Source organism: Campylobacter sp. IFREMER_LSEM_CL2151, assembly GCF_025771725.1.
GTDB lineage: Bacteria > Campylobacterota > Campylobacteria > Campylobacterales > Campylobacteraceae > Campylobacter_D > Campylobacter_D lari_C.
In genome coordinates, this window is record NZ_JAKMQT010000004.1 from 112,141 (window position 1) to 158,107 (window position 45,967).

The window sequence follows — 45,967 nt, forward strand, 5'->3', positions numbered from 1 at the left end:
AGTGGCGATAGAAGTGAGCGCATACGCACTTATAATTTCCCTCAAAATAGAATTAGCGATCATAGAATAAATCTTACTTTATATAGACTTGATGCGATTTTAGAAGGCGGGCTTTTTGATGAAATCATCGAGCCATTAATTGCTTATTATCAAGCAGAAGCTTTAAAACAAGAAAATTTATAATTTCTTGTTTTAATTATTACTTGCTAGCAAAACTCTGTATTGTTCTTTATCTACATTTATCAAAAGAGAAGCGAGTTTAAAAGCTCTAAATTTTTCCATTACAAAAAGATCTTTGCTATCTTTTAAGACTATAGCAACTAAATTTTTCATTACTTTATCAAGCCAAATATTTTTATATTTATCATTTGCTGAATGGTATCTTCCAATGGCATTCCAACTAAAACCATGCTTTTGTATAATCTCATGAAGCAATCTTGCTGCTGTGTCGATATTTACACTAGATTTTACAATCTCTTTTTCAGCAATTTTATAGCGTTTTAAGTGAACACTATTAATTTGCATTAAACCATAATCTCTTGTTTGATTTTTATTTTTACCGATGATATTATGCTTATATGCAGCATTTTCTGTTAAAGCTATAGCCTTAAGTAAAGTCATAGGTATGTTGTATTTTCTAGCTGCAGCTTTAAAGTCTTTATCATACTTATAAAAATTTTCAGGTATATAAGTATCACCTATAAAAATTTTGGTATCAAAGGCAAAAGTAAAATTAAAAAATACTACTAATAATAAAATCCTTTTTAACATTTTACTCCTTTATATTACTTATGCTATAGCAAATTTATAAATAAAAAATATGTGAATAAGTTAATAAATTATCTAAGAATTTCTTTGATAGTAAGTTGAGGCGTGATTAATCCTCTAAAATTATTTTTGGAAACACTAGCTATAAAATTAATATTTTCCCCAATTTCTGGTTCATAGTCAAAGTTAAAAAATAAAGCTTCTAAAGTCTTATTTCCTTGTGTTAGAATAAGTTTTATATGATTTTCATCTTTACCAAGTCTTCTTTTATTTTTCACAAAAAGCTTATCAAATTTAAAATAAGGTCTTGGGTTTTTATGTCCAAAAGGTTCAAAAAATTCTAATATCTCTAAAAGTTCAAAATCAACTTCATTTGGGTCAATACTACCCAAAACCTCATCAGCATTATAAAAATCATCTTTAGGGATATTTTGACAAATTTCATAAAGCTTACTTTTAAAAACACCAAATTTTTCAAGCTCTACCAAAACTCCGGCTGCACCTTTATGCCCACCATAGCTTAAAACAAAGTCTTTAACTTGCTCTATAATATTTAAAATATCTATCCTACCTACACTTCTAACGCTAGCTTTAGCCTTTTGCTCACATTCTGAAAAAACAAAGGCAGGTTTGTTAAAATGCTTTGCTAAACGACTTGCAACTATACCCAAAACACCCTCATGCCAGTTTTGACCATTGACAATAATCACAGGATCATTTTCATCAACTTGTTCTAAACACTGCTTAAAAAGCTCACGTTCTTCATCTTTACGGCTATTATTATAAGCAATGATTTGTTCTAAATACCCCATAACTTCATCGATATTTTTAGAATGTAAAAATTTATAAGAAATAATCGCATCATCCATTCTACCTGCACTATTAATCAAAGGTGCGATTAAAAAACTAATATTATCAAGTTCAAATTTATCCTTACCAAAATACTGCTTAATCGCTTTAAATGCTACTCGTTTTGAATCATTAATACACTCTATACCTTTTCTAACTAAGGCTCTGTTTAAATCTCTAAGCTCCATCATATCTGCAATAATTGCAATTGATAAAAGCTCTATAAATTTACACATATTATAATTAATCTTACATACTTCTTTTATAGCAGCAACCAAATACCAAGCTACTTGAGCCCCACAAATTTCAATATCAGGAAAATCACAATCTTGTTGTTTAGGATTAATAATCGCATAAGCTTTTGGTAAAGTAGCTGGAGGCATATGATGATCGGTAATGATTAAATCAATTCCTTTTTGCAAACAAAGCTCTGCTGCATCAAATGCTGCTATACCATTATCTACAGTGATGATTAAATCTACCCCATCAAGTTCATTGATAATTTCTTCATTTAGACCATATCCATCTTTAAAACGATTTGGAATTTTTACTACATAGTCATATCCGATATCATCAAAAAATTCAGATAAAATCACACAAGAAATCACCCCATCTACATCATAATCCCCAACAATAGCAAGCTTTTGATTTTTTTCAATCGCTTCTTTAATACGCAAAGCACCCTTATAGACATCTTTTAAACAAGATGGCATAGGTAAATCACAAAGCTTTACATGTGTATCATTGATAAAACGCTGGTGTAAAATTTCTTTTATTTTGGCTTTATTTAGCATGATTTGTTAAAGATGCCTTGATAAAAGAAAAAATAGCCGGATTAACTCTAACCAAGCGTGAAGTAAATTCAGGGTGAAACTGTACTGCTAAGAAAAATGGATGATCTTTAAGCTCCACAGCCTCAACCAAACCTTCATTCTCCCCACTTATAATAAGCCCATTTTTCTCAAACATTTCTTTGTATTTTGGATTTGCTTCATAGCGGTGGCGGTGGCGTTCTTTAACGCTTTTTTGATTATCATAAACCTTACTTAAAAGTGTATTTGGCTTGATATGACACTCATAAGCCCCAAGACGCATAGTTCCACCAAGTGGAGTTTTACTTGTTCTAATTTGCTTTTCTCCACTTGCGTCAATAAATTCATCAATCAAAAAGATGATAGGATTTTTACAATTTGGATTAAACTCATGAGAATTTGCATCTTCAAGTTTTAAAACATTGCGTGCAAATTCTACTAAAGAAAGCTGCATACCCAAACAAATTCCTAAAAATGGAATTTTATTTTCTCTTGCATATTGTATGGCTTTGATTTTTCCTTCTACTCCACGATAACCAAAACCACCTGCTACTAAAATCCCACTTACATCTTTAAAACTTTCTTCGATATTTGCATTTTCTAATTTTTCACTATCAATCCATTTTAAATTTACTCTTGCATCAAGTGCTGCACCCGCATGGATAATGGCTTCTGTTAAGCTTTTATAGCTTTCTTTTAAATCTACATATTTTCCTACAAAAGCAATGCTAAGTTCATTACTTGGAGCGATAACCCTTTTTACTAAAGAATCCCATTCGTTCATATTTGGCTTTAAATTTTGAAGATCTAATAAACTTGCAATAGAGTTTAAAATATCTTGTTTTAAGAAATTTAGTGGAATTTGATAAATACTAGCTGCGTCCACACTTTCTATAACACAGTTTTTTTCAACCCCACATGAAATTGCGATTTTGTCTTTTAACTCTCTATCTAAAGATTTTTCACTTCTACAAATGATCATGTCAGGGCTTATACCTATACGGCGTAATTCTCCCACGCTATGTTGAGTTGGTTTTGTTTTAAGTTCTCCTGCTGCTTTGATAAATGGCACTAAAGTTAAGTGAATATTAATAGCATTATATTTACCCACTTCAAGTTTTAAAGCTCTAATAGCTTCTAAAAATGGCAAGCCTTCTATATCTCCTACTGTGCCACCTATTTCAACGATTAAAATATCTTTATCAACTCCGGCCTTTTTAATGCGATCTTTTATCTCATCAACTATATGAGGGATTACTTGTATGGTTTTTCCTAAGTAATCTCCTCTTCTTTCTTTTTCTATAACACTTTGATAAACTCTACCTGTTGTGAAGTTATTATCCTGAGATAAGCTCTCATTTAAAAATCTCTCATAATGTCCTAAGTCTAAATCTGTCTCAGCTCCATCATCTGTAACAAACACTTCCCCATGCTCTAAAGGACTCATCGTACCAGGATCTACATTGATATAAGGATCTGCTTTTAAAATACTTACTTTTAAACCTGAATTTTTTAAAATCGTAGCTATAGAAGCTGCTGCTATACCTTTTCCTAATGAGCTTAAAACACCACCGGTTACAAAAATATACTTAGTTTGTTTTAATTTCATAAAATAACCTTAATTTCTTTTTTTGAAATTATAACGAATAAAAAATTTTATTTTTATAAACATTTGTGTAAAATTCAATTATTTTTGAAGGAAATTTTCGATGAAAATCACATTATTAAATCATACTCCACTTTCTGTATGCTCTCATGCAACAAGAACATGTTGGCAAAGTTTTGACAAAGGCGATTGTGGTGGTGAGAAAGACAAAGAATTAATCGATCGTGTGGGAAATAAATTCAAACATGCTTCAACCTTAGAGCATTTAAACTATACTTTTTATATACAAGGTATTTCAAGAGCATGCTTACAAGAAGTTGCAAGACACCGCCACACTAGTCCTAGCGTAAAAAGCACAAGATATACTTTAAAAGAACTAAGAAATGAAAGTGAATTTAAAGAAAATGACTTTGAAAATGCTAAAAGATACTTGGTATTAACCGGAAATGAAGTAGTAGATAATGCAAGTATCAAAGCTTTAGAAAATCTGCGTTTGATTTTGCAAAATAGTATTAGTTTAGATATAGCAAAATACTGCTTACCAGAAAGCTATAAAACAGAATTAACTTTAACGATTAATGCAAGAAGTTTGCAAAATTTTATCACTCTAAGAAGCTCAAAATCAGCCCTTTGGGAGATAAGACAACTCGCAAATGCTTTATTTGAAAACTTGCCTGAGGAACATCAATTTATTTTTAAGCATTGTGTTTATCAAGAAGAAAATTCCCAAGATTAATTGGGAATTTTTACTATATTTTTTTAAGAAATTCGGTTTTTAAAACAATCACACCAAATTTATCTACCTTAGCTTCAATTTCGGTGTCTTTGTTTGTAAGTTTAATGTTTTTTATAGTCGTGCCACGCTTTAAAGTAGTGCTTGCACCTTTTACTTTCAAATCTTTCACAACACTTACACTATCACCTGCATTAAGCTCAGTTCCATTTGCATCTTTTGGCATATATTCTCCTTAGAATTTATAAGTATATCCTAGATATAAACCATAATTTGTTTGTTTAGGATCATAAAAGTTTGATGAATTAGCAGTGCTGAAATTTCTTGTATTGTAATGAGTTTGTTCGGCTTTAAAACCAAACTCAATTTCATTTGCTTGATTTAACTCATATAAAGCACCGATTTTTGCCCCATAAGTATAACCATCAAAGTCTTGAGATAATGATAATATACTTGTTTTTAAAGTCATATCCGTTCTTGCATAACCGCCATATACACCTAAAACTGCTCTTGTTTTTTCAAAAATTTTTGGAGTAAAATCATAACCAAGCAAAAACTTATGTGTAGTAAATTCTCCATCAATTTTAAATTTTGTAGTATTGATTACATCACTAAATTCACTTGAATAATTATAAGCACCATAAATTCTATGGTTTTCACTAAAACGATAACCAACTCTTAAACCAAAAACAGGAACATCACCTTCTAAATCACCATTAAATTTTTTATTGTTTTTAGTATGATCAAGATCAGATTTTACCTTGGTATGGAACCATCCTGCATCAATACCTAAAAGCAAACCCGAATTTTCATCAGCTAAAGATAAATTTGAAACCAAAGCAACACTTGCTACTAAACTAAATAATTTTAATTTCATATTTTCCTCCTTTAAAATAAGACTTAATATATCCTTTTATTTTTAATAAAAATTTAATTTTGTGGCACTACTAAGTCAGATCTGCATTCAATCACAGTATGCACATTACCACGAGGATTAAAATCGCCTACTACTTTTATCCATTTTGGATCAAGTTTTTCTTTTAAAGTATTATAAATTTCATTAATGCTTGCTTCATGTGAAACATTTCTATACATAAAGGTATTGATATAAAGTTTAATTGCTTTAAGTTCTACTACTAATTTATTTGGAATATATTCTAAGTAAATCGTAGCAAAATCAGGATACCCACTACGCGGACAACAACACATAAATTCAGGCAAAGTGATTTTAATCACATAATCATTTTTAGCATCATTTGGCCAAACTTCCATATTTTCTACACTAAATTCTTTGATTTCTTTTTCACCATATCGCATTTATAATCCTTAGTTTGTTTTTAAAACTTTATAATACCACAATATTTTATATTTTATTTTGACAAAATTTAAAAAGCTTATCTTGAAGTAAAAGTAATTTTTCACTTTCATTGCTTAGAATTTTTATGCACAAACCCTCATAAAAAAGTTGATTTATATCGTCAAATGAAGCTTTTAATTCTTCATAAAACTCATCGTATCCAAAAAGATAAATACTCAAATAATACGTATGATTTGCAAAAAAATTTAAATCATTTTCTTTCATATAAGAAGGATTGATTTTAATTTTATCATTTAAAATTAAAGTATCATTTCTATAAATTTGAGTTAAACTCTCATAATTTTTAAAAGCAAATTTTTCATCCATAGCCACTCTACCAAAAATGACAAAATCAACATAAACTAATCTTGAAAAAGAAGCTAGATTGATCTTTGTATTTTGTATAAAATTTGCATTTTCTTGAAGCAAAAGCGGCTTTGGCATATAAAAAAAGCTTGCATTTTCTTCAAGAGTAAAATCAATATTTTTACTCGCAAAAGAATCTTTAGTATCATATACCTTTTCATAACTTTGTGTAAGTATAGCTGTGTTTGTATTTTCCTTACATATGATTTCAAAACTTAAATGATCCTCTTTAAAAATTCCAGCACTAGAATTTAGAACATATATACTAGTTAATTTTTTATCATAAAAATTCCTCATAAGCTTAAAAGGAGGAGTAAAAAAAGAATTTTTTATGATAGTTTTTTCATTGATAGTATCTAATGTAAGTTTAAAAACACTCTTTTGAGCAAACAAATCAATCCTTTAAAAGTGTGTATTTTTTAATCCAAGTAATGATTTCTTCTAAGCCTTCTTTAGTTTGAAGATTACTCATGATAAAAGGTCTATCTCCACGCATTTTTAAAGTATCTTCTTGCATGATTTTTAAAGAAGCATTCACATAAGGAGCTAAGTCTATTTTGTTGATAATCATTAAATCAGACCTACAAATAGCAGGACCACCTTTGCGTGGAATTTTTTCTCCTTGAGCAACATCTATAACAAAGATAAAAAAATCCACAAGTTCAGGTGAAAAAGTCATCGATAAATTATCTCCACCGCTTTCTATAAAAATAAGATCTAAATCACTAAAACGCTCTTGTAAAAGTTCAACGGCTTCAAGATTACAAGAAGCATCTTCTCTAATGGCTGTATGAGGACAACCTCCAGTTTGTACTCCTATGATTCTTTCTTTTTCAAGAACGCCTTGTTTGATTAAAAAATTTGCATCTTCATTTGTATAAATATCATTCGTAATCACAGCCAAAGAAAGCTCATCTTTTAAAGCTTGACATAAATTTAATACTAAAGCTGTTTTACCACTACCCACAGGACCACCTATGCCTATTTTAACCATTAGAACCCTTTTAAGAAATATAAATTTTAAATGCTAAATTTTGGTGTTTTACACCCAAATAATCATTTAAGATATTGTGATTTTCACACCAATCATTTAAAGTTAAATTTTGTAATTTAGAAAGAACCTTTTGAAAATCTTGCTGTAATTGAAAAAGTAAAATCTGCCCTTCATTTTGTGATAAAGGCACGATTTTTACAAGAATATTAACAAAATTACTCATTAAAGCAAACAAAAAACTTTCATACATAAAATCAAGCTCATTATCTTTGCAAAATAAAGCATACACAAAAGGATAAATAGGAGTTTGATTTTCTTTAATGTATTGATTTAATAAGGAATTTGATAATCCATAAAGACTGACATTTTTTACAAAGCGTTTAGCTAAAAAAACATAAGCTTGGCTTTGTTCTTTTGCAACTATACTTGATAAAAATTTTCTTTGAAAGACTAGTAAATTTTTTACATCATTTGCATTTTCATAAGCTATTTTCAAAGCTAAAAGTTCAAAATACAAAATATTAGAATAAAGCTGAGTTTTTAAAACTTTTTTTGCATCTTCTATATTTTTTATATAAGCAAAATTCACATAAGATTCTAAACCAAAAGAATGTGAAAAAGCTCCTATAGGAAAAGAAGAATCACTAATTTGTAAAAGTAAAAAATTTAATTTATTCATCTTTACTCTTTGATAAGTTTAAAATTTGGATCAACTTGGATAAAACTTGGCATATCAAGCATATATTTTGGCTCTAAAATTTCCTCACATTTTTCGTATTTTATATTAAATTTTTCTAAAAATCTTATGATAGAGTTTTGCTCTAAAGTAATGAGTTTATGATCTTTATAAAATAAATTTAAATGCATATTGCCCACTTGATAACTTATTAAAGCAAGGTTGTATTCATTTTCTATATGAATTTTTAAAACCTTTTCAGGTTTAATTTTTACTAAAATTAAAAAATCCTCATCATATAAACAATCATTATGATTTAAACCTTTATTATCAGGCATTTTTATAGCGACATCTAGTCCTTTTAAAGTCGTTGTTCTTAATATCTTTTTAAAAGTATCAAACCAACTAAGCTCTAAAAAATCGCATTCTTTGTTTAAATCATAATGCGTTATTTTATTTTGAAGTAAAATCATTAAATCATAAAATATTTTCTAGCTAAAGCTAAAGAATCAACACTCTTAGAGCTAATAAGCTCACCATTTATTTTTACTTCATAAGTTTGTGGATTTACTTCTATATCTTGAACTTTATCATTAAATTTCAAGTCTTTTTTAGTGATATTTCTACAATTTTTTACTGCAACACATTTTCTTTTTAAGCTTAATTTTTCAGGAATATTAGCCTCTAAAGAAGCCTTAGAAACAAAATGTAAAGCATTTTCATTTAAATTTGCACCAAACATTTTTTCATAAATAATAGGCTCAGGTGTTGGGATAGAAGCATTAGCATCGCCTATTTTTGCACCTACTATCAAGCCACCTTTTAAAATAAGCTTTGGTTTTACTCCAAAAAATTTAGGTTGCCAAAGCACTAAATCAGCAAATTTTCCTACTTCAATAGAACCAACATAACTATCAATCCCATGTGCAATAGCAGGATTTATAGTATATTTTGCTATATAGCGTTTAATACGGAAATTATCATCTAAATCATTATCTTCTTTCAAGGCACCAAATTCTTTTTTACATTTATCAGCACTTTGCCATGTTCTTAAAATCACCTCACCTACGCGTCCCATAGCTTGAGAATCACTACTCATAATGCTAAAAACACCCATATCATGAAGTTTATCTTCTGCTGCTATAGTTTCAGGACGAATTCTACTATCTGCAAATTCAACATCTTCTTTGATTTTATTATCTAAATGATGACAAACCATAAGCATATCTAAATGCTCATCAATGGTATTTTTAGTAAAAGGCATAGTAGGATTAGTACTTGCAGGTAAAACATTTTCAAAACCTGCCATTTTAATAATATCAGGAGCATGGCCACCACCTGCACCTTCAGTGTGAAAAGTATGGATAACTCTACCATTAATAGCTTTAATCGTATCTTCTACAAAACCTGCTTCATTTAAAGTATCTGTATGGATAGCTACTTGTATGTCCATTTCATCAGCTATATTTAAACTAGCATCAATCACACTAGAAGTAGCACCCCAGTCTTCATGAATTTTTAAGCCACATGCACCGGCTATAATTTGTTCTTTTAAAGCATTTTTATTACTTGAATTTCCTTTACCTAAAAAGCCAAAATTCATAGGGTAATTTTGCGTAGCTTTTAACATAGAATGTATATGATAAGCCCCACTTGTACAAGTTGTAGCATTTGTTCCCTCACTTGGTCCTATGCCACCTCCTATCATAGTAGTAACACCACTATATAAAGCACATTCAATTTGAGTTGGGGAAATGAAATGTATATGAGTATCAATACCACCTGCAGTTACTATTAAACCTTCTGCACCGATAATATCTGTACTTGTGCCTATAACTAAGCTAGGATCAACTCCATCTTGTATATCAGGATTACCTGCTTTTCCTATACCTACTATATAGCCATTTTTTATCCCAATATCTGCTTTATAAATACCGGTATAATCAACAATCAAAGCATTAGTTAAAACTAAATCCGGAAAGTCTCCCTCACTCACACTTTGAGCCATACCATCTCTGATATTTTTACCACCACCAAATTTAACTTCTTCACCATATAAAGTATAATCTTTTTCTACTCTTAAAATTAAATCTGTATCTGCTAATCTTACTCTATCATTAGTTGTTGGACCATACATATTCACATAGTCTTTTTTGCTAATCTTAATCAAAGAAATCCTTTCTCTTTTGCTTTTGATAAAGCTTTAGTTTTATTTTCATCATTGATAAAATCATCACAAAGATTATTAAAACCTAAAACCTTTTTTAAACCACCAAATTCTATTAAACTTACTGTTTTCTCTTCACCTGGTTCAAATCTCACACTTGTTCCTGAAGCGATATTTAACCTTTTACCATAAGCTTTTTCTCTATCAAAAGACAAAAAGCGATTAACTTCAAAGAAATGAAAATGCGAGCCAACTTGTATAGGACGATCACCTTTATTGCTTACTTTGATTTCTATAGAAGTTTTATTTTCATTCAGTACAATAAATTCTGATGATAAAAATATCTCTCCAGCTTTTATTTTATCATCATTTGCTATAGGTTCGTGTATAGTAACTAATTTTGTACCATCTTCAAAAGGAAGTTCTATTTGAATTTCATCAAGCATACTTGCAACACCATCTATCACATCTTCACTTGTAAGTAAAGTTTTCCCTATACTCATCAATTCACTTACACTTAAATTTTTTCTTGCAAGTTCCATTAATTCATAACATATATAAGCTAAAGCTTCATTATAATTTAATTTTATTTTTTGCTCTTTTCTATCTTTAGCGATTTTCCCTGCATAATGAAGCATTAATCGTTGCAATTGCTGCTGAGTAAAATGCATTTTAATCCTTATAATTTTTTAGATATTATATAACTATTTACTTGCTTTTAGGCAAAAAATTCTATTGCATTTTTTAATTCAGTTTCATAATCTTTTTGAATTTCAATAAAAGAAAAATTTAAATTTTCACATTGAGTTTTAAGTTTTTGATGATTTAAAATAAGAGTGTTTATTTCTTCTTTTTCACTAAATAAACGCTTTTCTATAGCATTTTCATTTTGATAGATTAATTCATAATTTTGTAAAATATATTCTTTTGAAAAAATGATATAAAGTATTTTAACATCAGAATGATTTTGAAATTTTTGTAGCTTTTTTGGAGTAAGATAAATTCCTTCAATGATTAAATTTTGTTTATTTTCTATACAAGTTTGAATTATACCATCTACAATAGGAAATAAAAACTCAGCTATTTTTTCATCCTCATCTACTTTAAAAGGAAAATCTTTCATTCCTTTAATCAAACCCATTTTTAGATGATCTAAACTCAAATAAGGATAAGAAAATTTTTCAAGAAGTTTTTGAGCAAGCAAGGTCTTACCTGTGTGACTTTCTCCCCCAAGTAAAAAAATCATTCTTGAAAATTAAAAATTAGCTTTCTTAAATTTTCTTTTTCATTTTCTTGTAAAAAAGAAGCATTAATGGCATTAATACAAAGTTTTTTAACCTCATCTTTACTAAGTTTAAAAGCTTCATCTAAGGCTATAAAATTTTCTAAAATATATCCTCCAAAATACGCTGGATCATCTGAATTTACACAAACACAAACATTTTTTTGTAAAAGTTTTAAAATATTATGTTCTTGCATATTTTGAAAAACTTTTAATTTTACATTCGATAAAGGACAAATTGTTAGCGGAATTTGTTTTTGAATAATTTCTTTTAAAAGCATATTATCATGCTCACATTTAACACCATGATCTATTCTACTTACACCAAGTTCTAAAGCTTGTTTGATATACTCACTACTTCCTTCTTCACCCGCATGCATAACTAATAAAAAGCCTTCTTCTTTGGCTTTTTGAAATAAATTTTTAAATTTAAAAGGAGGATTATTGATTTCAGAACTATCAAGTCCTATGGCTTTGATCTTATCTTTATATAAACAAAGCTCATCTAAAGTTTTTAAACCCTCATCCTCGCTTAAATGCCTTAAAATACAAGCAATTAAAAAACTTGAAATTCCAAATTCTTCTTTTGCTTTTTGTAAAGCTTGCCAAATTCCTTCTATAACATCTTTTAAAGCTATATTTCTAGCAGTATGAGTTTGAGGATCAAAGAAAATTTCAGTATGAACTACATTTTGCTCTTTACACTTTTTCATATAAGCAAAGGTTAAATCATAAAAATCTTGCCTAGTTTGTAAGACATTTGCACCTTGATAATATATATCTAAAAAATCTTGCAAATTTGAAAAATCATAAGCTTTTTTTATCTCATCTTCGCTTTTATATTTTAAAACAATATTATTTCTTTTAGCTAATTCAAACATCATTTTAGGCTCTAATGAGCCTTCAATGTGTAAGTGCAATTCTACTTTTGGGATATTTTGTAAAAAAGTTTTCATTTTAAAAATCAAACATCTAAATGTTTAACATCTTTAGCATGAGCTTGTATGTACTCACGGCGTGGTTCTACATCATCACCCATGAAAAGATTGAAAGTATCATTTGCTCTTTGAGCATCTTCTATGGTGATTTTTAACAAACGACGATTACTTGGATCCATAGTTGTTTCCCAAAGTTGTTCAGGATTCATCTCACCAAGACCTTTATAGCGTTGTATATAAGCACCTTTTTTAGCATTTTTTTCAACTTCATCTAAAATTTCTAAAATATCTTTATCAAATTTTAAATCTCTATCTTTGATTTTTTGATAAATATAATTTGCCTCTTCATATAAAGGATTAGCAAACAAATCATCATTGATGATAAGCTCTTCTAAACCATTTTCAGTTTGTACATAAACACGAATTTCATTTTCATTGATATATGAATTTAAGATATTGTGATTTTGTTTTTCTAAAAATTCTTTTATAACTTTAAATAATTCTTCATTGGAAGCTTTTATCAAATCAGGATTTTCTATCAAATACCTAATCACTGAAATCACATTAAATCTTTTTTCTAATTCTTTTAAAACACTTCTATAAGCTGCAACGATTTTTAGAAAATCTTTTAAATCATTTAATCCTATGCCCTCATAAGTAGAACTCTCTATACCTGTTTCAATCAAATAATCATTTAAAGCTTTTTCATCTTTTAGATAAATTTCTTTTTTCTGACCTTTTTTATAACGATATAAAGGTGGTTGAGCTAAATAAATATGTCCATTTGTTACAAGATCATTCATAAAGCGGAAGAAAAATGTTAAAAGTAAAGTTTGTATGTGAGAACCATCTACATCAGCATCAGTCATGATAATGATTTTATGATATCTTAGTTTTTCTATATCAAACTCATCACCGATCCCACAACCAAAAGCTGTGATCATATTTTGAATTTGTTCACTTTTTAAAATTTTATCTAGTCTTGCTTTTTCAACATTGAGTATTTTACCTCTTAAAGGTAAAATCGCTTGGAAAGTTCTTTCTCTACCTTGTTTTGCAGAACCTCCTGCACTATCACCCTCAACTAAATAAATTTCACTTTCACTTGGGTCTTTACTTTGACAATCAGCTAATTTTCCTGGTAAAGTCCCTACACTTGAACTTTCTTTTTTACGGGTTAATTCTCTAGCTTTTTTAGCTGCCTCTCTACCACGAGCTGCCATTAAAGCTTTATTCATGATAGCTTTTGCTTCAATAGGATTTTCTTCAAAATATTTTGTCAAATATTCAAAAGAAGCCTTAGAAACTATAGGTCTAACATAGCTTGAACCTAATTTTCCTTTAGTTTGTCCTTCAAATTGTGGCTCAGGCACTTTTACACTTACAACCGCTATCAAACCTTCTCTTACATCATCACCTGTGATTTTAGAGTCTTTCTCTCTAGCACTAGCATTTGCTTCAATGTAATTACTTATAACACGAGTTAAGCCCATTCTAAAACCTGCTTCGTGCGTTCCACCATCTGGAGTTTTAATATTATTTACAAAAGAAAGTAAATTTTCACTATAACTATCATTATAAAGCAATGCTACTTCAACATTTACATCTTCTTCATCTACATTGAAAAATATTGCCTTAGTTAAAGCTTGTTTTTTATTTAAATCTGTAACAAACTGGCTTATACCACCTTCAAAATGAAAACTTTCTGCTTTTCCTACGCGGTTATCTTTAAAATTTATAGTAATTTTTGGATTTAAATATGCAAGTTCACGAAATCTTTTAGCTAAAATTTCATAATCAAAATCAGTCACTTCAAAAATTTGATCATCTGGCCAAAATTCTATGATTGTTCCTGTTTTTTTACTTTTACCTATGGTTTCAAAATTACTTGTGACTTTACCTTCTGAAAATTCTTGGCGATAAATTTCTCCATCTCTATGTACTGTAGCAACTAATTTTTTTGATAAAGCATTTACAACACTCACACCAACCCCGTGTAAACCACCTGAAACTTTATAAGTATCTTTATCAAATTTTCCACCTGCATGAAGTACGGTTAAAACTACAGTTAAAGTAGGAATATTTTCAGTAGGGTGAATTCCCACAGGAATCCCTCTACCATTATCACTTACTATACAAGAACCTTCTGTGGTAATTTCTACATTAATCGTATCACAAAAACCTGCCATAGCTTCATCGATAGAATTATCCACTACTTCATAAATCATATGATGAAGACCACCTATATTGGTATCACCTATATACATACCAGGGCGTTTTCTAACAGCTTCTAAGCCTTTTAAAACTTTAATATTTCCTGCGCCATAATTTTGATTTTCTTGCATTTATTTTCCTTATAAAATAACTGGCATAATTACAGTTTGTAATTCTTCACTTGAAACTAAAAACGCCATATGAGGTTCATTTATGCTAAGTTTGAATGTTTCACTTTCAATAGAATTTAAAAAGTCAGTGATAAATTTATTTTTAATGCAAAGATTAAATTCTTCATCTATATTAAGTTCCATTTCAAGTTCAGTTTTTGCTTCCATATTATCTAAACTAATACCTTCAAATACAAGTTTATCTTTATGGAAATTTAATTTCATTTTTTCAGTGATTACATTGATTTTTTTCAATGCATCCATAAATTCTTCTGTTTTAAAAATAAATTCTTTTGTGATATTTTTTGGAATTACTCTTTCATAATCAGGGAATTTATCATTAATAAGTTTTGTAAAAAACTCAAAATTATCATTTTTTGCAATCAATATATTTTCATCATAATAAATTTCAATTTTTTCAAAAAAGATTTTTTGCATTTCTAAAATAGCTTTTTTAGGAATACAAAGGTTAAATTCTTTTTCATTTGTTTTATTTAGCGTGAAAACTGCTAAGCGTTTAGTATCTGTTCCTACGAAACTAATGTGAGTAGTTTTTATATCAAGTAAAGCACCATTTAAAGAATACTTTGGATTATTTGTATCAACTGCAGGTAGAATTTTTTTCAAAGATCTACTTAAATCACTTGAATCAATATCAAATTTATCTTTTCCTTCAGTACTTGGGAAATTTGGAAAATCTTCATAATTAAACATAGGAAGTTTATATTTAGTTCCTTTTTGTCTAATAAAAAGGAAATTTTCTATGGTTTCTAAGACTACATCTTCGTTATTTAAACTTTTTATAATATCTAAAATACTTTTAGCATTAGCAGTTGCAAAACCTGCACTTTCAACTTTAATTTTTTTGATTTTATAATTAATACCTATTTCATAATCACTTGCTCTTATGATTAGTTTATCTTCAACTACTTCAAAAAGTAAGTGAGAAGCGATATTGCTTGAGTCTTTTTTATCTACATAAGAATTAGTTAAAACTATGGCAGATTCTAAAGTGTTTTTATTAATGCTAATTTTCATTTTTACTTCCTTTGTTTTTTTTAAATTTATTTTATCATAATAATAAGCAATGTGAAAATGTGAAATGCTTTTTAAAAGTCTTTTTTTATAGAAATTTTACTCATAGAATAAAATTTTTTGTTTTTCACTTTTATTCACAGGGTGCTTTTTATTTTTGTCAAAATTTTATTTCTTAATTCTTCTACTATGGCTTTTAAGTTTTCATTTTCACTCATTAGCTCTTGAATTTTTTTAATATTATGTGAAATGGCCGTATGATCTTTCATATTAAAAAATCTAGCAAGTTGAGGCATAGACATAGTTGTAAGTTCTCTTGCTAAATATATCACAACCCTTCTTGCCATAACGATATTTTGTGTTTTTTTGTTTGATTTTATATCATTAGGTTTAAGATTATAGCTTTTTGAAACATCAGCAAGTATATCTTCAACACTGATATTTTCTTTTGTTTCTTTAATGTGATCTTTCATAAAGCTTTTAACAATTTCTAAAGTGATTTCTTGGTTAAAAAGCCTTGCTTGAGCATTTAAATTTGTAATCATGCCTTCTATTTCTCGGATATTATCTCCCATTGAAGTAGCGATGTAGCTTATAACTTCAGGTTTAAGATAAATAGCATTAAATTCGCATTTTTTCTTGATAATTGCGATTTTTGTATCAAGCTGAGGTGGAGTGATATCTGCGATGATCCCATTTGCAAAACGGCTTTTTAAGCGTTCTGTTATGCCCTTTAGCATATTTGGAGGATTGTCACTTGTCATGATGATTTGTCCAAATTTTTCTTTGATTTCATTAAAAGTAAAGAAAAATTCCTCTTGAATTTTGTCAGTTTTACCTAAAAACTGCACATCATCGATGAGTAAAACATCACAATTTTTGTATTTTTCATGGAATTTACTCATGGTTTTGTTATTTAAATGCATGGTAAAATCATTGATAAAATTATCACTAGTAGCATAAATAACTTTATATCCATTATCCAAACACACATTTCCGACAGCTTGAAGCAAGTGAGTTTTTCCAAGTCCTGTAGGGCCATAGATAAAGATAGGGTTGTATAATTTTCCAAGTTTACTTTTATCGGTAATGGCTTTGCAGGTTGCATAGGCAAATTGATTAGAATCTCCTACAACAAAACTTTCAAAAGTAAAAGAAGGGTTTAAAATAGTACTTTGAAATTTAATCTGTGAAATATCTGTAGAAAAATGTTTTTTCTCTACCTTTTGATCATTTGTGATGATTTTAACTTGAGGGTTAATTCCTGTTTTTACTTCATAAAAATAAGCTAATTTTTGTGCGTATTTTGTTTGTATAAATTTAGCTAAAAAATGATTTGGTGCGATAAATACTAAGATATTATTTTTACTTAATTTTTCACTAAATTGTAAGTGAGAAATGTAAGTATTGTATTCGTTATTGCTAATTTCAGTTTTAAATTCAAGTAAAAAATCTTTTATATTCATTATTTTTCTTATAAATTATGATGTAAAACTTAAAATTCTAGCTTATTTTTTATAAAAAATGGTTAAAATTATTCACATAAAAATTTAAATTTCACATCTATGTGAATAAAAAGGTGAAAAGTTTGAAAGTTTTAGGGATAGATCCTGGTTCTAGGTATTGTGGATATGCTATTGTAGAAAGAATTAATAATAAAAATCAACTCATAGAAGCAGGGCTTATCAAAATCAAACCTAATGATTTGCAGTATCAAATCACAGAATTATGTGAAGGGCTTGATCTAATCTTTAAAAATCATCAATTTGATGAGGTAGCTATAGAAGATATATTTTTTGCTTATAATCCAAAAACGGTTTTAAAACTAGCACAATTTCGTGGAGCTTTGAGTCTAAAAATCTTACAAACTCATGGAGAATTTGCAGAATACACGCCTTTGCAAGTGAAAAAAACCGTAACAGGTAAAGCAAAAGCTACTAAAGAGCAAGTAGCTTTCATGGTAAAAAGATTGCTTGGAATTTCAAAAGATATCAAGCCACTTGATATTACAGATGCTATTGCGGTGGCTTTGACACATTTAGCAAATTTGAGAGTAAAAAAGTAATTTTATTTTCCATTTCCTATAAAATAAATTTCAACATCATGTAAAAGTTTTTCACATATAGCTGAATCAGTGCTTTTTTCTACTACTAGGTTGATGTGATTTTTGGTATCTCTAAAGCTACCTGCAGATTTTGAATTTTTTAATTCTAATTTTTGATTATCTTTTAAATATTTGATAGTGATTACAAACTTATGTGCAGCACTTGCTTCGCCTAGATTAGTTTCTATTAAAACATTCATGTTTGATGCTTTTGCTAGGGTTGCTTGGGTTTTATTGATCACTTCTTTCATTCTTCTATTGAGTTCTAAAATTCTTGAAATGAATTTATTATCTATACTTTCAAATGCGATTTTTAATTTATTCATGATTTCTTGATTAGTTGGTTTATCAGGAGCTACATACACCATATAAAGGCCGTTTTTAATATCTACTTTTGTGCTTTTTGTATCACGCCCACTACCAAAAATTTTAATATAAATGGCATTATCAAGATATACTCTATCTATCATAGGCCCATAAATTTCATATTCTCTTTTTCTTACGATTACTTCTCTTGCGGCTACTTGAATTTTTACTGAACAATCATGAATTATAGGTTCCATTTCTTTTTTTATCTCAAGTAGTTCTCTAAGCATTTTCTATCCTTGTGTATTTTTAAATAAATTATAACAAAAAAAAATTGAATTTTTTTTGTTAATTTTAGTTTGTGATATTTTTATATATTTTTGATTTTAAATTAAAAATTTAAGGAAAAAAATGAAAATAAAAACTATAGTTTCAAGTTTAGTTTTGGCAAGTGCTTTATTTGCTGCAAATTCTCACCATGCTCATCATGGAGCTTCTGGAAGTATTTCATCACAAATCATGATGAGTATGCATGAACCTATGATGAAAAATCCTTTAGTACAAAGCAATGACATAGAAAGAGATTTTTTAGCTAATATGATTCCACATCATCAAGGTGCTATTGACTCATCTAAGATTTTGTTAGAACATACTAAAAGTGAAGAGATGAAAAAAATCGCTCAAAATATCATCAAAGCTCAAGAAAAAGAAATTCAAGAATTTCAAGAAATTCTAGATAAAAATCTTTATACAAAAACTCAAATTGATGAAGAAACTTATAAAAAATTCGTTCAAGAAGAAAAAGAGTTAATGCAAAAAATGATGATTTTAATGAGCTCGGTTAAAGAAAGCAAAAACATCAATAAAGACTTTCTAGAAGCGATGATAGCACATCATCAAGGCGCGGTAGATGCTTCAAAACAAATTTTATTTTACTCTAAAGACAAAACTATCACTGATATTGCTAAAAAAATCATCTTAGATCAAGAAAAAGAAATTCAAGATTTTACGAATTTATTAAAATATATGTAAAAATAGGTAGTTTGGTAAAACTACCTAGATATCATTTTGCATTTTCATAGATCATATTAAACATTGTATTTGCTATTTTGTCTTTGAAATTATTAATTTAAATAACTTTTATAATAGTTTTCAATTAATTGATAATTACAAAACAAATAAGTTATAAAATTGATATAACATACTAATATTTACATAATTTATGTTTTTTTATAATTTGTAATGTATAATCACAAAATTATAAAATATAAAATTTAGTACAAATTATTCATAAAATTCATTAAGTATATGAAAATAAGAGAATTAAAAATATTATAAAAAAGAGAATTTTAAAAAGTTTATATAAGAGTATTTGTAGAAACTAACAAATCACTTGTTATAAAATTAGTATTAAGTATGTTATTGTAATAAAAAATGATAATTATTATTAAATATGAGAGAGCATAAATAGTGGAAAAGCAAAATGAAAAATATACTTGTATCGACTTATTTGCTGGTGCTGGTGGATTATCATTAGGTTTTAAACAAACAAATAGATTTGATATATTAGCCCACATTGAATGGGAAAAGCCTATGGTTGAAACTCTTAGAAATGATTTAGTAAAGCGTTTTAATTTTACTTTAAAAGAAGCTAAAAAAAGAGTTATTAGATTTGACATTCAAAAGGTTGATGAATTAATAAATGGCTCATGGAGTGAAGAATCATTAAAAAATTATATTAATGATAATGATGAAAATATTGCAAAATATGGATTAAATGGTTTATTAAATGGTAAAAACATTGATATAATCATTGGAGGTCCACCTTGTCAAGCTTATTCTATTGCAGGTCGAGCTCAAGATAAAAATTCTATGAAAAATGATTACAGAAATTATCTTTTTGAGAGTTTTGCAAAAATTGTAGATTATTATAAGCCAAAGTGCTTTGTTTTTGAAAATGTGCCTGGTATGTTAAGTGCTAAACCTGGTAATAAATTTATAACACATAGAATTTATAGTGCTTTTGCTAAAATTGGCTATGATATAAAAAATCCAAATCAAATGAAAGATATAATTTACAATAGTAATGATTATGATGTACCACAAATTAGAAATCGTGTAATAATTTTTGGTGTTAAAAAAAATAATGAAAAAAAACAAAAACTGACAGATTTTTACACAATACTCAATAATCTAAAATCAAAAAATCCACCACTTATGCTAAAAGATGTGTTAAAAAATCTTCCTAAATTTAAACCATTAAAAATACCAATTAAAATAGATGGTAAAAATATATCTCATGAATTAGTTAGTAATTTTAATTTAACTCAAAATTTTCCTCGATTTAATAACCAGCGTGATTTAAAAGCTATGAAATTTTGGGTAGAAAATAGTATGAATAATGCTACTACAAAAGAAAAACTTGATTTTTATACTAAAATTACAGGGAAAATCTCAAAACATAATAAATATCGAAATTTAGAATGGGATAAACCAAGTCCTACACTTGTATCACATTTACAAAAAGATGGTTTTATGTTTATTCATCCTAGTCCAAAACAAAATCGTTCTATTACGATAAGAGAAGCTGCTATTTTACAAACTTTTCCAAATGATTTTGAGTTTATAGGTTCACAAGGATCTTGTTTTAAAATGATAGGTAATGCAGTCCCTGTGAATTTTGCAAAACATATAGCACTAGCAGTGGCAAAGGTTTTAGATGAGAGAAATTAATATAATAGTGGCTTGTGAAGAGAGTCAAAGGGTATGTATCGAATTTCGTAAACTTGGTTTTAATGCTTATAGTTGTGACCTTTTAGAGTGCAGTGGTAATCATCCAGAATGGCATTTTAATCATGATATTTTTAGTATTATAAAAAATAAAGGTGGCATAACACAAAGTGGAATAAATATTAATGTAAAAAAGTGGGATATGATGATAGCACATCCACCTTGTACTTTTTTAGCAGTTAGTGGTGCAAAATGGTATTATCATCCTGATGATAAAGATTTACCGATAGCAAAGCGCAGACCACATCCAAAATTTCCAAATAGAGCAAAAGATAGAGAAATAGCAGTTAAATTTTTCATTGACTTAACAAAGGTGGAAATCCCATATATTGCTATAGAAAATCCTATAGGTATTATGAATACTCGTTACCGTAAAGCAGACCAAATAGTTCAACCATATCACTTTGGTGACAGTGCAAGTAAAAAGACTTGTCTTTGGCTAAAAAATCTACCACTGCTTAAATATACAAATATAGTTGAACCAGGTGAATTTATAGAGTTTAAAAGTGGTAAACGTATAGCCAAATGGTATAGTGATGGATTAACTAAAACAAAATCAGCAAAAGAAAGACAAATTTGGCGAAGTAAAACTTTTCCTGGATTTGCTAAGGCAATAGCTGAACAATGGGGCAAATTTATAAAAAATGAATTAAATAAAAAGGATAAAAAGTGAAAATTTATTTAAGAAAAGTAGATAAACAGTGTATTGAAAAACAAATCAGTATAAAGCAATATATATTACATAGTTTTTTTGGTAGTGCAAAAGATCAAGAAATAATATCAATGAAAGGTACTTTATCAAACGAAAGTGGTGAGGTAAAAATACTAACATCAACAGATCCACGACTTGGCGGGGATATTAAAAAGATTATAAATGCAGAAGTTGCTGAAATTGTCCAAACTGAGCCTAGTTATCAACTTAGTATTAATGATATATTACTGTTTGCATATATTGGATCAAAAAAATATATGCTTGAAATTATTACAAAAAATGATGCAAGATATCAAGTTTTATTAGATTTGGTAAATAATCCACAATTTAAGACTAGAAACGGATGGGATAATTTACACTTACTCGCTTATAGTGATAATGAAGAGCCAAATTTTCTTAACAATACTAGCAATAACAACAGTGTAGAAATTGATGAAAATTTAAGAGAAAAAGGTGGAGAAAATATCATCTTGTATGGTGTGCCAGGTAGTGGTAAAAGTCATACTATAAAAATAAAGTATCCACAAAATGAATATATCTTTGAAAAATTAGTTTTTCATCCTGACTATTCATATAGTGATTTTGTAGGACAAATAATGCCTATTGTAAAAGATGAAATCGTAAGTTATGATTTTATACCTGGACCTTTTACAAATATTTTAAAAAAAGCATACAATAACCCAAGTGGTAAATATATTTTAGTTATTGATGAAATAAATCGTGGCAATGCTCCTGCAATATTTGGTGAAGTTTTTCAACTACTTGATAGAGATGAAGATGGAAATAGTAATTATGCTATAAATAATGATAATATAGCAAAAATAGTTTATAAAGGTAATACACAAAGACATATAAAGATTCCATCAAACTTATGGATAATTGCCACAATGAATACAAGTGATCAAAATGTCTTTACACTTGATACTGCTTTTCAGCGTAGATTTTCTATGCAACTTATTAGAAATTCTTTTGATAAAAATAAAAAAGAGTTTGAAAGTGAAGAAAAATACAATGAATATAAAAATTTTATAGATAAGAAAATTTTAAATACCGATGTTACTTGGCAAAAATTTTGTAAAACTATAAATTCGATCATATCCAAAAGCGATAATGATGTTAACTCCATGGAAGATAAAAGACTTGGTGTATTTTTTGTAAGAAATGATGACCTAGAAAGTAAAGAAAAATTTGCTCACAAAGTTTTAAAATATCTTTGGGATGATGTTTTTAAATTTGACAAAGATAAACTTTTTAATAAAAATAAATACCACACACTAGAAGAAGTCATTGAAAGATTTGTTAATGAAGATGGAAAATCTCAATTTGATATTTTTATCGATGATGTTAAGGCTATGTTATATGTTTAATTTAAGGGAGCATTGCTTTATGGACAATGAATTAGACGATAATTTTGTTGGTATTAGAAGTAAAGAAAATAAGCTTCAAATTTGCTTTCCACTAGGGATTAACTTAGATTGTGATGACAAGAATATAAGAACAGATATTAGAAAACTAATATCTGTACTTTTAAAATTTAACAAATCTCATACAAAATCTTATTTTGTAGATAATAAAAACGAACAGATCGAGCAATCATTTCCACTTATTGCGTATAAAAATATCATAGAATATTTTCTTTCTCACGGTTACTATACCGAGCGAGAAAATATCTATCAAACCACTACAAAAGGTAAGATAAACTTTGCTAGAACGATTAATAAAAATCGCCCTAACATCCAAAATAATAATTCTGTAATTTATATGCAGTTTCAAGCTAAAAAAAATCAAGCCAATAAAAATGGGTTAATTACAGCTATAAATAGATATTGTGTTTATGAGGCATTTTGCAAATTTGGTTTTGCTTACAATTCATTTATGCCACCAAAATACAACTTACCAATAAATAAAAATCAATGTCTTTATGTTTTGCAAAGTAAATTAGATAATACATTTGATGATAAAAAACGATTACTTTTTAGTTCTATGAGAGATATGCTTTTACAAAGTGATAAATCCTTAAAAGAGAGCGAGTTTAAATTTGGAACAACGGCTTTTCATACTATTTGGGAAAAGATGATAGATAGAGCATTTGGTGCTACAGATAAGGATGAATATTTTCCAAAAACTCAGTGGAAATTAAAATATACAGATAATAAAGATAATAGCTCATTACAACCTGATACTATTATGATTGATGATGGCAAAATCTATATATTAGATGCAAAATACTACAAATATGGTGTAAAATTAAAAGGATTGCCGCAAAGTAGTGACATAATTAAACAGGTAGCTTATGGTGAATATACAGAATATAAAACAAAAAATAATAAGATATATAATATTTTTTTGATGCCGTATAACAAACAAAATAATAATTTTGAAGTTAAAATAAATGGTATTTTTGAAAATATTGGAAAAGCTACTATTGAATGGAAAAACAGCAAAAGCTACACAGAAATTCAAGGCCTCTTAGTAGATACTAGATTTTTAATTTATAATTATGATAAGATTGGTTCTACACATAAAGAACAATTAATTACAGCAATTAGCGATATTGACCACTAGGATATACAAAAATATAAAGCTCTTTTGGATTACCTACAGCTTTTTTGTATCGTTTATCACTAGATTTTAAATTTTTAATATATTTATCTTGTAAGCTTTGTTTTGCTATGTTTGCCATTATTTTCCTTATAAAGAACCCTAATAATGACCTTAATTAATTGAAAATAATTATAACACAAAAGAAATTAATTGAAATCAAAGATCATTTAGTTTGTTTATATATAGCATTTTGAAAGCATTTTTTGGAAATTAAAGAAATCGAAAGAAATAAAAAATGGTGGCTCCGATTGGACTTGAACCAACGACCACCACCATGTCAAGGTGGTGCTCTACCAACTGAGCTACGGAACCAAAAAATGAAAATTATATAAAAATATTTTTACATTGTGCTTAAAATCACTTTTTAACTTTTTTCATATCATTTAGCCATAAGTCTAGCTGTGCTTCAAAGCCTATGCCTTTGCTATGATAAAATTTCAAATCTTTTTCTAGATATCTTTGCTTAACCCAACCACCAAAATCATGCGGGTAAAGGTAGTTTTTTCTTTGAGGGTTGTTATTATCAAGATAAGGGAGTATTTTTAATGCGGGGTTGTTTTGCACATAATTTAGCGCTTCATTTATAGCAAGATAGCTTGAGTTTGACTTGGGCGAACTTGCTAAAAATACCACACATTGAGCTAAGATGATTCTAGCTTCAGGATAGCCTATGTTTTTTACTGCTATGAGTGTGCTTGTGGCTAGATTAAGTGCTTGTGGGTTTGCATTTGAGATATCTTCACTTGCAAATATCACTAATCTTCTAGCGATGAAATCTGCACTTTCACCCCCATCAATCAACCTTGCAAGATAATACAAGCTCGCATCTACATCACTTCCCCTTAAGCTTTTTATCATAGAACTAGCTAGTTTATAGTGTGTGTCTTTACTTGAAGTACCATCGCTTAAAACATTTGCTCTTAATTTTTTTAAAGTTTCAAGCGTGATATGAGTGCTATCTAAAGCCAAAGCAAACTCACATAAATTTAAAAAGCTTCTTGCATCATTTGCACTAGAAGTGATTAAAAAGTCTTTGGCATCATCATCGATTTTACATTGGAGTTTTTCTTGTACCTTTGTGGCAAGTTTTTCTAAGTCTTTATACTCTAAACCTTTAAATTCAAAAAGCATGCTTCTACTTCTTATACCTGAAGTTAAAGTAAAATAAGGGTTTTCAGTGCTTGCACCTATGAAAAGGCATTTTTGATTTTCCAAAGGGATTAAAAGCATTTCTTGTTGAGTTTTTGAAAGCCTATGTACCTCATCGATAAATATCAAAGGTTTATATAAAGAATTTTCATAATTACTTAGTATTTTTCTAAGTTCTTCAAGCTTAAAATTTCCTCCATCAAACTCATAAAAGTCTAGTTTATACTCATACGCTATAGCCCTTGCAAAAGAAGTTTTTCCACAACCTGCTGGCCCAAAAAATACACTATGAGGGAGTTTTGAAACTTGTATGAATTTTTTAAAAATTTCTACTAAATTTTCTTGTCCTAAAACCTCATCTAAAGTTTTAGGACGAAAAGTTAAGCTTAAATTTGTCATTGTGGATTTATGGTAAGTCTTTCACCATTAATGATAGTTGTAACATCACTTTTATTAGAATCATCATAGATAAAATCAAGTACATAAGAGCCATTATTATCTACAAAATAAGTATCAAAATTTGCAAAATCAGGCCAAATTTGACTAGGAAGAATTTCAGTGTTTGCGTGAAATTGTGATTTTATATTATTTTCAGTGAAAATAGTTTGCCCATTTGCGTCAAATTTTTTACCTTCTTTTTCAAAGCTTAGGTTATTTAAGATGATTTGCGGGTTTGCTTTTAAAAACTGACTTGCTAAAAGCATCATAGAGAAAATATCAGTGTTTGAGTTTTGCACTAAACTATCATAAGCTTTTTTAGAAAGATTATTAAAATTCATATCTAAGTTAATGTTATTTAGCATAAAGTTTTCATTTGCAAGGTTAAATTTAGCTAAATCTAGTTTTAAAACACTATCATAATCATTTTGAGCATTTTGAGCTGTTTTTGCAAAAATTTTTAATTTATCAAAGTCAAAAGCAATGGAACTTATAAAATTAGCACTATCAATGCTTATATTTTGCTCACTATTTCTACTAGGGCTAAAAATATCACTAAAACTTAATTTTTGTATAGGAAATTCAGAAATTTTGATATTTTTTGCTTCTAATTTTTCTTCATGAGATAGTTGTTCTAACAAAACATAACCTAGATTAAGTTCCATATTTTTTACAAATTCCTCAGAACCTGTAATCTTAAAAGATGTGTTATTTAAAACTAAATTTGTATCATTGCGCGTAAAATTAATATCATTTATTTTTGCATTGATGTTAATGTCTCCACCTTTTGCACTAACTAAGATTTTAAAGATTTCTTCATTTGGGAAAATGCCTTTTAAGTCTTCATTTTCATTTAAAATAGAAACGATAGCATTGTTACTTGCAAAAAAATTATTAGAAAAATCCACATTCACTTTAAAACTATAAGGCAAGTCATTCAGTGTAGCTATAAAACTTCCTTTGGAATTTAAAAGTCCTTTGGTGTAGTTAGCATCTTCAACACTATAATATGCTGTATCTTGGCTCATTTGAGCAAATATTTTTCCATTGATTGAGTTAATGTAAGAAGCTGAGGCAAAAAACCCTATAGCTAGTAAAACTACTACTACAACCCCTGCGATGATTTTTTTCATTCATTTTCCTTAAGTGAAATTTTAAAAATTATATATTTTTATTACTAACTAATGTTTATAAAATTCTCACATTTATACATTACTTAACTTTTTTTCTTATAATTGCACTATTTAAAATCAAAGGTAAAAAAATGAAACTTTTTGGAACAGATGGAGTACGCGGTAAAGCGGGGGAGTTTTTGGATTCGTTTTTAGCTATGCGTTTGGCTATGGCAGCTGGAATTTATTTTAAAGACAAAGCCCTTACAAATAATATCTTAGTAGGAAAAGATACAAGAAGAAGCGGTTATATGATAGAAAATGCTATCGTTTCAGGGCTTACTTCTATAGGATATAATGTTATAGAAATAGGTCCTATGCCAACACCTGCTATTGCGTTTTTAACTGAAGATATGCGTTGTGATGCAGGGATTATGATATCAGCTTCACACAATCCTTACTATGATAATGGCATTAAATTTTTTGATGCACACGGAAATAAACTTGATGAGCAAGCAGAAGCAAAAATAGAAGAAATTTATTTTAATGATAAACTCATAGAAGAAGCAAGAACAACAAAATCACAAATTGGCCAAGCAAAAAGAATTGATGATGTAATAGGAAGATATATTGTTTCTATAAAAAATTCTTTTCCTAAAGAGCTGACTTTAAAATCTTTACGCGTTGTTTTAGATGTGGCTCATGGGGCTTCTTATAAGGTAGCACCTACGGTTTTTAAAGAACTTGGTGCAGATGTGATTGTGATCAACGATAAGCCAAATGGTTTAAATATCAATGAAAATTGCGGGGCTTTACATCCTTTAAATTTAGCTTTGGAGGTAAAGAAATTTAGGGCAGATGTGGGTTTTGCTTTTGATGGAGATGCGGATCGTTTGGTTGTTGTGGATGAAAAAGGCGAAGTAGCTCATGGAGATAGTCTTTTGGGTGTTTTAGCTTTATTTTTGAAAAAACAAGGCAAGTTAAAATCAAGCGTAGTTAGCACTATAATGAGCAATGGTGCTTTAAAAGAGTTTTTAACTAAACATAAAATCATACATGAAACTTGCAATGTAGGCGATAAATATGTACTTGAAAAACTCAAAGAATGCGGTGGAAATTTTGGTGGAGAGCAAAGTGGGCATATTATCTTTAGTGACTATGCAAAAACTGGAGATGGTTTGGTAGCTGCTTTACAATTTAGTGCTTTAATGCTTAGTGAAGCAAAAAGTGCAAGTGAAATTTTAAATCAAGTTAAGCCTTATCCACAACTTTTACATAATCTTAAAATTTCAGAGAAAAAAGACTTAAGCAAGCTTGCAGGTTTAGATGAATTGAAAAAAGATTTAGAAAAAAAAGGAATTGCTAGTTTGTTTAGGTATTCAGGTACAGAAAATTTAATACGCTTATTGCTTGAAGCAAAAGACATTAAGCTTTTAGAAAAAGAAATGAAAGCTGTTGAAAGCTTTTTTATGAAAGCGTTGAATGCTTAAAATCCTGCCTTTAAAATTTTGGCTTGTTTTTGCTTTGATTTTTATACTAGATCAAGCAAGTAAGTATTTATTTTTGCAGGGGCTTGAGTATAAGGGTGAATTTTTTGATTTAGTTTTAACCTATAATACCGGTGTGGCTTTTTCGATGTTTGCCTTTTTAGGAGAGTATTTAAAATACATACAGCTTGTTTTTATTTTGGCTTTGTTTGGGTATTTACTTTATCAAAAAGAGTTTTTTAAAACCCATTTGATCGCTTTTGCCATTATGCTATCTGCTGGCTGTTCAAATTTACTTGATCGTTTTGTGCATATAGGCGTGGTGGATTTTGTATTTTGGCACAAGTGGTTTGAATTTGCTGTGTTTAATTTTGCTGATGTGATGATTAACATTAGCGTAGCTTTGATTTTAATAAAAGAAATTTTTAATAAAAAAGGAGAAAAATGTTAGATTTTTTGAATGAATGGTATTTATGGATTAAAATGGTGCATTATTTGGCTTTTGTTTCATGGATGGCTGGAATGTTTTATTTACCAAGACTTTTTGTCTATCACACAGAGCATAAAGACAATAAAGGCTTTGTGGAAGTGGTGAAAATTCAAGAAAGAAAATTGTATTTTTATATCCAAACTCCTGCTATGATAGCTACTGCAATCACTGGAAGCTTAATGATGATGGCTAATAAAGATGTGTTAATGGTAGGTGGATATATGCATGCTAAATTAACCTGTGCTTTACTTTTGATCATTTATCATTTGCAAAATTATTATTATTATAGACAACTTCAAAATGATACTTGCCAAAAAAGTGGAAAATTCTTTAGAGCTTATAATGAAATTCCAACGATATTATTTATAATCATCGCTATTATGATGGTGGTAAGACCGTTTTAATAAAAAGCCTTTTTTAAGGCTTTTTATCCTTTAAACTCCATACTTTTAAAATCAAGTGGATCAACATTTTCTTGCATGATATTAATGCGTTCTTTATCTTGTAAGCGTTTATCATCTCTAAATACAGCACGTACTAAATCCATACCTGTGTAAAAGTCTTTCATCAAGACCATAAACAAATAACGTCCAAATTCACTTGTATATAAAGTATTGTTTTCTTTTTTTATAGCTTTACTTAGTTTAAGGCCTAAAAGTTCGATGAAAAGATCTTTTTCTAAATTACAATCTAAAGTTTTGTTAAATTTATCAATTTCGATTTTACCGGTAAACATTTCGGTTAAAAAGACATATTTGATGATTTCTTTTTTACCAAAATTAGCTTTAGCAATATTTGCATTTTGTTTTTCTTTGATGAGTTTAGAATAATCATTTAAATTAAAAGCATTGATTAAAAGTTCTCCATCTAAAAAGCTAAAAGCCCCACTTCCCACGCCTAAATACTCATGATGGCTACTTACATACTCATCATTAAAGCTACTTTTTTCTAAAGAAAATGACCATGCGTTATTTCTTTCATAATCTTTGAAAAAATCTACAATGATTTTATAAAACTCAAATTCATTATCTTTAAAACTTACTCCTAAAGTTTTTGCGATATTATCTTTTGTGAGGTTTGATTTCATCAAAGGATAAGTTGTGATTTGTTGAGGTTTTAAACTTTTGGCTATTTCTAAATCATTGAGTAATTGTTCTTTAGTTTGAGAAGGAAAATTAAAAATCAAATCAAGACTCATAATAGGAAGCACACCTATGGCTTTAGAGAGTTTTTCCTGAAGTTCTTTACTAGAGCCAAATTTATGATATCTTGCTACTTTTTTTAAGGTATCATCATCAAAACTTTGTATACCACAGCTTAAGCGATCTATTAGCCCTTTAAACATTTCTAATTTTTTTGGGTCAATATGGTTTGGATCGCTCTCGCAAGAAATTTCTTTGATATTAAATAATTTTTTGCAAAGTTCTAAAGTTTTAGCAAGCTCTTCTTCGTTGATTAAAGTAGTACCACCACCCACATACATAGAGGTAAAATTAAATCCTTTGTCTTTGATTTGTTTGATTTCTTCTCTTAAACTTTCAAAATATCTTTTTGCTAAATCTTCATTGTAATAATACTTATGAAAACTACAATATGGGCAAAAAGTATGGCAAAATGGTATGTGAGCATAAAGCATATAAGATTTTTTTGGATTAACTTTTTTTTCTTGTCCTTCTTTTAAAAGTTTAACATTAAAACCATTCTCTAAAGATTTTTGCATAGCCTTGTGTGAGTAAGAAAGAGCTAAGTTTTGTAAAAAATTCATATTTTTCCTAAAAATTTCATTTTGTAGTTATTTAAAAAGACTATAATTGTATCATATTTTTACAAAGGCTTTATAATGAAAAAGATTTTTATAGCATTTTTTGTATTTTTATTAGGGCTTATAAGCGTGTCAAATTCTGCGCCTTTAGATGAAATTTTCCAAGATGTTAATGTTTCAGGTAGTATGCGTTATCGCTTTGAGCATAATAGCCCAAAAGATAGAGGAAATAATAATTTTAATCAAAGAATTCAAATTCAAATGCATTAACAACTAAGCCTTAAAGACTTAGTTGTTATAAAAGTTTTCCTTTAAGTTTTCTTCCATAGCTTTGATGTTTTCTTTTGATTCTTCTTTAGCGTTAAATCCTCCACCAAAAGCTTTCATAACATCTACAATGGAATTTGCAAGCTCATAAGATGAGTTAGTATAAGAAAGTTTAGCATTTAAATAATTTCTTTGATCTTGTAAAAAATCAGCCAAGTTAATCACACCATTTTCATATCTTAAAGTAGAAATTTCATAAATTTTACTTTGAGCTAGAAATAAATTTTTATAATTTTGCTCATTTTCATAATAGCTTTGGCGGTTAAATAAAGCAAGTCTTATTTCTCCAAAGGCTGTTTTTAAGGTATTTTCATATTGTAAAAACGCTTCATCTTTGGTAAGTTTTGCGATATTAACATTATTCATAATCTCACCCCAATGAAAAATCGGCATTGCAAAATTTCCAGCTACATTCCAAGTATTGCTTCCATGTTTGACTAAAAGATCTAAATCATTACTTTGAAAGCCCAAAAGTCCTGTTAAAGAAAGGTTTGGTAAAAATGCAGTTCTAGCTACTCCAACAAGATAGTTTTTTTCTTCTAAAGTTTTTAAACTAGCTTGTACATCAGGTCTTTGAAGTAAAATTTCACTGCCAATGCCCTCAGGTATGCTAAGTTCGTATTGTCCTATTTTTTTATACTCTATGCTATTATAAAGTATATCATCAATATCATTTGAAGTTAAGATTTTTAAAGCTTTGGTATTAGCTTCTTTTTGAATTTTAGCATTTGTGAGTAAAACTCTTGAATTTTCAAGCTCAGCTTTAAATTTATTAAGCTCATACTCACTAATTACTCCGAGTTTAAAATGCTCTAATTTTAACTCATAAGTTTTTTGATAACTTTGGGTTGTTTCTTCTAAAATTTTTACTTGCTCGCTTAGGCTTGCTAGGTTAAAATAAGTTTTTACTACATTAGAGATTAAGCTTAATCTCGCACTTTCATAGTCAAACTCACTAGCTTGTAATTTTGCTTTTGAAGCGCTATAAGTATCTCTGTATTTGCCCCATAAATCTACTTCATAGCTTAAATTTAAACCCATGTTAAAATCATTACCATAAGCAAATTCATTGCTTTTATTGCTTGGAGCATTAATGCTAGTTTTTCCTCTTGCTCCGCTAGCGCTTCCATCAAGCTTAGGAAGCAAATCGCTTCTTGCTATACCTAAAGTTTCATAAGCTTTTTGTAAATTCATATATGCAATTTGCAAGTCGTTATTGTTTTTTAAAGCTTGATCGACTAAGGTGTTTAAATAATTATCATCAAAAGCTTTCCACCATTGTTTATTAATGCTAATGTTTTGATCTAAACTTTTAGTGTAATTTACATCTTTGATTTCTAAATTTGGTTTTAAACTGCAAGCTGTTATTAAAAAACAACTTGCAAAAATTATTAACTTACGCATTGATTTTACCTCTTTTTTTATCAAGCCATTTATTAAAACTTTCTAGTAAATAGAAAAATAAAGGTACAAAGAAAATGGCTATAGTAGAAGCTGCTATCATACCCCCTATGACACCTGTACCTATTGCATGACGACTTGCGCTTCCTGCTCCATAAGCAAAATATAAAGGTAAAATACCACAAATAAATGCTAATGAAGTCATTACAATAGGTCTAAATCTTAATTTTGCTGCACTAATAGAAGCTTCAAAAATACTTTTTCCTTTTTTAAGGTGTTCTTCCATGGCAAACTCAACAATCAAAATGGCATTTTTAGCTGAAAGACCTATTAAAAGTAAAAGCCCTGTTTGAAAATATATATCATTTTCTAAGCCTCTAAGCCATACAAGAAGTAAAGAACCAAACACCGCAAAAGGCACAGCAGTGATTACTGCTAAAGGCATAAGCCATCTTTCATACTGAGCTGCTAGAATTAAAAATACAAATAAAAGCCCTAGTACAAAAGCTACTTGACCTGCACCACTACTTGTAACTTCTTGATAAGCTGAGCCTGACCAAGCAATAGAATAATCCTCTCCCAAAGTTTCTTTAGCAACTTGAGCAATAGCATCAATTGCTTGTCCTGAAGTATAACCCGGAGCAGGATCGCCTTGCACTAGTGCTGATGGGAACATATTAAAGCGTTTTACATCATCAGGCCCAACCCCTCTATGAAGTGTTAAAACACTATCTAGGGCTATCATAGAACCATCTTTTGCTCTAACAAAGATGTTTTTTAAGGCATTTTGAGTATTTCTAAAATCTCCAATGGCGCTAATATTTACACGATAATTTTTTCCAAGCATAGAAAAATCATTCACATAATAAGTTCCTATGGTAGCATTTAATGTGCTAAATACATCTGCTAAATTTAAACCATAAAGTTTTACCTTATCACGATCAATTTCTAATTTTAATTGTGGGAAATTAGTATCAAGCGTTGTTCTTACATTGCTAAGTTCAGGACGTTTGTTTGCTGCTTCAACTAATCTATTTACATCAACTTGAATTTCATCATAACTTTTACCACCACGATTTTGTGCATACATTTCAAAACCACCGGTTAAGCTTAAACCTTGTATTGGTGGTGGATTAACAAAGAAAGTTTGGAAATTTGGATTTAAGAAATATTGTTTATTATACATACTAGTTAAATCAAAACTACTAGTATCTCTATCATTCCAATTTTTCAAATTTACAAACATTGCACCGGCGTTTTCTTTTAAAGAGCCTGTGAAAAGATCATAACCTATAAGTCCTACTACATTTGTTACATTTTCATTTTTACGAATTTCATCTGCCATGGCATCCATGGATTGAGTAGTTCTATTAAGCGAAGATGCTGCAGGTAAGTTAACAATAGTTAAGAAGTTTCCTTGATCTTCAGGTGGAACGAGTGAATTAGGTACAAGTTTGAAAAGTCCATATAAACCACCTAAAAAGATTATAAAAATCAATACAAATCGCACGGTTCTTTTAAGTATATAAGCTACACCGGCTCCAAAAACTTCAGTAGACCAATCAAAAATATCATTAAATTTTTTAACTAAATAAAATGGCTCACCCTCATTTCTTCTTAAAAAGATCGCACATAAAGATGGGGTTAGTGTTAAGGCTACAAAACCTGAGATTGCAACTGAAATTGCAAGGGTTATAGCAAATTGTTTTTGAATTTCTCCCACAAAACCGGATATAAATGAAACAGGTATAAACACCGCACAAAGCACAAGAACGATAGATACAACAGGCGCAGCAACTTCATCCATAGCTTTAATAGCTGCTTCTTTTATGCTTATATTTGGATCTTCATGCATGATTCTGTCAATATTTTCAACCACGATAATTGCATCATCAACAACAATACCAATGGCAAGTACTAAGGCAAAAAGTGTAAGTAAGTTAATACTAAAGCCTAAGACATATAATCCTGCAAAAGTTCCTAAAATAGAAACAGGCACAGCAATCATAGGTATAATGGTTGAGCGGAAATTTTTTAAGAATAAATACATTACAATCACAACCAAAATAAGTGCTTCAAAGAAAGTTTTTACTACTTCTTTAATAGAAGCTTTAATAAATACGGTTGTATCATAAGGCACTTTATAAGTTAAACCCTCAGGAAAACTTTTTGCTAATTCTTCAAATTTTTTCTGCACTAATTCAGCTGTACTTACTGCATTTGCTCCAGTTTGTAAGAAAATCAAAATAGGAGTAGCGTCATTTCCGTTTAATCTACCTTTAAAGGTATATTCTCTTGAACCTAAAGAAACTTCAGCTACATCTTTAAGTCTTAAAAAAGAACCATCACTATTTGCTTTTATGATGATGTTTTCAAATTCTTTAGTGTTTTTTAATCTTCCTTGCATAGTTACTGAATACACATAAGGAGATCTTTCTACCACAGGCTCTTGACCTATCTTACCAGTAGCATATTGAGCATTTTGCTCGCTAACTGCAGCAATAACATCCGTTGCAGTAACTTGGTATTTGTTTAATAAATCAGGATTAAGCCAAATTCTCATAGAATAATTTCTTGAGCCAATAGCTACAGCATTACCTACACCAGGAACCCTAGCAAGATCATCTAAGATATTTAATGCAGCATAATTATACACTTCAAGTGAATCCATAGAACCATCAGGGGAATATAAAGTAGCAACTTCTAAAATACTTGAGCCGGTTTTTCTTACACTAACACCGGTTTTTTTAACATCTTCAGGAAGTCTTGCCATAGCAGCTGAAATTCTATTATTAACATCAACTGTTGCTTGGTCAGGATCTGTACCTATGTTAAAATACACACTTAAACTCATATCACCTGAAGAACTTGAGGTTGAATCCATATAAATCATATTTTCAACCCCATTGATTGCATCTTCAAGAGGAATAGCCACCGTTTGAGCCACCGTTTGAGCATCAGCACCTGAGTAATTTGCACTTACTTTTACAACAGGTGGAGTTAGAGAAGGGTATTGTTCTACAGGCAAAGAATAAAGGCCTATAATCCCTGCTAAAGAAATGATAATAGCTACAACAGAAGCAAATACAGGTCTTTCTATAAAAAATTTAGAAAACATTATTTATTCTCCATTACGCTAACACTTGCACCAGGACGGATTTTTTTGAAGTTATTTAAAATCACTTTATCGCCATTTTTTAAGCCCTTATCAATGATTGCTTTATCAGAAGTTTGATAAATAACATTAACAATAGTTTTAACTACTTTTCCATCTACTAGAGTATAAACATAAGTAGCACTATCATCTTGTAAAAGTGCAACTTGAGGAATTTCAAAACCATCTTTTTGAACAAAGCCTTCAACATGAACATTTGCAAAAGAACCAGGCATTAAACTTGAGTTGTTATTGTCAAAAATAGCCTTTGCTTTTACTCCACCACTATGGGTGTCTATAACACTATCTATAAAATATAATTTTCCATTAAAAAGCTCTCCGCCAACATTAGCTTGCACTTGGATATTTTCTAATTGCCAGTTACCGCTTTGAATATTTTTATTCATATTGATTTTATCTACATCAGAAATATAAAAGTCTGCAAAGATAGGGTTAATGTTTGTAATACGCACAAGCTCAGTTGATGAAGCATTTACATAATCGCCCACATCCATTAGCGCATCTCCCAAAACCCCATCAAATGGAGCGCTTACTACGGTATATTTTAAATCTAATCTTGCATTAGCAAGCTTTGCTCTAGCGCTTTCTAAATTAGCTTTAGTAGAATTAAATTTAGCCAAGCTTGCATCAAATTCTTTTTGTGAAATAGCATTTTTTTCTATTAGAATTTGATCTCTTTTGAAATTTTTTTCAGCATCATCAAAACTAGCTCTTGCTACCAAAGCTTCTCCATAAGCCATATTTACACTTGCTTGGTATTTATCAGGCTCTATAAGAAAAAGTTTATCGCCTTTTTTAACAGCTTGACCGCTTTTGAAATATTTTGCTTTGATTTCGCCACTTACTTTAGGTTTGATTATCACATCTAATTCAGTGCTTAATCTTGCAGGATAAGTAAATTCTAAAGGTAAATTAGCACTTTGCATAGTCATAATGCTAACAGGTTGAGGAGGGAGTTGCTTAACTTGTGCGTTTTTATCATCTGAGCATGCCACAAATATAAGTGAAGCACAAGCTAGGGTTAAAAGTTTTGTTTTCATTGGTTTCCTTAAAATTATTTATTTAGCTAAACAAAAAAGTAATTTATATTACAAAATGTATGATTACTATTTTATCAATCTTTAGTTAATTAAAATTAACAAGTCCTTGAGTGAAGAGCTTTACGATTTTTTTTGCGTGATTTTGCTGTTCTTTTTTACTCATCGAAACCTTATTTTCAAAAGTGCTTTGTATAAAAAAGGTTCCTCTAAGCATAGCGCAAAATGTATAGCTTAAAAATTCAGCATTTTTGGCTAAATTTTCATTTTCTTCTTCAAATCTTTTTTGAAGTACATATTCTACCTCTTTTCTATTATCTCCTTTAAACCATTTGCCAAAGTCAAATTTTTCATTATAAATTTCTGAATAGATAAGTCTTACTATGGCTATGGTTTTAGCGTCATTAAAAATTCCCAAATAAGCTTTTGCAAATTGATGTAGAAATTCTTCTAAATTAGCATTGGGTGAAAGTCGCATATTTTTATTTAAAATAGCTAGAAAATGATTTTCTGCAAAATCATTTAAAACTGCTTCAAATAAACCTTCTTTACTTTTAAAATGCTCATACACACAAGAAAATGAACCACCAGCTTGCTTGATAATATCTTTAAGATTAGTTGCTTCGTAGCCGTTTTCTAAAAACGACTCCGCAGCAATTTGTTTGATTTTTTCAAGCCTTGCTTGAGATTTTAAAGAAAGTCTTTTTTCCATTTTAATGTTTTTTGTGTTCTATGATTGAATTTTTAGGATAGACAAAATTACTTTCTCTTGTGATTATGATGTTTTTATCATCAAGTGCATAAGCTTTGATAGTTAAAGGTATTACGGTATCTTTTCTATCATTATCAGCTAGTTTTTTAGTAGCTTTTAAAACAACTATTTGTTTATCTTTTTCACCAGCTTTTAATTTAAAAGGTTTTTTTGGTCTAATGATTTCTAAACCATCTTCAATGCCTTGTAATTTCACATCAAAATAATACTCATGAGTTTTATTGTCTGTGTTTTGAAATAAAAATACATAAGCATTGCTAATGATTAATTCTCCATCATGGGTTTTTCTAATTTGGTAAAGCTCACTAGAACGATTGATATTTAAAAGCATATTTTCTTTTTTACTTCCCATTAAAACTAAGGCTGCAAAAACACCACATAAAACCACTAAATATCCGATAGTTCTAAATCTAAAATATTTTACTTTTTCTCTTGTTTCAATAGCTTTTGCACTAGTCCAGTTAATCAAACTAGGGCGATCAAATTTGGCTTGAATTTTTGAACAAGCATCAGCACATTCAAGACAGTTAATACACTCAAGTTGCATTCCTTGGCGTATATCTATATGTGTAGGACAAATTTTTACACAGGCTTCACAGCCTATACATTCACCTTGTGGTGGTTTTTGATAAAGTTTGGTATGTCCATCATAAATCACACCCCCTCTTTTATCATCATAGATAACTTGAACGGTGTTATTATCAAACATTACAGATTGAATTCTTGCATAAGGACATACATAAACACAAAATTTTTCACCCAAATACACTATATCAAAAGTAAAGGCCAAAGAGGCACAAAATAAAATCCCTAAAAGCAATAAATGATCAGCAGGGTTTTGAATATATACAAAAAAATCTTCAGGTGGCACAAAATACCATAAAAAAGCACTCATCATTAATAGAGAAAAAAGATAAAAAATCACAATACTTAAAGCTTTTTGAACAAAAAATCCCTCAGCTTGTTTTTGTTTGTTTGCTGTGCTTTTGTGAATTTTAAAGATTTTTGTTTGTAATAAATCTCTATAAATAACTCTAGCAATAGTTTGAGGACAACTCCATGCACACCAAATTCTTCCTGCTAGGGTGGTAACAAAAAGTATGGTTAAAAACATACCCATGATAACAAAAGGCATTAAATAAAGCTCTTGGGTGTCAAAAGCAATAAAAAACAAATTAAGTTTTTTATGGTCAAAACTTAATAAAAAGAAATGATTTCCATTGATTTTTACAAAAGGTAATGCTATGAAAATAATCATAGAAATGATATAAGCTATATACCTTTTTTTAGTATAGTTGGTGATACAAGCACTCATTTTTATTTTCCTTAAAAAAAGTTTTTTTAATTGTAGTACTAGAAAAATTAAACCAAACTTTGTCTTAATTAAGAATTTATGTTTAATTTTTATTTATGTAATTATTACAAAAATAAATTTTATTTTCAAGTGAAATTGTGATATAATCCTTTTTTTAATTTTATTTAAGAAAGGTGGTGAGGGTCGTGCCAGGAATTAAGGTACATCCTAATGAGTCTTTTGATGAAGCGTATAGAAAATTCAAAAAACAAGTAGATAGAAATCTAGTTGTTACTGAAGTTCGCGCAAGAAGATTTTTTGAGCCTATGACTGAAATTCGCAAAAAACAAAAAATTTCAGCTCGCAAAAAAATGCTTAAAAGACTTTATATGCTTAGACGCTACGAGTCAAGACTCTAATACCAAAAAGCCGAATTTTCGGCTTTTCTTCGATTATTTTTATGTTTCTTTGGATTTTAATCATTCATTTTTTTGGACTTATTTTACCAGGACCTGATTTTTTCTTAGTAAGTTCTTATGCCTTAAGAGAGGGTATTAAAAGTGCTTTAAAAGCTAGCTTGGGTGTGAGTTTGGCCATGAGTGTGTGGATTATACTTTCTATACTTGGTTTGAGTGTGATTTTTCATCAATTTCCATTTTTGCAAATTGCTTTATCAAGTTTTGGAGCTTGCTATCTTTTGTATTTAGCTTATGGAATTTATAAAAATGCAAAAATAGGTAATATAAAAGTCCAAAAAACTCATATATCTGCATTTTTAAGTGGGATGATTACAAATTTATCTAATCCAAAAGTTATTTTTTATTTTGCTAGCGTTTTTGCAAGTTTTGATTTTGCCCAAATGCGGTGGATGTTGATAGTTTTAATTTTTGTTTTGATTTTAGAAACCATAATTTATTTTTCTTTAATTTCTTTATTATTTTCAAAACCTTTCATGGTAAGAATTTATCAAAAGAATTTAAAACTCATTGATTATTTAAGTGCTTTTATATTTTTTGCTTTTGCTGTGTTTATTTTAAGTAGTAATTTAATGACTATGATAAATTAAAGCAATTAATTTTTATTAATACTTTTTTTGTTAAAATCTTATTTAAGTTAAACTTATTAAATTATAGGAAAGATTATGAAACACATTAAAACTATACTTAAACTTAGTATGATAAGTGGTATTGCTGCAATAAGTGCAGGCGCTTTAAGTGCATGTAGTAGCAATGCAAGTGATTCTAATAATGCATTAAGTCAAGCAGCAAATACTCAAGGTGCTTTTGTTATCATCGAAGAAACTGCTCCAAATCAATACAAAATCAAAGATCAATTTCCAAGCGATGAAACTAGGGTAGTTTTAAAACAACTTGATGGTACAGAAAGAGTTTTAAGTAAAGAAGAAATGGATAAATTAATCCAAGAAGAAGCTGCTAAAATAGACAATGGTACTTCAAATTTAACAAATCCAAATAACGCTCAAATGAGCAGTGGAGGACTTTCTTTAGGCGAAACATTGCTTGCAAGTGCAGCTGGCGCTATACTTGGTAGCTGGATAGGTTCAAAACTTTTTAATAACCAAAATTTTGCAAATCAACAAAGGGGAGCATTTTCAAACCAAAGCGCTTATCAAAGAAGTGTAAATAGTTTTAATAAAGCAAGCACAAGTGCTACTTCAAGCTCGAGCGCGAAAAAATCAGGCTTTTTTGGTGGTGGTTCTAAGGCTACTTCAAGTGCTTCTAGCTCTTTTGGATCTTAAGGGTGTAAAATGAATTTTTTAAAAGTAAATCCTTTAGAAAAATCTTACTTAGAACAAATAGGTTTTTCATGGCATACAGATAATGATGGAAGTGATTATTTAGATTCTAATTTAGTTTGTGTGAGAGAAAATGAAGCAAATGCATATTATGAAGCAGTGAATGAACTTTATGATATGTTTGTAGCTGCTGCGCAAGAAGTGATTGATAATGATCGTTTTGATGAGCTTGGAATTCCTTTTAATTTAGTTGATGCGATTAAGATGAGTTGGGAAAATGATGTGCATTGGCATTTATATGGAAGGTTTGACTTAGCAGGTGGGCTTGATGGCAAGCCTATAAAGCTAATAGAATTTAATGCTGATACTCCAACATCTTTATTTGAAAGTGCTATTTTACAATGGGCTATTTTAAAGCAAAATAACCTAGATGAAAGTTCGCAGTTTAATAATATATATGAAGCCTTAAAAGATAATTTTAAAAGACTTATCACTTTAGAAGAAGATGTAAGCGAGTTTGAAAAGTATTATGAGGGTTGGAAAATATTATTTTCTTCAATCGCAGGTAGCGATGAGGATATGATCACAACCAAACTTTTAGCACACATTGCTAGTGAAGCAGGTTTTGAGAGTGAGTTTTCTTATATTGATGAGGTTGAATTTTCGCCCGAAGGTATTTTTAAAAATGATGTAAATTTTGAGTATTTTTTCAAGCTCATTCCTTGGGAAAGCATAGCCATAGAAGAGGGTGAGCTTGCTATGCTTTTAACGCAAATCATGCAAAATCAAAAAGCAATCATTTTAAATCCTGCTTATACTTTACTTTTTCAAAGCAAAGGTATAATGAAAATTTTATGGGAGCTTTATCCAAATCATCCTTTATTGCTTGAAACAAGTGATGAGCCTTTAGTGGGTAAAAAATGTGTTAAAAAGCCTGTTTTTGGTAGAGAAGGAGCAAATGTTTCCATTATAGAAGCTAATGGAGATGTAAGTTTTGAAACAAAGGGAGATTATCAAAATAATCGCTTTGTATATCAAGAATTTGCTGAGTTTAATAAAAATGAAGATGATTATTATCAAGCAGGAGTTTTCTTTGCTTATGAGGGTTGTGGATTAGGTTTTAGAAAAGGTGGTTTGGTACTTGATAATTATTCTAAATTTGTAGGACATATAGTAAAAGATTAATGAAAATAGTATGCTTAGATGCTGCTACCTTAGGTGGAGCGGATTTAACGGTTTTTGAAAGTCTTGGCGAGTTTGTAAGTTACGACTTAACTTCTAAAGATGAGGTTATTGCAAGAATAGCTAATGCACAAGTTGTGATGATAAATAAAATCATCATTGATAAAGAAGTGATAGATAACACTAATTTAAAGCTTATTTTACAACTTGGTACAGGGGTAAACAATATAGATGTAGCTTATGCAAATTCTAAAGGTATAGTGGTAAAAAATGCCGCTAGTTATTCTACAAAAAGTGTTTTAAGCCATACCTTTGCTTTGCTTTTTGCTTTTTTAAATCAAATTCCATATTATGATAAATGGAGTAAAGATGGCAAATGGTGTGAGAGTAAAATGTTTTGTGATTTTAGCAAGACTTTACATACTTTAACCGGTAAAAAACATGGTATTATAGGACTTGGAGCTATAGGTAAGGAAGTAGCTAAGGTTTCTCAAATGTTTGGTTCTAAAATTTGTTATTATTCTACCTCAGGGATTAATAATAATGATGAGTATGAAAAAGTAAGCCTTGAAGAGCTTTTAAAAACTTGTGATGTAATTAGCATACATGCGCCTTTAAATGATAAGACAAAAAATTTATTAAGTAAAAAAGAACTAATGCTTTTAAAAGATGAGGCTATCTTGATTAATGTAGGACGTGGTGGAATCATTAATGAAGCAGATTTAGCTCAAGTTATGAATGAGAAAAATATCAAAGCAGGACTTGATGTGCTTGAAATAGAACCTATGATTAAAAATCATCCTTTACTTAGTATAAAAAATAAAGAAAATTTAATCATCACTCCACATGTGGCATGGGCAAGTGAAGAATCCATACAAAATTTAGTCCAAATTGTATTTAATAATCTTAAGGAGTTTATAGAAAATGGCAAGTGAACATAGTTTTGATATTAGCGGGGAAATTGATAAGCAAGAGTTAAAAAATGCTTTAGAACAAGCTAAAAAAGAGCTTGATGGTAGATATGATTTAAAAGGCATTAAAAGTGAAATAGAGTTAAATGAAAAAGAAAGTGTTTATAAACTTATTTGCTCTAGCGAAGTAAAGCTTGAAGTGTTAAAAGATATTGTTATTTCAAAGCTTATTAAAAGAGGGATAAACCCTAATGGTATTAAGGAGTTAAGCAGAGAAAGTGGAGCAAATTTTAGACTAAATTTAAAAGTTAATGATGCTATTGATGCTGATAGTGCTAAGAAGATTAATAAAGCTATAAAAGATAGTAAGCTAAAGGTAACTTCAAGCATTAGAGGTAATGAAATTCGCGTAGTTGGTAAGCAAATTGATGACTTGCAAAGTGTGATAAAAATAGTAAAAGAACTCAATTTAGAACTTAATCTTAGTTTTAAAAACCTTAAATGAAAACTTTACTTCAAATAGTTTTTTTGTGTTTTGTGTGTGTTTTTTTAAGCTCTTGTGCTTTAAAAAGCAAAACACAAGCACAAAGTACTTATGTTATTTTAAAAACTCCAGAGTTTAAATTTGCAGATTATGGCTTTTTATATGAGGGAAAAAATTTTACAAGTTTAGAGCTTTATGGTGCTTCTAAAGCCTTGCTTGAATTAAAAATTAGCGATAAAATTTGCGTTAATGGTGTTTGTTATGCAAAAACTTTTTTTAATAAAAGATTTTTTAATAATGAATATTATGATGATTTTTTGCAAGATCTAATCTATAAAAAACCTATTTTTTATGGAAAAAATAAACAAGCTACCTCTTGTGGTTTTACCCAAAAGATTATAAGTAAAAATTATGATATTTTTTATGAGGTTTGTGATAAAAATATGAGTTTTAATGATAAAAAATCCAAAATCAAATTTAGCATAAAATCAATATAAAGGAAAATATGAAAGATTTAAAACTTTTTCTTAATGATACTTTTAAAAGCAATATTTATAAAAACTTACAATGCAGTGAAGATGAAATTTTAATTTTAAAACACTTATGCAAAAATTATTTGCAGGCAAATGCAAGTATTAATGCTTATAATCTTCTTAGTGAAGTTTTTAAAAATGATGAGTATGAGTATTTAGATCATTTAAAAGATCTTAAAAATCTTATAGAAAAAGGTTTTATTGTTCAAATTTTTTCTGATTTTAAATCGAGTAAAAACTCAAGTTTGCTTTTAAATTTATTACAATGTGAGTTAAGTTTAAGCGAAGTTTTCTTACAAGTTTTAGAAAATAAAACCATACAAGATTATATGCAAGATCAAATTTATGAAGATCATATTGCATATTTAAAAGATGAATTTTTTAAAATCGAGCTTTATCAAAGATTGCGTTTTTTTGCCAAAAGCTCTCAAAGTAAGAATATTAAAAAAGATATAACCACCTTTGAAGCATACATTAAAGAGCGTTTAAAGAAAAGTAAAATTTCTAATGTTTTAGCAGATATTTTTAAAGAATATGCTTTAAATAATAATGAATGTTTGATATTTATTAGTTTATTAAAAGAAGAGTATTTGCTAAATACTGAAAATTCTTATAGTAGAGATTTTAATTTTTTACTTCATTTAATTAGCGAGAATGAGGCTCAAAAGCAAGAAAATAAAGCTTTGCTAGAAGAAGATTCTAAGCTACTTAGTTCAAATCTTTTAGAATATGATGAATTTGTTAATTCTTTGGGTGATATAACTAAGATTTTTTATTTAAGTGATGATATTTTACAAAGAATTATTAACTTTAAAGAACCAAAGAAAAATAAAAAAATTAAACTTCAAAATTTAGTTAAAGAACAAGATATCTTTGAGCTAATCGAGCCAAATATCAATATAGATGATGTTATTATGCCCCAAAGTACTAAAGATTTGTTAGAAAGTATATTAAAACAACAAGATAAAAAGGTTTTAGAAAGATTAAATAAATGGGGTATAAAAACCAATAAAAACATAGAAGCTAAGATAATTTTCTATGGTCCTGCTGGTACAGGTAAGACTATGAGTGCATTAAGTATGGCAAAAGCTATGAAAAAATCCATTTTGAGTTTTGATTGCTCGAAAATTTTAAGTAAATATGTGGGCGAGAGTGAGCAAAATGTAAGAAAGATTTTTGATACTTATAAAGAGCTTTGTCAAACAAGTAAGCAAAGCCCTATTTTGCTTTTAAATGAAGCAGATCAGTTTTTAAGTACTAGAGTAGAAAGTAGCGCTGGTGCTGATAAAATGCATAATCAAATGCAAAATATTTTTTTAGAGCAAATTGAGCGTTTTAGCGGAGTTATCATAGCAACAACTAATTTTTTAGAAAGTTTAGATGTGGCTTTTTCAAGAAGGTTTGAGTATAAAATTGAATTTAAAAAGCCAAATTATGAACAACGCTTAATGATATGGCAAAAAGCCTTGCCTAAAAATGCTAAATTTGATGATAGTTTTGATTTAAAAAATTTAGCTTCGCATGAATTAAGTGGAGCTCAAATTGTAATGGTAGTTAAAAACACAGCTTTAAAAGCGGCTATTTCTAAAGATGGTGTTTTTAAAATGAGCGATTTTTTACATACTATAGAAAAGGAAATAGAATCTTCATTTGATAAAAATAAGATAGTTGGCTTTAAAAATTAAAATTCACACAAATTTCACAAGCAAACAATATCATTCTTTCAACTTTTATTTAAAGGAGAAAAAATGAAAATGAAATTAATGGTAGCTAGTTTAGTTTGTGCAAGTTCTATGTTTGCAGATATGGTTGTTAGCCCAAATGCTTTACCTCAAAAGGCTCAAGAGTTTTTAAATACTCATTTTAAAGGCGTAAATGTAGGTTATGTAAAACAAGATGTAGATTCTTATGAAGTAAATTTGGTTGATGGAACTGAAATTGATTTTATCATTAATGGAGACTGGAAAGAAGTTGATGGAAAATATAAAGCAATTCCAACAGGATTTATCCCAAAAGAAGTTATTGCTAAAGTACAAGCAGCACAACCAAATGCAGCTATTGTAGAAGTAGATAAAAAAATCAATGGTTATAAATTCAGAACAAACAATATGATGGAAATTTATACAGATTTTAAAGGTAATATTTTAGGTCAAAAATTTGATGATTAATCGCTT

General features: G+C 28.9%; 47 protein-coding genes, 1 tRNA gene and 1 pseudogene (1 of these 49 cut by a window edge). 21 read left to right on the forward strand and 28 right to left on the reverse strand.

Annotated features, from left to right (window positions below; genetic code table 11):
• A protein-coding gene (prfA, locus tag L8V82_RS04460; protein WP_039617060.1) for a peptide chain release factor 1 crosses the window boundary here: on the forward strand, nt 1-183 show its 3' end. 885 nt of this gene lie to the left of the window's left edge; 183 of the gene's 1,068 nt are visible here — the last part of the coding sequence; the start codon falls outside the window, past its left edge; it ends in the stop codon at nt 181-183.
• Nucleotides 184-192: 9 nt separating this feature from the next.
• On the opposite strand, the gene L8V82_RS04465 is transcribed toward prfA, so the two are convergent.
• The 3 genes from L8V82_RS04465 to L8V82_RS04475 all read right to left on the reverse strand — a co-directional run bounded on the left by L8V82_RS04465 (nt 193) and on the right by L8V82_RS04475 (nt 4,038).
• A complete protein-coding gene (locus tag L8V82_RS04465) occupies nt 193-771 on the reverse strand; it encodes a lytic transglycosylase domain-containing protein (RefSeq protein ID WP_263676974.1) in 579 nt (192 codons plus the stop codon).
• A 68-nt stretch (nt 772-839) separates the two neighbouring features.
• Complete coding sequence (gene recJ / locus L8V82_RS04470) at nt 840-2,411, reverse strand: single-stranded-DNA-specific exonuclease RecJ (RefSeq protein WP_263724145.1); 1,572 nt, start codon at nt 2,409-2,411, stop codon at nt 840-842.
• Entirely contained in the window at nt 2,401-4,038 is a 1,638-nt protein-coding gene (locus L8V82_RS04475; protein ID WP_087699096.1) for a CTP synthase, read from the reverse strand. Before L8V82_RS04475 ends, recJ begins: the two co-directional genes overlap by 11 nt.
• Nucleotides 4,039-4,138: 100 nt before the next feature.
• Here L8V82_RS04475 and thyX point away from each other — a divergent pair, with 100 nt between their 5' ends.
• Nucleotides 4,139-4,771: an FAD-dependent thymidylate synthase gene (thyX, locus tag L8V82_RS04480; RefSeq protein WP_039617054.1), complete on the forward strand. Its 633-nt coding sequence runs from the start codon at nt 4,139-4,141 to the stop codon at nt 4,769-4,771.
• A gap of 13 nt (nt 4,772-4,784) precedes the next feature.
• On the opposite strand, the gene L8V82_RS04485 is transcribed toward thyX, so the two are convergent.
• The 14 genes from L8V82_RS04485 to dnaA all read right to left on the reverse strand — a co-directional run bounded on the left by L8V82_RS04485 (nt 4,785) and on the right by dnaA (nt 17,433).
• Nucleotides 4,785-4,994 (reverse strand): alkylphosphonate utilization protein, encoded by a 210-nt coding sequence (locus tag L8V82_RS04485; protein ID WP_039617052.1) that lies wholly within the window; start codon nt 4,992-4,994, stop codon nt 4,785-4,787.
• A gap of 9 nt (nt 4,995-5,003) precedes the next feature.
• On the reverse strand, nt 5,004-5,645 hold the full coding sequence (locus tag L8V82_RS04490; RefSeq protein WP_263724146.1) for a porin family protein: 642 nt from the start codon (nt 5,643-5,645) through the stop codon (nt 5,004-5,006).
• A 53-nt stretch (nt 5,646-5,698) separates the two neighbouring features.
• Nucleotides 5,699-6,085 carry a preQ(1) synthase gene (gene queF, locus L8V82_RS04495; RefSeq protein WP_039617048.1) on the reverse strand — a complete coding sequence of 129 codons (387 nt, stop codon included), beginning with the start codon at nt 6,083-6,085 and terminating at the stop codon, nt 5,699-5,701.
• Nucleotides 6,086-6,131: 46 nt separating this feature from the next.
• Complete coding sequence (locus L8V82_RS04500) at nt 6,132-6,884, reverse strand: urease accessory protein UreD (RefSeq protein WP_263724147.1); 753 nt, start codon at nt 6,882-6,884, stop codon at nt 6,132-6,134.
• 1 nt (nt 6,885) lies between these two features.
• Nucleotides 6,886-7,485, reverse strand: a complete 600-nt coding sequence (gene ureG, locus L8V82_RS04505) for an urease accessory protein UreG (RefSeq protein ID WP_039617044.1) — start codon at nt 7,483-7,485, stop codon at nt 6,886-6,888.
• Between the two features lie 10 nt (nt 7,486-7,495).
• On the reverse strand, nt 7,496-8,164 hold the full coding sequence (locus L8V82_RS04510; RefSeq protein ID WP_263724148.1) for an urease accessory protein UreF: 669 nt from the start codon (nt 8,162-8,164) through the stop codon (nt 7,496-7,498).
• Nucleotides 8,165-8,166: 2 nt separating this feature from the next.
• Entirely contained in the window at nt 8,167-8,634 is a 468-nt protein-coding gene (locus L8V82_RS04515) for an urease accessory protein UreE (protein ID WP_039624994.1), read from the reverse strand.
• Nucleotides 8,634-10,331: an urease subunit alpha gene (ureC, locus tag L8V82_RS04520; RefSeq protein ID WP_141032211.1), complete on the reverse strand. Its 1,698-nt coding sequence runs from the start codon at nt 10,329-10,331 to the stop codon at nt 8,634-8,636. The genes L8V82_RS04515 and ureC overlap by 1 nt, the downstream gene beginning before the upstream one ends.
• A complete protein-coding gene (ureB, locus tag L8V82_RS04525) occupies nt 10,328-10,999 on the reverse strand; it encodes an urease subunit beta (protein ID WP_039617037.1) in 672 nt (223 codons plus the stop codon). The genes ureC and ureB overlap by 4 nt, the downstream gene beginning before the upstream one ends.
• A gap of 47 nt (nt 11,000-11,046) precedes the next feature.
• Nucleotides 11,047-11,574: a hypothetical protein gene (locus L8V82_RS04530; protein WP_263724149.1), complete on the reverse strand. Its 528-nt coding sequence runs from the start codon at nt 11,572-11,574 to the stop codon at nt 11,047-11,049.
• Nucleotides 11,571-12,566, reverse strand: a complete 996-nt coding sequence (locus tag L8V82_RS04535; RefSeq protein WP_263724150.1) for an adenosine deaminase — start codon at nt 12,564-12,566, stop codon at nt 11,571-11,573. The genes L8V82_RS04530 and L8V82_RS04535 overlap by 4 nt, the downstream gene beginning before the upstream one ends.
• A gap of 8 nt (nt 12,567-12,574) precedes the next feature.
• Nucleotides 12,575-14,893: a DNA topoisomerase (ATP-hydrolyzing) subunit B gene (gene gyrB, locus L8V82_RS04540; protein WP_115644741.1), complete on the reverse strand. Its 2,319-nt coding sequence runs from the start codon at nt 14,891-14,893 to the stop codon at nt 12,575-12,577.
• Between the two features lie 9 nt (nt 14,894-14,902).
• Nucleotides 14,903-15,970, reverse strand: a complete 1,068-nt coding sequence (gene dnaN, locus L8V82_RS04545; protein WP_039617031.1) for a DNA polymerase III subunit beta — start codon at nt 15,968-15,970, stop codon at nt 14,903-14,905.
• A gap of 134 nt (nt 15,971-16,104) precedes the next feature.
• Nucleotides 16,105-17,433 carry a chromosomal replication initiator protein DnaA gene (gene dnaA, locus L8V82_RS04550; RefSeq protein WP_039617029.1) on the reverse strand — a complete coding sequence of 443 codons (1,329 nt, stop codon included), beginning with the start codon at nt 17,431-17,433 and terminating at the stop codon, nt 16,105-16,107.
• 122 nt (nt 17,434-17,555) lie between these two features.
• On the opposite strand from dnaA, the gene ruvC reads away from it, so the two are divergent.
• Nucleotides 17,556-18,032 carry a crossover junction endodeoxyribonuclease RuvC gene (ruvC, locus tag L8V82_RS04555; RefSeq protein WP_039619511.1) on the forward strand — a complete coding sequence of 159 codons (477 nt, stop codon included), beginning with the start codon at nt 17,556-17,558 and terminating at the stop codon, nt 18,030-18,032.
• 2 nt (nt 18,033-18,034) lie between these two features.
• Here ruvC and L8V82_RS04560 read toward each other — a convergent pair whose 3' ends face one another.
• Entirely contained in the window at nt 18,035-18,667 is a 633-nt protein-coding gene (locus L8V82_RS04560; RefSeq protein WP_257938969.1) for a hypothetical protein, read from the reverse strand.
• A gap of 121 nt (nt 18,668-18,788) precedes the next feature.
• Here L8V82_RS04560 and L8V82_RS04565 point away from each other — a divergent pair, with 121 nt between their 5' ends.
• The 5 genes and pseudogenes from L8V82_RS04565 to L8V82_RS04585 all read left to right on the forward strand — a co-directional run bounded on the left by L8V82_RS04565 (nt 18,789) and on the right by L8V82_RS04585 (nt 24,444).
• A complete protein-coding gene (locus L8V82_RS04565; protein ID WP_263724151.1) occupies nt 18,789-19,409 on the forward strand; it encodes a DUF305 domain-containing protein in 621 nt (206 codons plus the stop codon).
• Between the two features lie 438 nt (nt 19,410-19,847).
• The gene (locus L8V82_RS04570) at nt 19,848-21,110 is read left to right on the forward strand and encodes a DNA cytosine methyltransferase (RefSeq protein WP_263724152.1); all 1,263 of its coding nucleotides are present in this window, start codon (nt 19,848-19,850) and stop codon (nt 21,108-21,110) included.
• Nucleotides 21,097-21,865: pseudogene (locus L8V82_RS04575) on the forward strand (hypothetical protein). The gene L8V82_RS04570 and the pseudogene L8V82_RS04575 overlap by 14 nt, the downstream one beginning before the upstream one ends.
• Complete coding sequence (locus tag L8V82_RS04580) at nt 21,837-23,246, forward strand: McrB family protein (protein WP_263724153.1); 1,410 nt, start codon at nt 21,837-21,839, stop codon at nt 23,244-23,246. Before L8V82_RS04575 ends, L8V82_RS04580 begins: the two are co-directional and overlap by 29 nt.
• The gene (locus tag L8V82_RS04585; RefSeq protein WP_263724154.1) at nt 23,239-24,444 is read left to right on the forward strand and encodes an LlaJI family restriction endonuclease; all 1,206 of its coding nucleotides are present in this window, start codon (nt 23,239-23,241) and stop codon (nt 24,442-24,444) included. The genes L8V82_RS04580 and L8V82_RS04585 overlap by 8 nt, the downstream gene beginning before the upstream one ends.
• Here L8V82_RS04585 and L8V82_RS04590 read toward each other — a convergent pair.
• The 4 genes from L8V82_RS04590 to L8V82_RS04605 form a co-directional block, all read right to left on the reverse strand.
• Nucleotides 24,425-24,562 carry a hypothetical protein gene (locus L8V82_RS04590; RefSeq protein WP_263724155.1) on the reverse strand — a complete coding sequence of 46 codons (138 nt, stop codon included), beginning with the start codon at nt 24,560-24,562 and terminating at the stop codon, nt 24,425-24,427. The two genes, L8V82_RS04585 and L8V82_RS04590, sit on opposite strands and share 20 nt — an antisense overlap.
• A gap of 157 nt (nt 24,563-24,719) precedes the next feature.
• A tRNA-Val gene (locus tag L8V82_RS04595) sits at nt 24,720-24,795 on the reverse strand.
• Between the two features lie 45 nt (nt 24,796-24,840).
• Nucleotides 24,841-26,031, reverse strand: a complete 1,191-nt coding sequence (locus L8V82_RS04600) for a replication-associated recombination protein A (protein ID WP_114640745.1) — start codon at nt 26,029-26,031, stop codon at nt 24,841-24,843.
• Nucleotides 26,028-27,203, reverse strand: a complete 1,176-nt coding sequence (locus L8V82_RS04605; protein ID WP_263724156.1) for a YdgA family protein — start codon at nt 27,201-27,203, stop codon at nt 26,028-26,030. The genes L8V82_RS04600 and L8V82_RS04605 overlap by 4 nt, the downstream gene beginning before the upstream one ends.
• Before the next feature lie 131 nt (nt 27,204-27,334).
• Between L8V82_RS04605 and glmM the strand changes: the two genes are divergently transcribed.
• Genes glmM through hemJ form a run of 3 tightly spaced genes read left to right on the forward strand, consistent with a single transcriptional unit; the run spans nt 27,335 to nt 29,563 of the window.
• Entirely contained in the window at nt 27,335-28,672 is a 1,338-nt protein-coding gene (gene glmM, locus L8V82_RS04610; RefSeq protein ID WP_263707232.1) for a phosphoglucosamine mutase, read from the forward strand.
• Nucleotides 28,665-29,120, forward strand: coding sequence for a signal peptidase II (gene lspA / locus L8V82_RS04615; protein WP_263724157.1), 456 nt, complete (start codon nt 28,665-28,667; stop codon nt 29,118-29,120). Before glmM ends, lspA begins: the two co-directional genes overlap by 8 nt.
• Nucleotides 29,114-29,563, forward strand: coding sequence for a protoporphyrinogen oxidase HemJ (hemJ, locus tag L8V82_RS04620; protein WP_039627278.1), 450 nt, complete (start codon nt 29,114-29,116; stop codon nt 29,561-29,563). The genes lspA and hemJ overlap by 7 nt, the downstream gene beginning before the upstream one ends.
• 23 nt (nt 29,564-29,586) lie before the next feature.
• Here hemJ and L8V82_RS04625 read toward each other — a convergent pair whose 3' ends face one another.
• Nucleotides 29,587-30,924, reverse strand: a complete 1,338-nt coding sequence (locus tag L8V82_RS04625) for a coproporphyrinogen III oxidase family protein (RefSeq protein ID WP_263724158.1) — start codon at nt 30,922-30,924, stop codon at nt 29,587-29,589.
• A 75-nt stretch (nt 30,925-30,999) separates the two neighbouring features.
• On the opposite strand from L8V82_RS04625, the gene L8V82_RS04630 reads away from it, so the two are divergent.
• Nucleotides 31,000-31,191 (forward strand): mini-MOMP protein, encoded by a 192-nt coding sequence (locus L8V82_RS04630; RefSeq protein WP_039627274.1) that lies wholly within the window; start codon nt 31,000-31,002, stop codon nt 31,189-31,191.
• A gap of 18 nt (nt 31,192-31,209) precedes the next feature.
• On the opposite strand, the gene L8V82_RS04635 is transcribed toward L8V82_RS04630, so the two are convergent.
• From L8V82_RS04635 to ccoG, 5 genes are all read right to left on the reverse strand, one after another.
• Complete coding sequence (locus L8V82_RS04635) at nt 31,210-32,652, reverse strand: efflux transporter outer membrane subunit (protein ID WP_263724159.1); 1,443 nt, start codon at nt 32,650-32,652, stop codon at nt 31,210-31,212.
• The gene (locus L8V82_RS04640) at nt 32,645-35,767 is read right to left on the reverse strand and encodes an efflux RND transporter permease subunit (protein ID WP_263724160.1); all 3,123 of its coding nucleotides are present in this window, start codon (nt 35,765-35,767) and stop codon (nt 32,645-32,647) included. The genes L8V82_RS04635 and L8V82_RS04640 overlap by 8 nt, the downstream gene beginning before the upstream one ends.
• The gene (locus L8V82_RS04645) at nt 35,767-36,864 is read right to left on the reverse strand and encodes an efflux RND transporter periplasmic adaptor subunit (protein ID WP_263724161.1); all 1,098 of its coding nucleotides are present in this window, start codon (nt 36,862-36,864) and stop codon (nt 35,767-35,769) included. The genes L8V82_RS04640 and L8V82_RS04645 overlap by 1 nt, the downstream gene beginning before the upstream one ends.
• 85 nt (nt 36,865-36,949) lie before the next feature.
• On the reverse strand, nt 36,950-37,573 hold the full coding sequence (locus tag L8V82_RS04650) for a TetR/AcrR family transcriptional regulator (RefSeq protein WP_263677931.1): 624 nt from the start codon (nt 37,571-37,573) through the stop codon (nt 36,950-36,952).
• 1 nt (nt 37,574) lies between these two features.
• Complete coding sequence (gene ccoG / locus L8V82_RS04655) at nt 37,575-38,948, reverse strand: cytochrome c oxidase accessory protein CcoG (protein ID WP_263724162.1); 1,374 nt, start codon at nt 38,946-38,948, stop codon at nt 37,575-37,577.
• Nucleotides 38,949-39,133: 185 nt separating this feature from the next.
• Between ccoG and rpsU the strand changes: the two genes are divergently transcribed.
• The 9 genes from rpsU (at nt 39,134) to L8V82_RS04700 (ending at nt 45,961) form a co-directional block, all read left to right on the forward strand.
• The gene (gene rpsU / locus L8V82_RS04660; protein WP_002780697.1) at nt 39,134-39,346 is read left to right on the forward strand and encodes a 30S ribosomal protein S21; all 213 of its coding nucleotides are present in this window, start codon (nt 39,134-39,136) and stop codon (nt 39,344-39,346) included.
• 41 nt (nt 39,347-39,387) lie between these two features.
• The gene (locus tag L8V82_RS04665) at nt 39,388-39,993 is read left to right on the forward strand and encodes a LysE family transporter (protein ID WP_263675383.1); all 606 of its coding nucleotides are present in this window, start codon (nt 39,388-39,390) and stop codon (nt 39,991-39,993) included.
• Between the two features lie 75 nt (nt 39,994-40,068).
• Nucleotides 40,069-40,686, forward strand: coding sequence for a UPF0323 family lipoprotein (locus tag L8V82_RS04670; RefSeq protein ID WP_263724163.1), 618 nt, complete (start codon nt 40,069-40,071; stop codon nt 40,684-40,686).
• Between the two features lie 9 nt (nt 40,687-40,695).
• The gene (locus L8V82_RS04675; RefSeq protein ID WP_263724164.1) at nt 40,696-41,868 is read left to right on the forward strand and encodes a glutathionylspermidine synthase family protein; all 1,173 of its coding nucleotides are present in this window, start codon (nt 40,696-40,698) and stop codon (nt 41,866-41,868) included.
• A complete protein-coding gene (locus L8V82_RS04680) occupies nt 41,868-42,800 on the forward strand; it encodes a D-2-hydroxyacid dehydrogenase (protein ID WP_263724165.1) in 933 nt (310 codons plus the stop codon). Before L8V82_RS04675 ends, L8V82_RS04680 begins: the two co-directional genes overlap by 1 nt.
• Nucleotides 42,790-43,281 (forward strand): YajQ family cyclic di-GMP-binding protein, encoded by a 492-nt coding sequence (locus L8V82_RS04685; RefSeq protein ID WP_263724166.1) that lies wholly within the window; start codon nt 42,790-42,792, stop codon nt 43,279-43,281. The genes L8V82_RS04680 and L8V82_RS04685 overlap by 11 nt, the downstream gene beginning before the upstream one ends.
• Nucleotides 43,278-43,757, forward strand: a complete 480-nt coding sequence (locus tag L8V82_RS04690) for a hypothetical protein (RefSeq protein WP_263724167.1) — start codon at nt 43,278-43,280, stop codon at nt 43,755-43,757. Before L8V82_RS04685 ends, L8V82_RS04690 begins: the two co-directional genes overlap by 4 nt.
• Before the next feature lie 8 nt (nt 43,758-43,765).
• Nucleotides 43,766-45,478 (forward strand): ATP-binding protein, encoded by a 1,713-nt coding sequence (locus L8V82_RS04695; protein ID WP_263724168.1) that lies wholly within the window; start codon nt 43,766-43,768, stop codon nt 45,476-45,478.
• Between the two features lie 63 nt (nt 45,479-45,541).
• Nucleotides 45,542-45,961: a PepSY-like domain-containing protein gene (locus L8V82_RS04700; RefSeq protein ID WP_039619466.1), complete on the forward strand. Its 420-nt coding sequence runs from the start codon at nt 45,542-45,544 to the stop codon at nt 45,959-45,961.
• Nucleotides 45,962-45,967: the final 6 nt, after the last annotated feature.

Excerpts from the sequence above, each read along its gene's own strand:
- ccoG (WP_263724162.1), bottom strand. The coding sequence starts at position 38,948 with ATGAGTGCTTGTATCACCAACTATACTAAAAAAAGGTATATAGCTTAT.
- L8V82_RS04625 (WP_263724158.1), bottom strand. The coding sequence starts at position 30,924 with ATGAATTTTTTACAAAACTTAGCTCTTTCTTACTCACACAAGGCTATG.
- L8V82_RS04590 (WP_263724155.1), bottom strand. The coding sequence starts at position 24,562 with ATGGCAAACATAGCAAAACAAAGCTTACAAGATAAATATATTAAAAAT.
- gyrB (WP_115644741.1), bottom strand. The coding sequence starts at position 14,893 with ATGCAAGAAAATCAAAATTATGGCGCAGGAAATATTAAAGTTTTAAAA.
- ureG (WP_039617044.1), bottom strand. The coding sequence starts at position 7,485 with ATGGTTAAAATAGGCATAGGTGGTCCTGTGGGTAGTGGTAAAACAGCT.
- L8V82_RS04560 (WP_257938969.1), bottom strand. The coding sequence starts at position 18,667 with ATGCTTAGAGAACTACTTGAGATAAAAAAAGAAATGGAACCTATAATT.
- dnaN (WP_039617031.1), bottom strand. The coding sequence starts at position 15,970 with ATGAAAATTAGCATTAATAAAAACACTTTAGAATCTGCCATAGTTTTA.
- L8V82_RS04465 (WP_263676974.1), bottom strand. The coding sequence starts at position 771 with ATGTTAAAAAGGATTTTATTATTAGTAGTATTTTTTAATTTTACTTTT.
- L8V82_RS04600 (WP_114640745.1), bottom strand. The coding sequence starts at position 26,031 with ATGACAAATTTAAGCTTAACTTTTCGTCCTAAAACTTTAGATGAGGTT.
- L8V82_RS04530 (WP_263724149.1), bottom strand. The coding sequence starts at position 11,574 with ATGATTTTTTTACTTGGGGGAGAAAGTCACACAGGTAAGACCTTGCTT.
- recJ (WP_263724145.1), bottom strand. The coding sequence starts at position 2,411 with ATGCTAAATAAAGCCAAAATAAAAGAAATTTTACACCAGCGTTTTATC.
- lspA (WP_263724157.1), top strand. The coding sequence starts at position 28,665 with ATGCTTAAAATCCTGCCTTTAAAATTTTGGCTTGTTTTTGCTTTGATT.
- L8V82_RS04605 (WP_263724156.1), bottom strand. The coding sequence starts at position 27,203 with ATGAAAAAAATCATCGCAGGGGTTGTAGTAGTAGTTTTACTAGCTATA.
- thyX (WP_039617054.1), top strand. The coding sequence starts at position 4,139 with ATGAAAATCACATTATTAAATCATACTCCACTTTCTGTATGCTCTCAT.
- L8V82_RS04650 (WP_263677931.1), bottom strand. The coding sequence starts at position 37,573 with ATGGAAAAAAGACTTTCTTTAAAATCTCAAGCAAGGCTTGAAAAAATC.
- L8V82_RS04515 (WP_039624994.1), bottom strand. The coding sequence starts at position 8,634 with ATGATTTTACTTCAAAATAAAATAACGCATTATGATTTAAACAAAGAA.
- L8V82_RS04565 (WP_263724151.1), top strand. The coding sequence starts at position 18,789 with ATGAAAATAAAAACTATAGTTTCAAGTTTAGTTTTGGCAAGTGCTTTA.
- hemJ (WP_039627278.1), top strand. The coding sequence starts at position 29,114 with ATGTTAGATTTTTTGAATGAATGGTATTTATGGATTAAAATGGTGCAT.
- ureB (WP_039617037.1), bottom strand. The coding sequence starts at position 10,999 with ATGCATTTTACTCAGCAGCAATTGCAACGATTAATGCTTCATTATGCA.
- L8V82_RS04635 (WP_263724159.1), bottom strand. The coding sequence starts at position 32,652 with ATGCGTAAGTTAATAATTTTTGCAAGTTGTTTTTTAATAACAGCTTGC.
- queF (WP_039617048.1), bottom strand. The coding sequence starts at position 6,085 with ATGCGATATGGTGAAAAAGAAATCAAAGAATTTAGTGTAGAAAATATG.
- L8V82_RS04640 (WP_263724160.1), bottom strand. The coding sequence starts at position 35,767 with ATGTTTTCTAAATTTTTTATAGAAAGACCTGTATTTGCTTCTGTTGTA.
- L8V82_RS04675 (WP_263724164.1), top strand. The coding sequence starts at position 40,696 with ATGAATTTTTTAAAAGTAAATCCTTTAGAAAAATCTTACTTAGAACAA.
- L8V82_RS04475 (WP_087699096.1), bottom strand. The coding sequence starts at position 4,038 with ATGAAATTAAAACAAACTAAGTATATTTTTGTAACCGGTGGTGTTTTA.
- dnaA (WP_039617029.1), bottom strand. The coding sequence starts at position 17,433 with ATGAATATAAAAGATTTTTTACTTGAATTTAAAACTGAAATTAGCAAT.
- glmM (WP_263707232.1), top strand. The coding sequence starts at position 27,335 with ATGAAACTTTTTGGAACAGATGGAGTACGCGGTAAAGCGGGGGAGTTT.
- L8V82_RS04665 (WP_263675383.1), top strand. The coding sequence starts at position 39,388 with ATGTTTCTTTGGATTTTAATCATTCATTTTTTTGGACTTATTTTACCA.
- L8V82_RS04485 (WP_039617052.1), bottom strand. The coding sequence starts at position 4,994 with ATGCCAAAAGATGCAAATGGAACTGAGCTTAATGCAGGTGATAGTGTA.
- L8V82_RS04685 (WP_263724166.1), top strand. The coding sequence starts at position 42,790 with ATGGCAAGTGAACATAGTTTTGATATTAGCGGGGAAATTGATAAGCAA.
- L8V82_RS04535 (WP_263724150.1), bottom strand. The coding sequence starts at position 12,566 with ATGAAAACTTTTTTACAAAATATCCCAAAAGTAGAATTGCACTTACAC.
- L8V82_RS04670 (WP_263724163.1), top strand. The coding sequence starts at position 40,069 with ATGAAACACATTAAAACTATACTTAAACTTAGTATGATAAGTGGTATT.
- L8V82_RS04695 (WP_263724168.1), top strand. The coding sequence starts at position 43,766 with ATGAAAGATTTAAAACTTTTTCTTAATGATACTTTTAAAAGCAATATT.
- L8V82_RS04680 (WP_263724165.1), top strand. The coding sequence starts at position 41,868 with ATGAAAATAGTATGCTTAGATGCTGCTACCTTAGGTGGAGCGGATTTA.
- L8V82_RS04700 (WP_039619466.1), top strand. The coding sequence starts at position 45,542 with ATGAAAATGAAATTAATGGTAGCTAGTTTAGTTTGTGCAAGTTCTATG.
- L8V82_RS04585 (WP_263724154.1), top strand. The coding sequence starts at position 23,239 with ATGTTTAATTTAAGGGAGCATTGCTTTATGGACAATGAATTAGACGAT.
- L8V82_RS04490 (WP_263724146.1), bottom strand. The coding sequence starts at position 5,645 with ATGAAATTAAAATTATTTAGTTTAGTAGCAAGTGTTGCTTTGGTTTCA.
- L8V82_RS04645 (WP_263724161.1), bottom strand. The coding sequence starts at position 36,864 with ATGAAAACAAAACTTTTAACCCTAGCTTGTGCTTCACTTATATTTGTG.
- L8V82_RS04510 (WP_263724148.1), bottom strand. The coding sequence starts at position 8,164 with ATGAATAAATTAAATTTTTTACTTTTACAAATTAGTGATTCTTCTTTT.
- L8V82_RS04630 (WP_039627274.1), top strand. The coding sequence starts at position 31,000 with ATGAAAAAGATTTTTATAGCATTTTTTGTATTTTTATTAGGGCTTATA.
- L8V82_RS04690 (WP_263724167.1), top strand. The coding sequence starts at position 43,278 with ATGAAAACTTTACTTCAAATAGTTTTTTTGTGTTTTGTGTGTGTTTTT.